The 54477-nt window shown below is 47.3% G+C and carries 54 protein-coding genes and 2 tRNA genes; 21 read left to right on the top strand and 35 right to left on the bottom strand.

The genetic code is table 11. The features are described from left to right. Nucleotides 1-232: 232 nt before the first annotated feature. The 8 genes from pgsA to AC4PME_RS14785 all read right to left on the bottom strand — a co-directional run bounded on the left by pgsA (nt 233) and on the right by AC4PME_RS14785 (nt 8164). Nucleotides 233-805, bottom strand: coding sequence for a CDP-diacylglycerol--glycerol-3-phosphate 3-phosphatidyltransferase (pgsA, locus tag AC4PME_RS14820; RefSeq protein WP_119501408.1), 573 nt, complete (start codon nt 803-805; stop codon nt 233-235). 74 nt (nt 806-879) lie between these two features. Continuing rightward, nucleotides 880-2697: an excinuclease ABC subunit UvrC gene (gene uvrC, locus AC4PME_RS14815; protein ID WP_490708859.1), complete on the bottom strand. Its 1818-nt coding sequence runs from the start codon at nt 2695-2697 to the stop codon at nt 880-882. A gap of 5 nt (nt 2698-2702) precedes the next feature. Next, nucleotides 2703-3347: a UvrY/SirA/GacA family response regulator transcription factor gene (gene uvrY / locus AC4PME_RS14810; protein ID WP_119501410.1), complete on the bottom strand. Its 645-nt coding sequence runs from the start codon at nt 3345-3347 to the stop codon at nt 2703-2705. A gap of 115 nt (nt 3348-3462) precedes the next feature. After that, the gene (locus AC4PME_RS14805) at nt 3463-4155 is read right to left on the bottom strand and encodes a pirin family protein (protein WP_490708858.1); all 693 of its coding nucleotides are present in this window, start codon (nt 4153-4155) and stop codon (nt 3463-3465) included. Between the two features lie 82 nt (nt 4156-4237). Continuing rightward, nucleotides 4238-5377 carry an aminotransferase class I/II-fold pyridoxal phosphate-dependent enzyme gene (locus AC4PME_RS14800; RefSeq protein ID WP_490708857.1) on the bottom strand — a complete coding sequence of 380 codons (1140 nt, stop codon included), beginning with the start codon at nt 5375-5377 and terminating at the stop codon, nt 4238-4240. Next, nucleotides 5377-7476 carry a 5-histidylcysteine sulfoxide synthase gene (ovoA, locus tag AC4PME_RS14795; protein WP_490708856.1) on the bottom strand — a complete coding sequence of 700 codons (2100 nt, stop codon included), beginning with the start codon at nt 7474-7476 and terminating at the stop codon, nt 5377-5379. Before ovoA ends, AC4PME_RS14800 begins: the two co-directional genes overlap by 1 nt. A 277-nt stretch (nt 7477-7753) precedes the next feature. Continuing rightward, nucleotides 7754-7845: transfer RNA gene (locus AC4PME_RS14790), tRNA-Ser, on the bottom strand. A gap of 227 nt (nt 7846-8072) precedes the next feature. Further along, nucleotides 8073-8164, bottom strand: a tRNA-Ser gene (locus AC4PME_RS14785). Between the two features lie 251 nt (nt 8165-8415). Between AC4PME_RS14785 and AC4PME_RS14780 the strand changes: the two genes are divergently transcribed. Genes AC4PME_RS14780 through AC4PME_RS14760 form a run of 5 tightly spaced genes read left to right on the top strand, consistent with a single transcriptional unit; the run spans nt 8416 to nt 10450 of the window. Further along, a complete protein-coding gene (locus AC4PME_RS14780; RefSeq protein WP_303574701.1) occupies nt 8416-9081 on the top strand; it encodes a Bax inhibitor-1/YccA family protein in 666 nt (221 codons plus the stop codon). Between the two features lie 55 nt (nt 9082-9136). Further along, nucleotides 9137-9493 carry a sulfurtransferase complex subunit TusD gene (tusD, locus tag AC4PME_RS14775; RefSeq protein ID WP_490708855.1) on the top strand — a complete coding sequence of 119 codons (357 nt, stop codon included), beginning with the start codon at nt 9137-9139 and terminating at the stop codon, nt 9491-9493. Continuing rightward, entirely contained in the window at nt 9493-9846 is a 354-nt protein-coding gene (locus AC4PME_RS14770; RefSeq protein ID WP_119501416.1) for a DsrE family protein, read from the top strand. Before tusD ends, AC4PME_RS14770 begins: the two co-directional genes overlap by 1 nt. Then, nucleotides 9846-10106, top strand: a complete 261-nt coding sequence (locus AC4PME_RS14765; RefSeq protein ID WP_491045454.1) for a hypothetical protein — start codon at nt 9846-9848, stop codon at nt 10104-10106. The genes AC4PME_RS14770 and AC4PME_RS14765 overlap by 1 nt, the downstream gene beginning before the upstream one ends. Then, a complete protein-coding gene (locus tag AC4PME_RS14760) occupies nt 10106-10450 on the top strand; it encodes a TusE/DsrC/DsvC family sulfur relay protein (RefSeq protein WP_490708942.1) in 345 nt (114 codons plus the stop codon). Before AC4PME_RS14765 ends, AC4PME_RS14760 begins: the two co-directional genes overlap by 1 nt. Before the next feature lie 50 nt (nt 10451-10500). Here AC4PME_RS14760 and serS read toward each other — a convergent pair whose 3' ends face one another. The 7 genes from serS to lrp all read right to left on the bottom strand — a co-directional run bounded on the left by serS (nt 10501) and on the right by lrp (nt 17499). Beyond that, entirely contained in the window at nt 10501-11796 is a 1296-nt protein-coding gene (gene serS / locus AC4PME_RS14755) for a serine--tRNA ligase (protein ID WP_474863785.1), read from the bottom strand. Between the two features lie 10 nt (nt 11797-11806). Further along, nucleotides 11807-12190, bottom strand: coding sequence for a fluoride efflux transporter CrcB (gene crcB, locus AC4PME_RS14750; RefSeq protein WP_119501420.1), 384 nt, complete (start codon nt 12188-12190; stop codon nt 11807-11809). 2 nt (nt 12191-12192) lie between these two features. Continuing rightward, the gene (locus AC4PME_RS14745) at nt 12193-13461 is read right to left on the bottom strand and encodes a replication-associated recombination protein A (RefSeq protein ID WP_490708941.1); all 1269 of its coding nucleotides are present in this window, start codon (nt 13459-13461) and stop codon (nt 12193-12195) included. Between the two features lie 41 nt (nt 13462-13502). Continuing rightward, entirely contained in the window at nt 13503-14123 is a 621-nt protein-coding gene (lolA, locus tag AC4PME_RS14740) for an outer membrane lipoprotein periplasmic chaperone LolA (RefSeq protein WP_490708853.1), read from the bottom strand. A gap of 4 nt (nt 14124-14127) precedes the next feature. After that, on the bottom strand, nt 14128-16749 hold the full coding sequence (locus AC4PME_RS14735; protein WP_491045453.1) for a DNA translocase FtsK: 2622 nt from the start codon (nt 16747-16749) through the stop codon (nt 14128-14130). A 91-nt stretch (nt 16750-16840) separates the two neighbouring features. Continuing rightward, a complete protein-coding gene (locus AC4PME_RS14730; RefSeq protein WP_490708851.1) occupies nt 16841-17017 on the bottom strand; it encodes a hypothetical protein in 177 nt (58 codons plus the stop codon). Next, the gene (gene lrp / locus AC4PME_RS14725) at nt 17014-17499 is read right to left on the bottom strand and encodes a leucine-responsive transcriptional regulator Lrp (protein ID WP_119501423.1); all 486 of its coding nucleotides are present in this window, start codon (nt 17497-17499) and stop codon (nt 17014-17016) included. Before lrp ends, AC4PME_RS14730 begins: the two co-directional genes overlap by 4 nt. A 135-nt stretch (nt 17500-17634) precedes the next feature. On the opposite strand from lrp, the gene ald reads away from it, so the two are divergent. Then, nucleotides 17635-18762 carry an alanine dehydrogenase gene (gene ald / locus AC4PME_RS14720; protein WP_119501424.1) on the top strand — a complete coding sequence of 376 codons (1128 nt, stop codon included), beginning with the start codon at nt 17635-17637 and terminating at the stop codon, nt 18760-18762. A 65-nt stretch (nt 18763-18827) separates the two neighbouring features. Here ald and pyrF read toward each other — a convergent pair whose 3' ends face one another. The 10 genes from pyrF to gyrA form a co-directional block, all read right to left on the bottom strand. Continuing rightward, nucleotides 18828-19520, bottom strand: a complete 693-nt coding sequence (gene pyrF, locus AC4PME_RS14715) for an orotidine-5'-phosphate decarboxylase (RefSeq protein ID WP_119501425.1) — start codon at nt 19518-19520, stop codon at nt 18828-18830. Between the two features lie 7 nt (nt 19521-19527). Continuing rightward, nucleotides 19528-20697 (bottom strand): lipopolysaccharide assembly protein LapB, encoded by a 1170-nt coding sequence (lapB, locus tag AC4PME_RS14710; RefSeq protein WP_119501426.1) that lies wholly within the window; start codon nt 20695-20697, stop codon nt 19528-19530. Nucleotides 20698-20700: 3 nt separating this feature from the next. Beyond that, nucleotides 20701-20958 (bottom strand): lipopolysaccharide assembly protein LapA domain-containing protein, encoded by a 258-nt coding sequence (locus AC4PME_RS14705; RefSeq protein WP_232373348.1) that lies wholly within the window; start codon nt 20956-20958, stop codon nt 20701-20703. 80 nt (nt 20959-21038) lie between these two features. Continuing rightward, complete coding sequence (locus tag AC4PME_RS14700) at nt 21039-23378, bottom strand: PilZ domain-containing protein (RefSeq protein WP_491045452.1); 2340 nt, start codon at nt 23376-23378, stop codon at nt 21039-21041. A 179-nt stretch (nt 23379-23557) separates the two neighbouring features. Next, the gene (ihfB, locus tag AC4PME_RS14695; protein WP_119501429.1) at nt 23558-23845 is read right to left on the bottom strand and encodes an integration host factor subunit beta; all 288 of its coding nucleotides are present in this window, start codon (nt 23843-23845) and stop codon (nt 23558-23560) included. A gap of 76 nt (nt 23846-23921) precedes the next feature. Further along, nucleotides 23922-25592 carry a 30S ribosomal protein S1 gene (rpsA, locus tag AC4PME_RS14690; RefSeq protein ID WP_119501430.1) on the bottom strand — a complete coding sequence of 557 codons (1671 nt, stop codon included), beginning with the start codon at nt 25590-25592 and terminating at the stop codon, nt 23922-23924. 129 nt (nt 25593-25721) lie between these two features. Further along, the gene (gene cmk, locus AC4PME_RS14685; RefSeq protein WP_119501431.1) at nt 25722-26396 is read right to left on the bottom strand and encodes a (d)CMP kinase; all 675 of its coding nucleotides are present in this window, start codon (nt 26394-26396) and stop codon (nt 25722-25724) included. 138 nt (nt 26397-26534) lie between these two features. Further along, nucleotides 26535-27815 carry a 3-phosphoshikimate 1-carboxyvinyltransferase gene (aroA, locus tag AC4PME_RS14680; RefSeq protein WP_491045458.1) on the bottom strand — a complete coding sequence of 427 codons (1281 nt, stop codon included), beginning with the start codon at nt 27813-27815 and terminating at the stop codon, nt 26535-26537. 4 nt (nt 27816-27819) lie between these two features. After that, nucleotides 27820-28905 carry a 3-phosphoserine/phosphohydroxythreonine transaminase gene (serC, locus tag AC4PME_RS14675; RefSeq protein ID WP_474844244.1) on the bottom strand — a complete coding sequence of 362 codons (1086 nt, stop codon included), beginning with the start codon at nt 28903-28905 and terminating at the stop codon, nt 27820-27822. Nucleotides 28906-28995: 90 nt separating this feature from the next. After that, on the bottom strand, nt 28996-31689 hold the full coding sequence (gene gyrA / locus AC4PME_RS14670) for a DNA topoisomerase (ATP-hydrolyzing) subunit A (RefSeq protein WP_491045451.1): 2694 nt from the start codon (nt 31687-31689) through the stop codon (nt 28996-28998). A gap of 290 nt (nt 31690-31979) precedes the next feature. Here gyrA and ubiG point away from each other — a divergent pair, with 290 nt between their 5' ends. The 4 genes from ubiG to yfaE all read left to right on the top strand — a co-directional run bounded on the left by ubiG (nt 31980) and on the right by yfaE (nt 36929). Continuing rightward, nucleotides 31980-32684 (top strand): bifunctional 2-polyprenyl-6-hydroxyphenol methylase/3-demethylubiquinol 3-O-methyltransferase UbiG, encoded by a 705-nt coding sequence (gene ubiG, locus AC4PME_RS14665; RefSeq protein ID WP_491045450.1) that lies wholly within the window; start codon nt 31980-31982, stop codon nt 32682-32684. A 424-nt stretch (nt 32685-33108) separates the two neighbouring features. Then, nucleotides 33109-35436 (top strand): class 1a ribonucleoside-diphosphate reductase subunit alpha, encoded by a 2328-nt coding sequence (gene nrdA / locus AC4PME_RS14660; protein WP_491045449.1) that lies wholly within the window; start codon nt 33109-33111, stop codon nt 35434-35436. Nucleotides 35437-35507: 71 nt separating this feature from the next. After that, entirely contained in the window at nt 35508-36638 is a 1131-nt protein-coding gene (nrdB, locus tag AC4PME_RS14655) for a class Ia ribonucleoside-diphosphate reductase subunit beta (protein ID WP_119503397.1), read from the top strand. A gap of 18 nt (nt 36639-36656) precedes the next feature. Then, nucleotides 36657-36929 carry a class I ribonucleotide reductase maintenance protein YfaE gene (gene yfaE / locus AC4PME_RS14650; protein WP_491045448.1) on the top strand — a complete coding sequence of 91 codons (273 nt, stop codon included), beginning with the start codon at nt 36657-36659 and terminating at the stop codon, nt 36927-36929. 35 nt (nt 36930-36964) lie between these two features. On the opposite strand, the gene AC4PME_RS14645 is transcribed toward yfaE, so the two are convergent. Then, on the bottom strand, nt 36965-37300 hold the full coding sequence (locus AC4PME_RS14645) for a YtxH domain-containing protein (protein ID WP_119501437.1): 336 nt from the start codon (nt 37298-37300) through the stop codon (nt 36965-36967). A 141-nt stretch (nt 37301-37441) separates the two neighbouring features. Further along, on the bottom strand, nt 37442-38017 hold the full coding sequence (efpL, locus tag AC4PME_RS14640; RefSeq protein WP_119501438.1) for an elongation factor P-like protein EfpL: 576 nt from the start codon (nt 38015-38017) through the stop codon (nt 37442-37444). Nucleotides 38018-38308: 291 nt separating this feature from the next. Here efpL and AC4PME_RS14635 point away from each other — a divergent pair, with 291 nt between their 5' ends. Then, entirely contained in the window at nt 38309-38860 is a 552-nt protein-coding gene (locus AC4PME_RS14635) for a type II secretion system protein (protein ID WP_491045447.1), read from the top strand. A gap of 10 nt (nt 38861-38870) precedes the next feature. On the opposite strand, the gene AC4PME_RS14630 is transcribed toward AC4PME_RS14635, so the two are convergent. The 4 genes from AC4PME_RS14630 to dapA all read right to left on the bottom strand — a co-directional run bounded on the left by AC4PME_RS14630 (nt 38871) and on the right by dapA (nt 42598). Beyond that, nucleotides 38871-39716 (bottom strand): DMT family transporter, encoded by an 846-nt coding sequence (locus AC4PME_RS14630; RefSeq protein ID WP_491045446.1) that lies wholly within the window; start codon nt 39714-39716, stop codon nt 38871-38873. Nucleotides 39717-39853: 137 nt separating this feature from the next. Beyond that, nucleotides 39854-40570 (bottom strand): phosphoribosylaminoimidazolesuccinocarboxamide synthase, encoded by a 717-nt coding sequence (gene purC, locus AC4PME_RS14625; RefSeq protein ID WP_303574812.1) that lies wholly within the window; start codon nt 40568-40570, stop codon nt 39854-39856. Nucleotides 40571-40585: 15 nt separating this feature from the next. Continuing rightward, nucleotides 40586-41701 carry an NlpB/DapX family lipoprotein gene (gene bamC / locus AC4PME_RS14620; RefSeq protein ID WP_491045445.1) on the bottom strand — a complete coding sequence of 372 codons (1116 nt, stop codon included), beginning with the start codon at nt 41699-41701 and terminating at the stop codon, nt 40586-40588. Between the two features lie 12 nt (nt 41702-41713). After that, on the bottom strand, nt 41714-42598 hold the full coding sequence (dapA, locus tag AC4PME_RS14615) for a 4-hydroxy-tetrahydrodipicolinate synthase (RefSeq protein ID WP_303574724.1): 885 nt from the start codon (nt 42596-42598) through the stop codon (nt 41714-41716). Between the two features lie 260 nt (nt 42599-42858). On the opposite strand from dapA, the gene AC4PME_RS14610 reads away from it, so the two are divergent. Then, complete coding sequence (locus tag AC4PME_RS14610; RefSeq protein ID WP_119501442.1) at nt 42859-43398, top strand: glycine cleavage system transcriptional repressor; 540 nt, start codon at nt 42859-42861, stop codon at nt 43396-43398. Beyond that, a complete protein-coding gene (bcp, locus tag AC4PME_RS14605) occupies nt 43395-43865 on the top strand; it encodes a thioredoxin-dependent thiol peroxidase (RefSeq protein WP_491045444.1) in 471 nt (156 codons plus the stop codon). The genes AC4PME_RS14610 and bcp overlap by 4 nt, the downstream gene beginning before the upstream one ends. 84 nt (nt 43866-43949) lie before the next feature. On the opposite strand, the gene AC4PME_RS14600 is transcribed toward bcp, so the two are convergent. Then, a complete protein-coding gene (locus AC4PME_RS14600; protein WP_119501444.1) occupies nt 43950-45029 on the bottom strand; it encodes an AI-2E family transporter in 1080 nt (359 codons plus the stop codon). Between the two features lie 247 nt (nt 45030-45276). On the opposite strand from AC4PME_RS14600, the gene bepA reads away from it, so the two are divergent. Next, entirely contained in the window at nt 45277-46740 is a 1464-nt protein-coding gene (bepA, locus tag AC4PME_RS14595) for a beta-barrel assembly-enhancing protease (RefSeq protein WP_491045443.1), read from the top strand. A gap of 14 nt (nt 46741-46754) precedes the next feature. On the opposite strand, the gene AC4PME_RS14590 is transcribed toward bepA, so the two are convergent. Beyond that, nucleotides 46755-47246, bottom strand: a complete 492-nt coding sequence (locus tag AC4PME_RS14590) for a TlpA family protein disulfide reductase (protein ID WP_491045442.1) — start codon at nt 47244-47246, stop codon at nt 46755-46757. An 89-nt stretch (nt 47247-47335) separates the two neighbouring features. On the opposite strand from AC4PME_RS14590, the gene arsC reads away from it, so the two are divergent. From arsC to AC4PME_RS14575, 3 genes are read left to right on the top strand one after another with little or no spacing between them, the layout of a single operon-like run. Next, the gene (arsC, locus tag AC4PME_RS14585) at nt 47336-47689 is read left to right on the top strand and encodes an arsenate reductase (glutaredoxin) (protein WP_491045441.1); all 354 of its coding nucleotides are present in this window, start codon (nt 47336-47338) and stop codon (nt 47687-47689) included. Next, nucleotides 47689-48282 carry an NAD(P)H:quinone oxidoreductase gene (wrbA, locus tag AC4PME_RS14580; protein WP_491045440.1) on the top strand — a complete coding sequence of 198 codons (594 nt, stop codon included), beginning with the start codon at nt 47689-47691 and terminating at the stop codon, nt 48280-48282. Before arsC ends, wrbA begins: the two co-directional genes overlap by 1 nt. Before the next feature lie 5 nt (nt 48283-48287). After that, the gene (locus AC4PME_RS14575; protein ID WP_491045457.1) at nt 48288-48707 is read left to right on the top strand and encodes a DUF2069 domain-containing protein; all 420 of its coding nucleotides are present in this window, start codon (nt 48288-48290) and stop codon (nt 48705-48707) included. Nucleotides 48708-48730: 23 nt separating this feature from the next. On the opposite strand, the gene hda is transcribed toward AC4PME_RS14575, so the two are convergent. Then, nucleotides 48731-49468, bottom strand: coding sequence for a DnaA regulatory inactivator Hda (hda, locus tag AC4PME_RS14570; RefSeq protein WP_119501449.1), 738 nt, complete (start codon nt 49466-49468; stop codon nt 48731-48733). A 10-nt stretch (nt 49469-49478) separates the two neighbouring features. Then, a complete protein-coding gene (locus AC4PME_RS14565) occupies nt 49479-50750 on the bottom strand; it encodes a DUF2066 domain-containing protein (protein ID WP_119501450.1) in 1272 nt (423 codons plus the stop codon). Nucleotides 50751-50957: 207 nt separating this feature from the next. Between AC4PME_RS14565 and purM the strand changes: the two genes are divergently transcribed. From purM to AC4PME_RS14545, 4 genes are all read left to right on the top strand, one after another. Beyond that, nucleotides 50958-51998, top strand: coding sequence for a phosphoribosylformylglycinamidine cyclo-ligase (gene purM, locus AC4PME_RS14560; RefSeq protein ID WP_119501451.1), 1041 nt, complete (start codon nt 50958-50960; stop codon nt 51996-51998). Beyond that, a complete protein-coding gene (purN, locus tag AC4PME_RS14555; RefSeq protein ID WP_491045439.1) occupies nt 51998-52648 on the top strand; it encodes a phosphoribosylglycinamide formyltransferase in 651 nt (216 codons plus the stop codon). The genes purM and purN overlap by 1 nt, the downstream gene beginning before the upstream one ends. After that, entirely contained in the window at nt 52608-53351 is a 744-nt protein-coding gene (locus tag AC4PME_RS14550) for a DUF3108 domain-containing protein (protein ID WP_491045438.1), read from the top strand. Before purN ends, AC4PME_RS14550 begins: the two co-directional genes overlap by 41 nt. A gap of 138 nt (nt 53352-53489) precedes the next feature. Continuing rightward, a partial coding sequence (locus tag AC4PME_RS14545) for an acyl-CoA dehydrogenase family protein (RefSeq protein WP_491529642.1) occupies nt 53490-54477 on the top strand: 988 nt, incomplete at its 3' end.

The following is a 54477-nucleotide window of genomic DNA, read 5'->3' as shown; positions in this document are numbered from 1 at the left end:
GCCAAGCTTGGCAATCACTTCGTGACGAGGTACATGCTCTACCAACTGAGCTATTACCGCATGAGCATTTCTGCTGCTGTTTCAGTTCGCTGCTGCTCTCTGAAACGTGGGGTGCATTCTACCTGCACGGACAAAACTGTCAACAGCAAAAACCATCAAAATACACCTAAATACTTAATTTGCTGTCTGTTTGCTTTTTTTTTATTCGTATTGCACAACAACCAGCCAACCCTTATGGCTTATGACGTCCGGAGAGATGCTTCCAGGCCGCGCCGGTGTACACAAGCATGGACCAGACAGACAAAACTGCCGCTATATAAAGCAAAATATGCCCCAGTGTTACCCAGTAAATGGGGAAGCCCATAAACGTTTCCAGGCCTGATAACAATCCGATTAATGCCAGCATCTGCGCCATGGTTTTCGCTTTACCGATAAAGCTGACTTTTACCGTATCGCTGTACCCCCGTTGGGCCATCCATTCACGTAATGCAGAAATATAAATTTCGCGCACCATCAAAGCGATAGCCGGCAGCGTGATCCACAATGAACCATAGGTATGGGTAATCATGATCAGTGCCGTTGCAACTATGAGCTTATCTGCCACAGGGTCAAGGAAAGCACCGAACGGTGTTGACTGTTTCAGCTTTCTTGCCAGATAACCGTCAAACCAGTCAGTTATGGCTGCGAGCCAGAATACAAATGCACCGGCTTCTTTTGCCCAGCGCCAGTCAAGAAAATACACCACCACGAATACAGGAATAAGCACAACACGAAAAAGCGTGATGATATTTGGTACCGTCCACATATTATTACTTCTCAATTTTCATCAATGACATCACACAGGTAAGCATGGTAACACGTCCCTGATTATTCACCTGCTTAAAGATGCAGATGATCGTAAATGGTTTCCGCCAGCTCAGCACTGATCCCGGGGACGTTTGCAATCTCGTCTTTGCTGGCTTTTTTCAAACCCTGCAAACCGCCCATGTATTTAAGCAGGCTTTGTCTGCGCCTCGCTCCGATACCGGGAATCGATTCAAGACTGGAGGTCGTTTTAACTTTTTGCCGGCGGTTTCTATGCCCGGTAATGGCAAACCGGTGAGACTCATCCCTGATATGCTGTATAAGATGCAGCGCAGGTGAGTGACTTTCCATAGGAATGGTTTCATGAGAACCGGCCAGGATAAGCGTCTCCAGTCCGGGTTTCCGGGTTGTGCCCTTCGCCACACCAATAAGCATGGGCTTTTTATCTTCCGGCCAGTCTTCAAAAAATGACTCAGCCTGTGCCAGTTGCCCTTTACCGCCATCAATAAAAAGGATGTCAGGAATTTTACTGACCTCTTTAACGTTCTTATAGCGGCGTCTGAGCGCCTGAGCCATCGCAGCGTAATCGTCACCCGGCGTTATACCTTCAATATTGTACCGGCGATAGTCGCTTTTATGGGGCCCTTCACGGTTAAACACCACACAGGACGCCACGGTTTGCTGACCGGATGTATGACTGATGTCGAAACACTCCATACGCTGTACCGGCGTATCAAGTTCAAGAATATCTTCCAGGTCCAGGTATCTGGCATGCACAGACTTCTGCTGACTGTACTGGGCATCCAGTGCGTTTTCTGCATTGGTTTGAGCCAGCTTCAGATACCGGCGCTTTTCTTCCCGTACACCTTTAAATATCTTAACTTTGCGTTTTGCTTCTTCGCATAACACATCAAGAATACTGTCTTCTTCGGTTAATGCGCGGGGCAACACAATTTGTTTCGGAATAATTTTATTACCTGAAAGATAAAACTGCAGAAAGAAGGACTCAAAGATTTCATCTTCACTGGCAGAGGCAGGCACTTTAGGGAAATAGGCTTTCGAGCCCAGCAACTGACTGTCGCGGATAAACATAACCTGAATGCACGCCATATTCCCCCGCACCGCGAAGCCGAAAACATCCATTTCATCCTGTGTACCGGACACCCATTGCTGTTCCTGCACTTTACGCAGTACATTTATCTGGTCACGGTAACGTGCAGCAGCTTCGAAATTCAGTTGCTCACTGGCCTTTTCCATTTTATCAACCAACGTACCGATGACCTGCTGGTTTTTCCCGTTCAGAAATAAGCGCGCAAGCTGGACCTGCTCCTGATATTCCTCATCACTGACATAGCCTTCCACACAAGGGGCGCTGCAACGCTGCATTTGATATTGCAGGCAGGGACGGCTGCGGGAACGGTAATAACTATCTTCGCACTGTCTTACCGGGAAAATCTTTTGCATGGTACGCAGGCTTTCGCGAACAGCCCATGCACTGGGATAAGGGCCGAAATATTCACCTTTCTTTTTTTGCGGGCCCCGGTGAAAAGACAACCTGGGATGCTCGTGGGCAGAGAGGAAAATAAACGGATAAGACTTATCATCCCGCATGACCACGTTATAGCGGGGTTTGTACTTCTTAATGAAGTTATTTTCCAAGAGAAACGCTTCGGTTTCACTGTTCACCACAGTGACGTCCATTGAGGCAATGTTTGCCACCAGAGAACGGGTTTTAGCGTTATCTACGTTTTTGCGGAAATAACTGGATACGCGGTTTTTAAGATTCTTTGCTTTACCGACATAAATCACATCGCCCTGCTCGTTGTACATCCGGTAGACACCGGGCTGACTGGTCAGGTTTTTAAGAAACGCGTTGTGATCAAATGCCGGCATTGAAGTTAAAGCAAATTAGAATCGATGAGTTTGTGTCGTAGCGCCAGGTGAGTCAGTTCCACATCAGTGGATACCCCCAGCTTTTCAAACATCCGGTAGCGGTAACTGTTAACAGTTTTCGGGTTAATACAAAGTTCGCTGGCGATTTCAGGTACCTTCTGACCTTTGGTCAGACGCATAGCAATATTCAGCTCACGGGTAGAAAGCGAATCGAAAGGATTGTCGCTTTCCGGAGTAATACGCCGCATAGCAATACTTTCAGCGATGTCCGCAGGCAGATACTTCTGACCGGAATGTACCTTGTAGATAGCCCGGATCATCTCTTCCGGATCAGCGTCTTTGGTTAAAAATCCGAATGCACCAAGTTGCATAACCTGCGTGGGAATGGGGTGTTCTGTATGCATAGACAAACAAATCACCCGCGTATTCTCAGACATTCGTACAATTTTTTTAGTGGCTTCCAGTCCGCCCATGCCGGGCATATTGACGTCCATCAGGACAATGTCGGGCGCATCAGTTCTGCAATGTTTAACAGCGTCTTCCCCGTTTTTCGACTCGGCTACGACTTTGAAGTCGGATACATCGTCCAGAATACGTCGAATCCCTGTTCTGACCAGTTCATGGTCATCTGCCAGGATAATCTTAATCACGTTTTTTTGCTCACTGAATCATCGTTATTATTGATTTGATTAGCGGTCTGTTTACCACCACGGGCATAATAACATGATATCTGCGGCTGTGAACATGCTGCCGTCAGAAAGGCGATCAAAGCTGTGGTAAATCAAACCACAATGCTTCTGTGTCAGTCCCGGCGGTAAGTTTAAGCGTGTCATCCTGATAGACGCCGATGCCGTCACCTGCTGAAAATTCATCACCTTCCAGTGTCAGGTCACCTTTAATCAGATGAAGATAGCCAAGCCGGCTGCCTGTAGACAATGTAATCCCCTCACCTTCTTTTAATATTAAGCGGTGTAACGACATATCCTGATGTACCTTTACTGTACCGTCAGCACCGTCCGGCGTCACCAGTGCTGTGAGCGCCCCTACCTGAGCAATAGTTTTCTGTTCATAACCCGGCGCGATACCTGTTTTTGCTGGCAGCACCCAAATTTGTAAAAAATGAACAGGGTCAGTTTGCGACGCATTGTATTCTGAATGCCGGATACCTGTGCCGGCAGACATGCGCTGAATGTCTCCGGCCGGTATCGTATCACTGTTCCCTGTACTGTCTTTATGCGCCAGCGCACCACGGGTTACATAAGAAATAATTTCCATATCGCGGTGACCATGTGTATCGAAACCGCGTCCCGGCGCAACGCTATCGTCATTAATGACTCTGAGTACCGAGATTCCCATGTGCTCAGCATCATAGTAGCGGCCAAAGGAAAAGGTATGTTTTGATTGCAGCCAGCCAAAATCAGCTTTGCCTCTGGCATCTGCTCTGCGAATGTAACGCATACTAATACTCCGGAAAAATTGGACAGGCCTAGTGTAGTCCTGTTAACCGGGATTAATACTCCATTATCTACAACGAAATGTTCTATTTATTAGAACTAATAGTGAGCAGCAATTCGCCAACATGCTTTATCACCTCGCTTGAGGTGGCAAAATTAAGCCGGACAAAACCGGGAGAACGAAAGTCGGCCCCGTCATTGGCAGCAATGCCGGTACATTTGAACAGGTAGTCAGCGGCAACGCCCGGAGCAACATGATTCAGATAATCGCGAAGATCCAGCCAAAGAAAAAAGGTCGACTGAGGTATGCAGGCGAGTAAAGATGAGTTGTGCAGTAGTCCGGTCAGAAGAGCGCGGTTTTTACTGATCTTTTCCCCCATAGTCTGCAGCCATAAATCGTTAAGCTCGTCGTATGCCAGAATTAATGCCTGTCTTGCCAGTGCGCCTGCAAACAAGTGGGAACGGGTGATCGCTGCGCGGACTGCATCCCGCCATTGCTGATTAACAATGATGGCGTAGGCTGCCGCCGGAACATGGGCGAGATTGTAGGATTTAGATGGCGATTGCAGCACAATGATATTGTTTTGATATGCTTCCCCGATACTGGCCAGAGAAACAAATTCGTTTCCTTCAGCAATAAAACCGCGGTGCACCTCGTCACAAATCAGCGGAATGTTTCTGTGAGTACACCACTCAGCCAGCGCCTCCAGTTCGTCCCGTTGCCAGAGCCGGCCGGTTGGATTATGGGGATTACAGAGCAATACAGCAGATAAGTCATCCGGTAGTGACGATAAATCCATGTGAACATTGCCATCGCTAATCTCCAGCGACAGCGGGCAAATTTTGCGTTGTGTTTTTTCTGTCACGGCGAAAAACGGCCCGTAAGAGGGTATGAATATACCTACCTTATCGCCGGGCCGCGTCAGAGATTCCAGTGCAATACCCATTGCAGCGATAATACTGCAGCAATCGACAATGGAAGATTCATCTATGTATTCCCCTCTCCGCCAGTGCCACTGACTGACAGCAGCAGTAACAGCAAGTTGCTGATAACCAAAATGTGACGACAGGAAGCGGGAAAGACCATGGTTGACCATCTCCGGTGGCGGAAAATCCGTATCCGCTACCCACATGGGAAATACCGGTCTATCAGATGCGCCATAACGGTTTGTCACATCATCAAATTTAAGCGAACCACTGTTAAACCGCTGCTGAAATTCCTGCACTATCTTATCCGTTCAAAGACATTAAATTCAGATAATGAATGCTGGTATTTTCTCTTCGTTTCTCTTATCACAAAGGGGATATCCTGCGGGGCAGCCACACGACGGAAATCATCACCTAAGGCTTGCTCCAGTGCCATCGTCGACGTGAGTGTTTCACCATTCGCGTCTTTATAGCCACCGAGCCAGTTTTCTCTTGCAGTGTATTCTTCTAACCAGGTAAACGGCGATGCAATGATCAGCAATCCTCCCGGGTTTAACCGTTCACGAATGCTTTCGAGTAACCGGGCCGGTTCGTAAACACGGTCAATAAGATTGCTCATAAGGATAAGATCATAACCGGTAAACTGAGGCTTCAGGTTACAGGCATCGCCCTGGGCAAAATGCACTCTGTCTTTATTTTCGGTGAGGCCCATGTCTGCCAGTTTTGCCACTTTAAATTCAGTCAACTCGCCTTCTTCAATCAGGTTGTAACAGATCTCACCGTTTTCCTGCATGGCAAAAGCGGTCTTAATAAAGCGTGCAGAAAAATCGATACCGTCAACGTGATCGAAGTACTTAGCCAGCTCAAATGAAGCGCGGCCTGTTGCACAGCCCAAATCTAACGCCCTGGCTTTGGGTTTTGCACCGGTAAACTGCATGCAAAAAGCTACAGATGCGGCACCAAAATTTGGCACACCGTAATACGTACTGCCATAGTGGAATTCACTGTACTGTGATACCTGCGTGTCACTCTCGTAATCGAGATCGTTCACTTTAATTACCTCGGTAGATTCAACATAACGGAAACCAGCGTGCTGGAAAAAATGGCGACGGAAGGCATAACGACTGTGTGCCATGGCTTCATTTCCCGTCGAAATCCATGAACCACCTTTAAATAAATTGTGCTTATTGTCAAAAGTCGGCGTTGTGAAATCATCATACAGAGGATGCACCTTGAAACCGTCGAAGGGATAGATGGGCGTTTCTGTCCACTGCCACACATTACCCGCCACATCGTAAAAGCCCCCCATTGAGAACAGGTTCACCGGTGCTGATGATGCACCATGATGCAGCCCTGTGTTCCACTCTTCGCGCCACAATGACTCTTTCAGCCCTGCGTGTTCACATAAACGCAACCACTCATCTTCTACCGGTAACTGAATATGCTTGCCTGTGCGCTTTGACAGCCAGTTACAAAAGGCCTTTGCTTCATGGTAATTGACGTCCACAGGCCAGTCTTCCGGCAACGGAATTTCTGTTGCCAGCGTGCGGTAAACATAGCTATTTCCCTGTTCCCGCCAGAATACAGGATGGCTGGCGCCGGTATAGGACAGCCATTGCCTGCCCTCCTCTTCCCACAATTGGGGTTGAGCGTAACCACCATCTTTCACAAACGCGAGAAATTCACCGTTGCTGACCAGATACTGTGACGCAGAAAAAGGTTTTACTTCTGCACTGTGCTCGCCGTATTCGTTGTCCCAGCCATAGTAGTCTGCGTTAAATGGTTTTCCTGCTGAGACTATTCCGCCGGGCACCGGAAGCAAAGTATTCTCAGGAGCTTTACCGGACTCCTGATACGGTGCCCATTCAGGTTGGGGTTGTACGAATCGCAGGGGTAACTGGCGGATGAGAACAGAAGACGTTTCAAGATGAATGCCTTCATGCTCAATGCCCATCAGTACAGGCCACATGGGGCTTTCCCAGTCTATGGGTAATGAAAAATCCATCGTCAGAATCAAGTCGCTGACCAGGCGTCTTACCTGAGCGCGGTAGGCAGTGACTTCTTCAACGGCAGGCCAGTCATAATGAGCGTCATTGAGGTCATCCCAACTCATCTCATCGACACCGATGGCGAACAAAGATTCAAAATCAGGATTTATACGATCATTAATAAGTTTCGCCTGTACAAGTTTATTAATGAAAAACGTGGCAGTATGACCGTAATAGAAAATAAGCGGGTGACGTAATTTTTCCGGCCGCTGATAGTAAGCGTCGTCTGATTTTAATAACGAGAAAAGACTTTCGTAACGGTCAAAAGACTGTTGAAAATAAGCCAAGATTTCTTTTCTTTTTTCTTCAACAGTTCCCTGTTTCAGATGTGGTGTATGAAGAGCGTTCATGAAAACCCCGGATGGTGAATTTTTATTAGGTATATCTCTGTTATGGTTTCTTTGTTTAGCATCGAGGCCGGTACCTGACAACACTGGCGGGAGCCATCTGATCTTTTGTACAGAAAACAGTAGCAGAATTCCAGACCTTACCGTGGGAATACGGAAAGAGCACCACTGAGATCAATGAATTAAATGTAATGGAATTGTGTGACCGGAAAGTTTCAACCGTTTACACGGTGCGAAAAGTAAAAAGGCCCGCTTAAAATAAGCGGGCCTTTTTGGAATGTGGCGGAGAGAGAGGGATTCGAACCCCCGGAAGGTTTGACCCTTCGCCTGATTTCAAGTCAGGTGCATTCAGCCGGACTCTGCCATCTCTCCGTTAAGTGGTGCGTATCATAATGATTTTATCGTGATTGAAAAGCACTATTTCAAATAAAATCAATCAAGTGCGCAATATGCAAACAATCTGCTCAGAATTTGACATCACTCTTGCTAAAGCGATTATTTCCTGAACAGGTTGATATCTTTATGCGATTGCACATGGAACAATGACCGCCATTTAAAAGCAAAAAAGCCCGCTTAGATAAGCGGGCTTTTTCTGAATGTGGCGGAGAGAGAGGGATTCGAACCCCCGGAAGGTTTGACCCTTCGCCTGATTTCAAGTCAGGTGCATTCAGCCGGACTCTGCCATCTCTCCGAGAAGTGATGCGTATCTTAATGATATTTTTTTGCCTGTAAAGCGTTAATTTTAAAAAAGCCTTTAACCGGTTAGCTTTTAATCAACGTATTTATAAATAACAGGCAGTTGATGATTAATGCAGCACAGTGACATGTCTGTTTACAGTTTGGGTTTGAAAGCACTTGAAAAATGGAACCAAAACCCATACAAATGACCTAAGATAATGTTACCAGGCTTTTCTGGTGTTTATAGTCCTATTGGAGGAAACAATGGATCAACGTTCGATGTATGCAGGTGCATCTCAACAGTCAGTACTGCAAACAAATAAGGTATTGCGCAATACTTATATGTTGCTGGCTATGACACTGGCATTTAGTGCAGTGTGTGCCGGTATCGCTATGGCGGTTGGCATCTCTCCTATGATGTCGTTAGTCATGACCATCGGTGCGTTTATTACCTTATTCGTGGTTCAGCGTAAGGCTGAATCTGCATCCGGTATCTACTGGGTGTTTGCTTTTACCGGTTTGATGGGTGCATCACTGGGTTATACCCTTAACTTTTATTTAGGTGTGGCAGGTCCCGGCCTTATTATGCAGGCATTAGGTGCAACAGCTCTGGTATTCTTTGCATTGTCAGGTTATGCGCTTACCACTAAGAAAGATTTCTCTTTCCTGGGCGGTTTCCTGCTGGTAGGCCTGGTGGTTGCAGTAGTAGCCGGTATTGCGAATATCTTCTTCATGGTACCTGCGGTATCACTGGCAATCAGTGCTGCTATCGTGTTCATCATGTCAGGTTTCATCCTGTTTGATACCAGCCGCATTGTTAACGGTGGTGAGACAAACTACATCCGTGCAACCGTTTCAATGTACCTGAACATCTATAACCTGTTCACTTCTATCCTGCACTTACTGGGTGCGTTTGGTGGTGATGATTAATTAAAAGGCTTACTGCCTGAGGAAAACACCCCGTAAGGGGTGTTTTTTTATTTCTATGTCCCGTTATTCTGTACTTGTCACATCATCACCCTACGACAACGACGGAGCCTCACGCGCTCTGGCCTTCTGCCATCAGTTACTTGCTGACGGTCAGGAAATTGAACAGATATTTTTCTATCAGGCCGGCATTTATAATGCGATACCGCAAATGAACCCGCCTAATGACGAAGTGAATGTCTATCAGGCATGGTGTGATTTGAAATTAAAAGCACAAACTTCACTACGGGTTTGCATGACCGCGGGAGACAAAAGGGGTGTAACCGGCACTGGCGAAGATAAGGCTTTCGAACATACCGGCCTCAGTGATTTTTTCACTTCACTTCATCAGTGTGAGCAACTGGTACAATTCTGATGGCACATTTACTTATTCGTTTTACAACCGCCCCCTACTCTGTCAGTCAGGCATCTGACGGGCTGGACTTTGCCATGGCAGCAACGAACTACGGCCACGAAGTATCAATTTTGTTTGAAGGTGACGGCATCTACCAGTTAACAGAACAGGCCCCGCAACAGCAAGGGGTGAAAAATCACTTTAAAAGGCTTAAAGCGCTGCCATTCTTTGACATTGAAGACTGTTACTACGTGCAGTCCGATTATGCTACCAGAAGAATTACCGGGCGGGATGTATTAAAAACTGTTAAGGCGTTAACTGATGATGAGGTGCCGGCGCTGATTGAACGGGTTGATCATGTGGTGACGTTCTGATGATACTATTTATTACGACCTCAAAAAGTAATGATGTGCAGCAGCGCTATCTCCGGAATGCTGATACGTTGAACATACCCGTTATTCTTCGGGGAAACGGCGTCTATCAATATAGTGAACTGCAGAGTGGTGACTCTCCGCTTTACGTACTCGCTGACGATGCTGAAAGCCGCGGAGTAAACTGTGACGAGAGTGACCTTATCTCACACAGCGACGTTATTCGTTTCACACAACAATATGGCAAGTGGATAGTACTATAATGGCCGGCAAAACCAGCTTTGAATGGCAAGGCAAAGAGATAGAAACTGATAAGAACGGTTACCTGCTGGATTACACGCAGTGGGACGAGAGCATGGTGCCTGTACTGGCGGAGCAGGAAAACATTTCGCTGACAGAAGAACATTGGGAAGTGGTTCGTTTTGTCAGGAATTTTTACCTTGAATATGAAACCAGTCCTGCGGTACGGGCACTGGTGAAAGCAATGGCGGCAGAATACGGTCCGGAAAAAGGCAACAGCCGTTATCTTCAGCGGTTATTTAAAAAAGGGCCGGCCAAACAGGCAACAAAACTGGCGGGCTTGCCAAAACCCGCTAAATGTCTGTAATACAAAAATGGCGTCTTATGAAGACGCCATTTTTGTGTTTACCGGTGTGATTAAGCTGGTTTAATTTCAGTCACACCGCCCATGTAACTTACCAGCGCTTCCGGCACTTTTACGCTGCCATCAGCTTGCTGATAGTTCTCAAGAATAGCCACTAATGTGCGGCCTACAGCCAGACCTGAGCCATTCAGCGTGTGTAATAATTCAGGTTTATTCGTTTCCGGGTTACGGTAACGGGCCTGCATCCGGCGCGCCTGGAAATCAAGCATGTTAGAACATGAAGAAATTTCCCGGTAAGTATTTTGCGCCGGTAACCAGACTTCCAAATCGTATGTTTTACAGGAACCAAAGCCCATATCACCGGTACACAGCAACATTTTGCGGTAAGGTAAGTTCAGCTTCTGTAAGATCACTTCCGCATGACCAGTCAGTGCTTCCAGCGCATCAAAGGAATCTTCAGGTTTAACCAGCTGAACCAGCTCAACTTTATCAAACTGATGCTGACGGATAAGGCCCCGGGTATCACGACCGTAAGAACCCGCTTCACTCCGGAAGCAAGGTGTATGGGCAGTCATTTTCACCGGCAGTGATTTGGCATCAAAAATCTCGTCACGTGCCAGGTTGGTCAGCGGAACTTCAGCAGTTGGGATCAGCGATAACCCCTGACCTTCTTCGGTGGCAGGCTGAGTATGGAACAGATCTTCACCAAACTTAGGCAACTGACCGGTACCATACAGGCTGTCATGATTGACCAGATAAGGTACGTACATTTCCTGGTAACCGTGTTCTGCAGTATGCACATCCAGCATGAACTGAGCGAGTGCACGGTGCATGCGGGCAATGTGGCCGCGCATTACAACGAAACGACTACCGGTTAACTTCGTCGCAGCAGCGAAATCCAGCCCTTTATCTAAAGCTTCAGCAACATCTACGTGATCTTTTACTTCGAAATCAAATTCAGCAGGTGTGCCCCACTTACTGATCTCCACATTCTGGTTTTCGTCTTCACCCACCGGCACAGATTCGTGGGGAAGATTCGGGATCCCCTGAGTCAGTGCAGTGATTTCAGCCAGCAATGCATCAAGTTCATTTTTTGCTGCATCAAGATCGTCACCGAGCTGGCCAACCTCGGCCAGTAATGGCGCAATGTCCTGGCCCTGCGCTTTTGCTTTACCAATGGACTTACTACGGACATTACGTTCATTCTGTAATTCCTGCGTTTTTGTCTGCAGGGATTTGCGCTTTTCTTCCAGCGCATTAAAAGCGTCTGCATCCAGTGTAAAGCCCCGGTCGGCAAGGCGTTTAGCAGTGTTCTCAATGTCTGCCCGAAGTAACTTTGGATCTAACATGTAATTCTTTTTATCCTTTCATCATTGCTATTGCTGCCCATCCTGCCAGCAGGCACAGGCACACATTTAATAACACATTGGCTATGGCTTTCATTATCAGGCCATTTTCCAGTAATGTCAGTGTTTCGATAGAGAACGTGGAAAAGGTGGTAAAAGCCCCTAAAAGGCCGACACCTATCAGAGCACGATAGGGAGAATCCATCAGTTCATGCCGCTCTATGAATCCGTATAACAGTGCAAGGCTGAACGAGCCTAATACGTTCACCGTCAGTGTACCAAAGGGCAGCGCTTTTCCAAACCAGGAATCGATATTAGATGTGACAAAAAAGCGCAGACACGCGCCTATTGCGCCGCCTGCTGCGATATAACAGTACAAGACAATTCCTGTTGGCATGACTATCCCTTTTTATCCATAGCCTGTTGATTCAGTGTGTCGAGAAAATCCCGTTTTGCTTTGAGTTTTTGTTCCAGTCCGCGTTCTGTGGGCTCATAAAAGCGGGTACCGGCAATCTCTGGCGGCAGATACACCTCGCCCGCTGCAAAAGCATGGGGCTCGTTATGAGCATAACGGTATTCATCGCCGTGCCCGAGCTCTTTAAGTAGCGCCGTCGGGGCGTTCCTCAAATGCACCGGAACGGGATAATCCGGCGCTTTAGCTGCCATCTGTTTTGCCTGACTGAAGGCCATATAAACGGCATTACTTTTTGGCGCAAGTGCACAATATACAGCCGCTTGCGCAATGGCCCTTTCCCCTTCTGCCGGTCCGACACGATGATAACAATCCCAGGCGTTCACACTCAGTTGCATGGCTCTGGGATCGGCATTGCCAATGTCTTCAGACGCGATGGCCAGCAGACGTCTGGCTACGTACAGCGCATCACCACCGCCGTTCAGTATTCTTGCATACCAATAAAGCGCCGCGTCAGGATCTGAACCACGCACTGACTTGTGAAAAGCGGAAATTAAATCGTAAAACGTATCGCCACGTTTGTCATAAGCAGCCACTTTTTCGCCGGTTGCCTGCTCAACATCGCTGAGTGTGATGACGTCGCTCTCAGCGAAATCCCCGGCCAGTTCGAGATAAGTCAATAACCTGCGGGCATCACCGGCACACAAGCCAAGAAGCGCCTTTCTGGCATCATCTTTCAGCTCAAAACCCCGTTTGCCAAGCCCTTTATCTTTATCTGATAACGCCCTGTTCAGCACTCCGTTAAGCGCATTGTCGTCCAGCGACTGCAACACATAAACCCTGACCCGTGACAGCAATGCGTTATTAAGCTCAAAAGAGGGGTTTTCTGTGGTGGCACCGATAAAGGTAACCGTACCGGATTCCACAAAGGGCAAAAATGCATCCTGCTGACTTTTATTAAACCGGTGAACCTCATCAACAAACAATAATGTACGCTGACCATGACGCTGATCTATTTCAGCCTGCTCCATCGCAGCCCGGACGTCTTTTACACCGGCGGTGACTGCAGACAGACGCACTACCTTTGCCTGCGTATACGCAGCAATCATTTCTGCCAGTGTGGTTTTGCCTGTACCGGGAGGTCCCCACAAAATCATTGAATGGCAATGACCGGCTTCCAGCATTTTTCTTAAGGGTTTCCCTTCGCCCAGTAAATGAGTCTGACCGGCATAATCATCGATGCCGGCCGGCCGCATACGGGCAGCCAGCGGGGCGTAGTCGTCCTGCGAAAACAAACTCACCGCTGATCGTCTACCATAAATTGACCAGAAATATCTGCCTGAAAAGTATCGGCAGCCATAGGAAAGCGGGTACTGCTTTGAGAGAACAGAATGGTACTGGTTTGTTCCTGTGCATCCAGTGTAGACAAACCTGTAAGGCTGTTGCCATCAAACAACAGGGTCAGTTCACGGATCTGACCTTCACCGTTTTTAGGGGTAACAATATATTCAGATGCATTGTCGTCAGCAGCACGGATAACGAATTTCGACCAGACAGAATCATCATCAGAGGTTAGTAACATGAACGGATTATCTTTTACCTGACCTTTCTGATCCATCACGGTAACCTGCATGGCAAAGGGGTCGATATTCCAGACCGTTTCGCCATCAGCAATAAGCACGTTGTCATCCGGTGCGTAAGTTTCCCAGCGCAGCTTGTCCGGACGGGCCAACACCACTTCGCCTTTGGTTTCGTGAACAATATTATTACCGCTATCAGTAATAACCTGCGCATACTGCGCTTTGAACTGATTAATACCGGACAACAAAGATTTTAACTTTGCACCGGCGGCGTCATCCGCCTGCGCGGAAAATGCGAAAATACCGGATAAAACGATGGCGTAAATAAAACGGTTCAATGTACTACTCCTTGGGTACAGGGGGCGCAAGCACTTCCCTGTTACCGTTATGACCTGGTGAAGATACGACACCGTTTGCTTCCATTTGTTCTACCAGTCTGGCCGCACGATTGTAACCAATTCTGAATTTACGCTGCACGGAAGATACACTGGCACGTCGCGTTTCAGTTACAAATGCCACGGCCTCATCGAAGAAGGCATCATATTCCTCGTCACCGTTTTCTGCTGCTTCTCCCGGCAGTAAGACTTCTGCAGTGGCTTCACCGTTAAGAATTTCATCAATGTAATCAGGCTTGCCCCGTTTCTGCCAGTCACTGACTACCGCATGCACTTCATGGTCATCCACAAAGGCACCGTGTACGCGCGTCGGTACCGGACTGCCGGGCGGCAAATACAGCATATCACCCATACCAAGCAGCGCTTCTGCGCCCTGTTGATCCAATATTGTTCTGGAATCGATTTTACTGGATACCTGGAAAGCGATACGGGTTGGTATGTTGGCTTTGATCAGACCGGTGATAACATCTACAGACGGGCGCTGCGTGGCCAGAATAAGATGGATACCGGCGGCACGGGCCTTTTGCGCAATCCGTGCTATCAATTCTTCTACTTTCTTACCCACAATCATCATCATGTCGGCAAATTCGTCAACAACGACAACGATGGCCGGTAATTTTTGTAAGTCCGGCGCTTCTTCTTCCATGCTGTCTTCAGTGCGCCACAACGGGTCTTTAATCGGCTCGCCGTCTTCGATGGCCTGTAACACCTTGGCATTATAGCCTTTCAGGTTTCTGACCCCGAGAGCAGACATTAATTTATAGCGGCGTTCCATTTCACCTACACACCAACGCAGCGCGTTAGCGGCTTCCTTCATATCGGTGACCACTTCCGCCAGCAAATGAGGGATCCCTTCATATACTGAAAGTTCAAGCATTTTCGGGTCGATCATGATCATGCGGACATCTTCCGGCTTGGACTTATAAAGCAAGCTCAAAATCATGACATTCACCCCGACAGATTTACCGGCACCGGTAGTACCCGCCACCAATAAGTGAGGCATTTTCGCAAGATCGACCACTACCGGTTTACCGCTGATATCCGCTCCTAACACCATGGTCAGAGCAGACTTATTGCTCTGGAAGGCGTCACAGGTGATCACTTCGCTCAGACGAACCATTTCACGTTTTTTGTTAGGCAGCTCAAGACCTATCACAGACTTGCCGGGAATAACTTCCACAACACGCACTGACATTGCAGACATAGCACGGGCTAAATCTTTTGAAAGACCGGTAATTTTGCTTACCTTCACACCCGGCGCCAGATCAAGCTCGAAGCGGGTGATAACAGGACCGGGATAGACGCCTACCACACTGGCTTCAATGTTAAAATCTGCCAGTTTGTCTTCCACCAGGCGGGACACCATATCCATCTCTTCCTGAGTGATAGGGTTTTCTTTACGGTCGGGTCGTTCCAGCAAGTCGAAGGACGGCATTGGGCCTAATGCTGCAATTTCGGCCTTCTCAGCCTCTTTTGCAGCCACCGCTTCAGCCAGAGATGTCGGCGCTTTTGGTTTTGCAGCGGGTTGTGACGGCGGCTTCGCAGCCACAGGCTGTTCTGTAACCGCTGAAGTTTCAATGCTTTGTGGTTCGTCATCCGGATCATCTGATGCATCATCCGTACTGAAAACCGGTTCAGATTTTTCAGCCGGTGCCGCATCTTTATCTTTAGACGGCATCACTTTTTCTTTAAAGCTACTGAAAGAGAACCCGGACTTCTTGTCCGCTTCAATGGTTACCGGTTCATCAACTTCAAAAGGTGGTTCATCATCGTCATTGGCGAATACTTCATCAGGAATACCAAATGAAGGCTCGTCCCGCTGACTCCCTGACCAGGGAGAAGACGTTGTTTTATTATTCTGGGGCGGTGCATCTTCAGGTGGTGGCGCAGCTCTCAGTGTCGTTACCTCTACGGTATCGCCACTCCCCTGCCCTGCAGATTTTTCTGAAGATAAAGCCAGCTTTGGCATATCAAGACCGATAAGCTGTTGCGGGACCGAAATGGTTTTTCGGCCGAACCAGATGGTTGCACTGCCCATACTGTCGATAATATCCAGCCAGCTGATACCGGTAAGTAATGTAAAACCGGTGCAGGAAAAACAGAGCAACAACAGAATTGTGCCGGCAGTATTAAAATAAGGAATGAGTGCAGAACTGATTACATCACCGACAAAACCGCCTGCGGAAAAATTATACAAATCGTTAAAATTGATACTTGCGATGCCGGTAACACCCAGCGCAATCAGTAATCCGCCGATGATTCTCAGGCCGATAGTCAGATAATCAAATTCATCGAGATCTTTGACGTGCTGAAATAAGAACCAGCCAATAAAGGCAAAGCAAAACGGTAAAAGATAGGCCAGCCAGCCAAAACTGAAAAGTAATAAGTCTGCGACCCAGGCGCCTGTTGCCCCCACCCAGTTATGCACATCAAGTTGCAAGCCTGCCTGACTCCACCCGGGATCGCCGGGATGAAAAGAAGCCAGTGCCAGTAAAATAAAGAATGCGAAAACACAGGCGACCATCATGCCTGCTTCAAGTAATCGCTGGATACCTGTTAAACGCGCCATAAACCCTTAATCATCTTTATCCGTCACCGTAAGTGCAGAAGCCTTTCCATGCACACAGAAAACAACGGTGACTTGTTTTAACACACTTTTATTATTTTAATATTTCTACAGCCGTGATGAATACTGGCTGAACAGCAACTGAAACTACAGAAACTGTAATATTAAAGACTACCACAAAGGGAAAACGGATACCTAGTTTAATATACAGTGGTTTTAACCGTTTCCACCCTTCTGCAGCACTGGCAACCACGCCAGTTTTAGCCGTCATTTCATATTGATGCGTACTGCCGTGGTACTTTTTACTTCTTCCATCACCACATAGGTTCTCGATTCACTCACACCGGGTAAACGGAGTAAGGTATCTCCCAGTAATTTCCGGTAGCTGGACATATCCGCCACTCTTGCCTTCAGCAGAAAATCGAAATCTCCGGACACGAGGTGACATTCCTGAATATCTTCCTGATCCTGCACTGCAGCAGAAAATTCTGCGAAGATATCCACCGATGTTTTCGTTAATGTAATTTCAACGAAAACCAGCATGGCAGCGCCCAGTTTCTCGGGATCAAGTGTAGCATGATATCCGGTAACATAACCCTGAGCCTCGAGGCGCTTGACTCTTTCAAGACAGGGACTGGGACTCAACCCCACTGCTTTAGCCAATTCAACATTCGATATCCGCCCGTCTTTTTGCAGTTGTGTGAGGATATTTCTGTCTATCCGGTCAAGGTGTTTTGGTGTTTTTACCAGCATATTAAATTCTGCACTTTCTTGGTTTTACAAAATATAGCACGGCATCCTGAAAATCTTCAGCACATACTTCGTTTTTTTCTCACGTATACTGCCGCCATCTGAAACAAACAAAAAACAACAATTATTGAGGGTTCTATGTTAGTTGGTGTACCAAAAGAGATTAAAAACCATGAATACCGCGTTGGTCTGACGCCTGCAGCAGTTAAAGAATTTGTTACCCATGGTCACGATGTGGTTGTGGAAACTCATGCAGGGACTGCCATTGGCTTCACTGATGACATGTATGTGTCTGCAGGTGCCCGCATCTCACAGACGGCTGAGCAGATTTTTGCTGAAGCGGACATGATTGTTAAAGTAAAAGAGCCTCAGCCCAATGAATGCAAAATGCTGAGAAAAGGTCAGACACTGTACACGTATCTGCACCTTGCTCCGGACCCTGTTCAGACTGAATTACTTATCGCATCAGGCGCCACTTGTATTGCTTATGAAACGGTAACAGACGACCGTGGTGGCTTACCTCTGCTGGCACCGATGAGCGAAGTTGCCGGACGCATGTCAGTTCAGGCCGGCGCACACTACCTTGAAAAAGCCCACGGCGGCAGCGGCACTCTGCTTGGTGGTGTACCGGGTGTGGCACCGGGTAAAGTACTGGTAATTGGTGGCGGTGTTGTAGGTATCAACGCGGCTAAAATGGCTGTTGGTATGGGTGCTGATGTAACCATTCTGGATCGCTCTCTGCCACGCCTCCGTCAGATTGATGATATCTTCAACGGTCAGGTTAAAACAGTATTCTCAACGGTAGATGCCATTGAACAATATTCATCAAAAGCCGATCTGGTTGTCGGTGCGGTCCTTATTCCCGGTGCGGCAGCGCCGAAATTGTTGAACGAAGACCATATTAAAGCGATGAAGCCGGGTTCAGTTGTGGTGGATGTGGCTATTGACCAGGGCGGTTGTTTTGCTACTTCAAAAGCGACAACACACCAGGATCCTGTTTATATTATTGATGACGTGGTTCACTACTGTGTTGCCAATATGCCGGGCGGTGTTGCACGCACCTCTACCATGGCACTGAACAATGCAACATTACCATTTGGTCTGGCGCTGGCTAATAAAGGCCCGAAACAGGCTATGCTTGATGACAAACACCTGCTGAACGGTCTTAACGTTCACGAAGGAAAAGTAACGTATAAAGCGGTAGTCGATGCACTTGGTGAAAAACTGGGTCTGACGTATACACCGGCTGAAGAAGCACTGAAGTAATCAGTAAAGATAATAAAAAGCCCCGTTCTGTTCATACAGTACGGGGCTTTTTTGTATAACTTACCTCACAGAGAGGCATTCACTTCTTTGAGGACGCTGAGCGGATCAGCAGCCTGCGTAATAGGGCGCCCCATTACCAGATAACTGACACCGGCGTTCATCGCATCAACCGGTGTCATCACACGCTTCTGATCTCCAACGTCACTGCCTGCCGGACGAATACCAGGCGTTACCAGCAAGAATGGCGCCTTCATAGTTTTACGAAGCAATACCGCTTCCTGCGCTGAACATACAACACCGTCCAGACCAGCTTCAAAAGTTAGTGCAGCCAGCTTCTCTACCTGTTGTGCCGGCGTCACACCGGGAACAACCCGTTGTAACTGAGCTTCGTCCATACTGGTCAGCACGGTGACGGCAATCAGCTTTGTTTCGGGATGTGAACTGGACTCAATAGCCAGTTTCGCTGCCTTCATCATTTCTGCGCCGCCGGAAGCATGAACGTTCACCATCCACACACCCAGCTCAGCAGCCGCTTTACAGGCTTTCGCTACGGTATTGGGTATATCGTGAAACTTGAGGTCGAGAAAAATATCAAACCCCATATTAACCAGTGTTTTAACAAACTCAGGCCCGAACAGGGTGAACATTTCTTTTCCGACTTTCAGGCGGCATATTGCAGGGTCTAACTGCGAAACAAACGCCAGAGCGGTGTCTTTGTTATCATAATCCAGGGCAACAATGACTTTAGGATCTTGCATGAGGAATTTATTCTCCGTCTAAGCCTTTAATGGGTTTAACAACATTCCATTTTTTACAGGATGGACATAGCCAGTACAGTTTTCTTCCGGAAAACCCGCAACTGGTACAACGGTATTTCGGACGCTGCTTCATTTGCTCTTCAACAAGTCCTTTCAGTAACCGCAGACTGTTTGCAGATGCTTCATCGTTAAGCTGGTCAATGTACAAGCCCATGAGCGTCTTAAAGCCTTTCATGGTCGGGCGTTTGCGCAACTGATCGAGCAGGTAATCGGCAGCTTCCGTAGTTTTTCCCTGATGAATTTTTATATCTACCATAGCGAGATACGATGTGGCGCACTCCTGCCAGTGAGAAGACAACGCTTCTTCAAAGCCGTCCCAGTCTCCGGTTTCCTGTGCAATTGCTTCAAGTGCGGGGACCGCTTCACTGAACCAGTTGAGGTCGTGCTCTGCCACCTGTACAAAATACGCTTTCGCATCACCGAATCGCTTCTGGTCAAAAGCAATATGGCCAAGCATTAACCACGGGCGGACAGCATGCTCATCGGCATTAACCGCTTTTTGCAACAGAATAAGTGCTTCACCCTGCTGTCCGTTATCCTGCTCCAGTTGGGCCTGTTCACAGTAAAAATGAGCCAGACGCTCGCTAACATCATCACTGTCACCATGACATTCAACCATCTTTTCAGCCAGTTCGATGGCCCGTTCCCACTCTTTCGTGGTTTGATAGATGCTGAACAACTGTTGCTGGGCAACGAGATAATGCCTGTCACTGTTCATCAATTGCAAATAGGCACCTTCAGCCCGCTCCAGAAACCCTGCCTGCATATAATCGCGCCCGAGTTCTTTTAAGGCGTTTTCCTGCTGGTTAGATTGAATTTCTTCTCTGGAAACCAGGTTCTGGTGGATCTTGATAGCGCGGTCAATTTCTCCCCGGTGGCGAAAGAAATTCCCCATGGCAATATGGGTTTCAACCGTATCACTGTTCAGATTAATCATCTTAATCAGTGTATCAACGGCTTTATCAGGTTGATCGCTTAACAGGAAGTTAAGGCCGCGGTAATAGTGCCTGGACAGAATACTCGATTGTTTCCGTTGTGCCTGACGCACACTGTTACGGCCCATTATCCAGCCGTACCCGGCTGCCACAGGCAAAAGTAGAAACAACAGTTCGAGCATAAATTATTCTTTGATGGCTTTGCGTAAACGACTGCGGGTTGCAACCAGCTGTACGCGCAGACTTAACCAGCTCAACAACATGATGAGCAATCCGATGATAATACCGATACAGAGCGTAACAGCAATCAACGTAGACATGCGTATTTCTGCCTGTGCAATCAGGTAATTTACTGTCACTGATGCATCATTCTGCGACCCGATAGCAAATGCCAGTACGAGGAGAAACACAATAACAAGTAAGGTAACTATTCCTTTCAACACAAAGACCTTTGTTCTTTAACTCTCTGAGAGGATAGCAAATTGTGCGAAAACATGACATCAGAATCAGCAAAAAAGCCTTATCAGGCTGATTCGGCCTGGCTGGCCTTTGCTGTTTGTGGTTTTACCGGCCTGAGCCGGGCTCTCAGCACCGCCTGTTGCAGGACAGACTCACTGGTGAGATATAACACATGAGAATACGAAGATTGCATGACATTAAAACGGTCATACATGGGTTTATCAATGCGCGATAGTTGTGCCAGACGCTTTTTCGTCATTGGTGATGACTCTGACTGACAACGGACAACATCAATTTTGGTTACGCATAACTCAACTTTATCTTCCTGAATATGGTTATGCACATGCTTACGCATTGTTCCGTATAAGAAATCCGTTTCCGGAAGGTAAACAAGTTTGTTGTCTGACTTACGTACACAATGGACAACCGATACACCGGTAACAGCACCATGAAACATATCAACCAGCAATTTCGACTTCGGTTTTTGCGCATCTTTGTCGGCAAAGAATCCATGCATCGGGACCACATTTTCAATGGATGAAAACGGGTAGAGATCATCGCTGGCCGGGGTCTGATAAACCGTCTTTAACCGGTTAAGTAAATAACGGTTAGTAATACACAAAATACTCGCTGAAGGATGATGCCGCACCGCCAGTTCCCACAAGAACCGGTGAGTATTACGGTGTAAAAGATTGGTGTCTTTGTTTTTGAACCAGGCATAATTTTTATGCACAAATTGCAAAATGCCCGCTGCAATCGCATCCCGTTTTGAAGGCAACCGCAGTCTTACCTCTCTGGTCGCAGCAGAATATCCCACAATGTCATATTTTTGATTTTTAATCTTCAGCTCGGGGACAGAAACTTTAATTTCTTTTTCCGGCTTACTGAAAGGCTCAGACAAAACTATACGCATCCCCCTGGAAGAAATATCTTTCACCAGCACGGGACTTGAACTCAGCAAGCCACTTTTTACCGCCCCTTCTTTGTCGATAATATACCGAGCTTCGCTTCTGCGGTTCATGTCTTCATCAAATACCAGACTGAAGGGGTATTGGGCAGTATCTTCAAGTAATTCTTCAGGAATCGCCGGCATCGGACGTCTTTCCGTTACGGCAAGACCATGCAGTGAGGCGGACACATTCTTGCAAAAAAGAATATGAGAGATGCCGTCGAGTTCTTCGTAATCAGTCTGGATGAGGTCGTGAATGGCATAAGCCTTTTGCCTGTCATCGCGGGCGACTTCTGACAAGCGGCATTGCAGACAACACAAACTTTCGTTTTTATTGAGCAAGTGAATGACCGGTGCCAGTAACCCGGCTGATTCAAGCTCTCTTAACGTGGCCAGAATTCTGAACTCGCCCTTTTTCGTTTCAATAACGCCTGAAACAACAAAGGTTTCTTTGTATTTAAACAATTCTTTTAATATACGCGGAAACAGCTTCATGCTGGTCAACTGACGGATATTGGCAATACCGCCTGAATTTGATTCATTCACAGCGGTAAACAAGGCTGACAGCGGCTTAACGCCGTTATCAACCTTTTGAATAAACAAAGGTACCCAGGGACTGTTGTCAAGAACCCTGTCCCGTTCAAGATCCTGCATGGCTCTTTCACTTTCCAGTTCCCGCTGTAAAGGCTGCTGGAAAGATGCCATATCGATGTATTTCTGCAGGATTTTCGCTAAACGGGGATCAGTAGAAGGATGGAGCCTGAATTGTGTTTCGTATTTTTCAGTTTGCTTATTAAATTTGATGCCGCTGACAACGTATTTGATTGCCATGCCTTTAGGCAGCCCGGGCACTTCCGGAAACTGAAAATTAAACACTTCTTTTGCTGAGACTTTTGGGGGCCGCTTACTTTCCAGCGACATTGACTTATAACCCAAAGAAGAAATAGTACAGGTTTTGCCCTTTTCGAACTCCAGAGACGATACAGGGAAATTGGGTGCGATAGCTAAATCATTACCAAAATGAATATCGTCAAGAGACTGGGTTTCTACCGTAAATGCATCAACAATCTTTTTATAGTTTTCTTTCTTTAAATGGGCCTGGTAGAAATCAGAATTCGTGATGGTTTCAAATACACCAACAGTATATCTGTCCTGATAAAGCTGGGATTCAGTTTGCAGAATCCGTGCGCCAACTTTATCCAGACGCATTTCAACACCGAAATGAGAAAATTTGAAAACAGGGAATTCTGCGAAGGCGGAGTTATCAGCGGGCGCATCAGTGATGCACGTAAGCCTCATGACTTCGTCCTTGATGATCTTCCTGACATTGCCGGGCACCCTGCCCGTGAACTTGTTTAACCCTTCAAGCAAGCGGTTATCCTGCTCGTAAGGGATCAAAGCCCGTATCAATGGTTGATATTGTTTTATTATTTGTTGTTCTGTCGAGGCTGACATGATCTCAGCACATAGTATTAGTTAGCGCTTCACTAATATATAGGATATGTAAAGATGGTCAAGAATTAATCTCAGTGATTAGACTTCTTAGAAATTATGGTCTACGGGGTATAAATTTGACGGTGAAAAAGCAGTAAATTCGGGCAGAAAAAAAGCCGCTGATGCGGCTTTTTTTAAAATTAGTTTACGGCGCTGTCTACCCTTTCCCGTAATTCTTTACCGGGCTTAAAGTGAGGGACGTATTTACCGTCCAGCTTCACAGTATCACCAGTCTTGGGATTACGCCCGACACGTGGTGCACGGTAGTGAAGAGAAAAGCTACCAAAGCCCCGGATTTCAATACGTTCACCCTTTTGAAGGGTTTGCGCCATCTGTTCCAGGATTTCTTTTATCGCCAGCTCAAGATCTTTTGCCGGGATATGCCGCGCCTGATCCGCGAGCCGTTCAATTAGTTCCGACTTGGTCATTTAAAACCTCTCTCGTAAAAACGTTATTTTACAGCTACTACGGAACGGGTGTGGGTTTAGCACACCCGTATTTGCATTATTCGCCTTTAGCAGCTTTAAATGCTTCTGCCATCGCGTTAGCGAAGCCAGCGTCTTCCTGCTGGTTAACTTTGTCGATAGCTTCTTTTTCGTCAGCCTGATCTTTCGCTTTAACAGACAGGTTAACAGTGCGATTCTTACGGTCTACGCCCATAAATTTCGCTTCGATGCTTTCGCCAACGTTAACAACTTCAGAAGCGTCTTCTACGCGGTCACGTGACAAGTCAGCAACGCGGATGTAGCCTTCAACTTCTTCAGCCAGGTTAACAGTAACGCCTTTTGCGTCAACAGCAGTAACTGTACCGTTAACGATAGCACCTTTCTTGTTATCTGTCAGATACTTGTTGAAAGGATCTTCTTCGATTTGCTTAACGCCAAGAGAGATACGCTCACGCTCCGGGTCGACTTGCAGAACAACGGCAGAGATTTCGTCACCTTTTTTGTAGTCACGAACTGCGTCTTCGCCAGTTTTGTTCCAGCTGATGTCAGACAGGTGAACCAGACCGTCGATGCCACCGTCAAGGCCGATGAAGATACCGAAGTCAGTGATTGACTTGATCTTACCGGATACTTTGTCGCCTTTTTCGTGTGACTTGGCGAACTCTTCCCAAGGATTAGCTATGCACTGCTTCAGACCCAGAGAAATACGACGACGTTCTTCGTCGATTTCCAGAACCATAACTTCAACAGTGTCACCTAAGCTAACAACTTTAGATGGGTGGATGTTCTTGTTAGTCCAGTCCATTTCAGAAACGTGTACCAGACCTTCAACGCCGTCTTCGATTTCAACGAAGCAACCGTAGTCTGTCAGGTTAGTTACCTGACCAGAGATCTTAGTACCTTCAGGGTAACGCTGGGAAATGTCATGCCATGGATCGTTGCCCATTTGCTTCATGCCCAGAGAAACACGCTGCTTGTCTTTGTCGAACTTCAGAACTTTAACGTTGATTTCGTCACCAACATTAACGATTTCGCTTGGGTGCTTAACGCGCTTCCAGGCCATATCAGTGATGTGCAGAAGACCGTCTACGCCACCCAGATCAACGAACGCACCGTAATCAGTCAGGTTCTTAACGATACCCTTGATTTCGTGACCTTCTTCCAGGTTAGCCAGCAGAGTTTCACGTTCTGCACTGCTTTCTGCTTCGATAACCGCACGACGTGAAACAACAACGTTGTTACGCTTAGCATCCAGCTTGATTACTTTAAACTCAAGCTCTTTGCCTTCCAGGTGAGTAGTGTCGCGTACTGGACGTACGTCAACCAGAGAACCTGGCAGGAACGCGCGTACACTGTTAACTTCAACAGTGAAACCGCCTTTAACTTTACCGTTGATAACGCCTTTGATAGTGACTTTATCTTCGTAAGCTTTTTCCAGCTCAACCCATGCTTCGTGGCGCTTAGCTTTTTCACGTGACAGGATAGTTTCACCGAAACCATCTTCAACAGCGTCAAGTGCTACGTCTACAGAGTCGCCAACAGCGATTTCTAATTCGCCTTCAGCATTTTTGAATTGATCAGCTGGGATAGCACTTTCTGATTTCAAGCCTGCATCAACAAGAACGATGTCTTTGTCGATAGAAACAACGGTACCTTTTACAATTGAACCAGGGCGTGTTTCCAGTTCTTGTAAGCTTTCTTCAAAAAGTTGTGCAAAATTTTCAGTCATAAGTTCAGTAAATTTTAAAAGTTGACATCCACATTACAGTCCGGCTAACGTGGGGTTGCTAACAAAAGTCGTCACGTCCTGTGTCGACATATCAAAATAATGGAACGAAAAAAAGAGGCTGCGCTTAAATCAGCGAACCTTCGATCTCACAACTTCCATCGCTTTTTCAAACACCTGCGTAATATCCAGGTGAGTAGAATCTATTACTACCGCATCTTCAGCCGGTACCAGAGGGGCAACTGCCCGCTGCGTATCACGTTCATCACGTGCTTTGATATCGGTTAAAAGGCGCGCAATATTAACATCCATGCCCTTCTCTTTCAACTGGGCATATCGCCGTTCAGCTCTGGCTTCAGCGCTGGCTGTTAAAAACAGTTTTACAACCGCATCAGGAAACACCACCGTGCCCATGTCGCGGCCGTCAGCAACCAGACCGGGCGCCTGCTGAAAGGCACGCTGGCGACGCAATAATGCTTCACGAACCCTGGGTAACGCGGCTACCTGTGATGCTACAGCGCCTACCTGTTCAGTGCGGATGTCATCAGTCACATCTTCGCCTTCCAGAATAATGCGGTTAGCTTCGCCGTTTGTTTCAAAGCTGACATCCAGACCGGTTGCCAGCGGCACAACAGAAGCTTCATCATCCACGGGTAAATCGTGGTGTAATGCTGCAACAGCCAGAACGCGGTATATTGCGCCACTATCCAGAAAATGCCATTGAAGTTCTTTTGCAAGTAAACTGCTCAGGGTTCCTTTACCAGCTCCACTTGGTCCGTCAACCGTGACGACGGGGATCAGTTGCATACCTGCTCCACTTGTTAAAAGGTTATTAAATCGCGCGCAATTATACGCACCTTGGCATGATAAGCAATGCTGCCTGTAAGAACAGGCAGCATTGTTTTAACTTAGAAAGCTGTCATTTTCCTGACAGTTAGCGACAAATTAGTGACAGATTGTCGCGAAACGGGTGAAGTAGTCCGGGAAGGTTTTGGCTGTACAGCGCGGATCGTTAATAGTGACCGGTGTATCGCTAAGTGCGACAAGGGAGAAGCACATTGCCACACGGTGATCATTATACGTATCGATTTCAGCATGCTTCAGTGATTTCAAAGGTTGCACGGTGATGTAATCGTGTCCTTCGTCCACTTCGGCGCCCAATTTGCGTAACTCGGTAGCCATTGCATGCAGGCGATCTGTTTCTTTAACCCGCCAGTTGTAGATATTCCGGATAGACGTCGGCCCTTCAGCAAACAGCGCTGTGGTAGCAATAGTCATGGCCGCATCAGGAATATGATTCATATCCATATCCACACCTTTTAACGGTGCACCGGTAACGGTCACTGACTCATCCGCCCATTCAACTTTCGCACCCATCGCTTCAAGTACATCAGCAAAACGTACGTCACCCTGAATACTTTTACTACCGATGCCGGTAACCTTCACCGTGCCGCCTTTAATTGCAGCAGCAGCCAGGAAGTAAGAGGCCGAAGACGCATCACCTTCAACCATGAAACGACCCGGAGAAGTGTAAGTTTGATTTCCCCTAACCTCGAAGCTGGCGTAATCATTGTTGGTGACGACAATACCGAATTTGGCCATGGTATCCAGCGTAATATCGATGTAGGGTTTAGAAACCAGCTCACCCTTAATTTTTATCAGCGTATCAGAAGCAAATAACGGTGCAGCCATTAAAATTGCGGTCAGGAACTGACTGGATACACTGCCATCCACGCTAACTTCTTTGGCCGACAAGGGTTTACCGGCAATTTTAAGCGGCGGATAACCGGCATTTTTAAGATATGTGACATCAGCACCGGCTTCCAGCAATGCATCAACCAGATCGCCGATTGGACGCTCTTCCATACGCGGTTCGCCGGTCAGTGTAATCAGCACATCACTGGCAGCAAGGACAGCACATAACGGGCGCATTGCAGTTCCTGCATTGCCAAGAAATAATTCGGTTTCACCGGCAACGTTGAATTTTCCGCCAATACCGGTAACCGTACATTCAGTTTTATCTTCACTCAATGTGTAGGTCACACCCAGCTTTTCCAAGGCTACCAGCATGTGGCGGATATCATCACTGTCCAGCAAATTGGTCAGTGTTGTCTCACCTTTTGCCAGCGCTGCAAGTAACAGAGCACGGTTAGATAAACTCTTAGATCCCGGTACGTTGACTTCTCCGTCTACACGGGAAATTGGTTGTAATGTTAACTGCTCCACTGACTCACCCGTTTTGCTTTTCAAATTGCTGCATAAATTCAACCAGTGCCACAACACCTTCAACCGGCATTGCGTTGTAGATACTGGCGCGCATTCCGCCCACAGAGCGGTGCCCTTTCAACGCTTTCAGTCCGGCAGCTTCAGCCTGTTCTAAAAATGCCTGATTCAACCCGTCATCTGCCAGATGGAAAGGCACATTCATTTTAGAACGGTTGTCAGGATGCACCGGGTTTGAGTAGAAATCACTGTTATCAATAGCACTGTAAAGTAACGCCGCTTTCTCATCGTTGCGTTTTTGCATGGCGCTCAGGCCACCATTGTTCTTAAGCCATTTGAACACGAGACCCGCCAGATACCATGAGAAAGTGGGCGGTGTGTTATACATTGAATCGTGATTAGCCATTAACTCAAAATCGAAAATGGAAGGGGTTTCTTTACGCGCTTTACCGATAAGGTCGTCACGAACAATTAATACCGATAAACCGGAAGGACCGATATTTTTTTGTGCGCCGGCATAAATAATACCGTGTGCAGCCACATCCAGTGGTTGCGACAAAATACAAGAAGACATATCAGATACCAGCGGTACCTTACCAGCCTCTGGTAACCAGTCAAAAGCAATACCATCAACGGTTTCATTAGGGCAAAAATGCAGGTAAGCCGCATTCTGGTCAACATCGCCGGCATTGACTCTTGCGACTGATTTCAGTCCGTCAATCTCGATGGTTTCACCAATCACTTTGGCATTATTGTATTTAGATGCCTCAGCAACGGCCCCTTTCGACCAGGAGCCGGTAACCATGTGCAAAGATGTGTCACCGGTTTGAGAGATGTTCAGCGGCACAGAGGCAAACTGTCCGCGGCCACCACCATGGGCAAAAAGCACTTTATAATTGTCCGGTACGGCCAGTAAGTCGCGCAGGTCCTGCTCTGCTGTAGCGGCAACTTCAATAAAATCTTTGCCACGATGGCTGACTTCCATGACAGAGCAGCCTGAATCACGCCAGTTCAGAAATTCCGCCTGTGCCTGCTGCATGACCTCTGCAGGTAACATTGCAGGTCCTGCACTGAAGTTAAATACATTACTCATAGATTATTTCAACACCTGTAAACACAACAAGCGGCAAAAGCCGCTTGTTGAATAAGAGTTAAAACGCGCTGCAGTTAACAGCGCGCCGGCTTATTCTTCTGTCGTTGGCTTATCGCTGTCTGAGACAGCGGCATCATTGTTAGCAGATGCTTCTTCAGCGGTGTTTTCCCCGCCTTCTTCCAGTTCAAGTTCTTCGTCGATCACTTCTTCGATACGTTGAAGACCTACTACTTTCTCATCATCAGCAGTTCTGATAAGACGTACACCCTGGGTGTTACGGCCAACCGTAGACACTTCACCGACACGGGTACGTACCAGTGTGCCCATGTTGCTGATAAGCATGATTTCGTCGGTTTCATCAACCTGTACAGCGCCGACAACTTTACCGTTACGTTCTGATACTTTGATAGACACCACGCCCTGAGTCGCACGACTCTTAGCCGGGTAATCTTCAAGCGGCGTACGTTTACCATAACCATTTTCAGTCGCAGTAAGGATGGCGCCGTCACCACGGGGAACAATCAGAGATACAACTCGCTGACCTTCCTGCAGTTTAATACCGCGAACACCCGTTGCTGTTCTGCCCATAGGACGCAGAGCCTGCAACTCTTCACCGGTTTCCGGATCACGTTTCACTTCACCTGTTTCTGAGTCGCGCAGTTTTTCGTTAAAACGAACCACTTTACCTTCGTCAGAGAACAGCATGATGTCGTCATCACCGTGGGTGATTGATACGCCAATCAGTTCATCGCCTTCATTAAGGTTGACGGCAATAATACCACTGGAGCGTGGTCTGGAGTACAGACTCAAATCAGTCTTTTTCACCGTACCGTTGGCTGTCGCCATGAGTACAAACTTGCCTTCTTCAAATTCTTTGATAGGCAGAATGGCAGTGATCCGCTCGTCATTTTCCAGCGGCAGAATATTCACAATCGGCTTACCACGGGCATTCCGGCTGGCAAATGGTAACTGATAAACCTTCAACCAGTACAGACGGCCACGGGTAGAGAAACACAGGATGTGGTCATGGGTATTCGCAACCAGCAGACGCTCAATGAAATCTTCATCTTTCATCTTCGTCGCTGACTTACCTTTACCACCACGGCGCTGTGCTTCATATTCAGTCAGTTTCTGATATTTCACATAGCCTTCGCGGGACAGCGTCACAACAACGTCTTCCTGCTCAATCAAATCTTCAATATCAATGTCATGACTTGCAGCCGTGATCTCTGTGCGACGTTCATCACCAAATTCATCACGAACTTTTTCGAGCTCTTCGCGAATCACTTCCATCAGACGCTCAGGGCTACGCAGAATGTGCAGCAACTCAGCGATGATGGCCAGTAGCTCTTTGTACTCATCAAGGATCTTTTCGTGCTCAAGACCTGTCAGTTTATGAAGACGCAGATCAAGGATGGCCTGTGCCTGTTGTTCTGTAAGGTAGTACTTGCCGTCACGGATACCAAATTCCGGCGTCAGCCAGTCCGGACGGGCAGCATCATCACCGGCACGCTCAAGCATGTCAGCAACATCACCCAGGTTCCAGCCCTGAGCAACCAAAGCCTTCTTAGCTTCAGAAGGACTCGGCGACGCTTTAATAAGCTCAATGATAGGATCGATGTTGGTCAGTGCAATGGCAAGACCTTCAAGGATATGGGCACGGTCCCGCGCTTTACGCAGTTCGTATACCGTACGGCGGGTAACCACTTCACGACGGTGAAGGATAAACGCCTCTAGCATTTCCTTGAGGTTAAATACTTTAGGCTGACCGTTATCCAGTGCCACCATATTAATACCGAATACTGTTTGTAGCTGGGTATTGGCATACAGGTGGTTAAGCAGTACTTCCGCCGACTCGTTGCGTTTTACTTCAACAACAATGCGCATACCGTCTTTGTCAGACTCATCACGCAGGGCAGAAATACCTTCGATACGTTTTTCTTTTACCAGTTCAGCGATCTTTTCAATCAGGCGGGCTTTGTTTACCTGATAAGGGATCTCGTTAACAATAATGGTTTCTTTACCATTACTGTCAGTTTCGATTTCCGCCTTGGCACGCAGATAGATTTTGCCACGACCGGTACGGTAAGCATCATCAATACCCTTACGTCCACTGATCATCGCCGCAGTAGGGAAATCCGGACCCGGAATATACTGCATCAGCTCTTCAATGGTAACGGCAGGATTCTCTATCATTGCGATACAGCCGTTAACCACTTCAGTGAGGTTGTGGGGCGGAATGTTTGTTGCCATACCAACGGCAATACCGGAAGAGCCGTTCACCAGCAGGTTCGGCACCTTGGTAGGTAAAACCTCAGGAATTTGCTCTGTACCGTCATAGTTAGGTACAAAATCCACGGTTTCTTTATCAAGATCCGCCAGTAACTCATGGGCAATTTTAGCCATACGTACTTCGGTATAACGCATGGCCGCGGCAGAGTCGCCGTCTACAGAACCGAAGTTACCCTGCCCGTCTACCAGCATGTAACGTAAAGAGAATGGCTGTGCCATACGTACGATGGTGTCGTATACCGCACTGTCACCATGAGGGTGATATTTACCGATAACATCACCCACCACACGGGCGGATTTCTTATACGGTTTATTGAAGTCGTTTTTGAGTTCGTTCATCGCGAAGAGTACGCGGCGGTGAACCGGCTTGAGGCCGTCCCTTACGTCAGGCAATGCGCGCCCGACAATAACGCTCATCGCATAATCAAGGTAGGAGTTTTTAAGCTCTTCCTCGATATTTATGGGGAGAATTTCTTTAGCGTTATCAGTCATAAACTGCTATGTCCCTTGATTCAAGTTCAAGCGTATCCAATGTCACGCACTTTTAAATGCAGCTAAGAACAGCGCTTTCTTATTATGGGTTTTACAAGTAATCATTGAGTGTATCACCGGATGACAGATTTATGTAGCGCTTAATACCCGCAAATGGGGCTGTTATTACCAACCGATTACTTTTCACGCAATTAATCCACTTTAATACACAAATCGTCCCTTTTACTGCTTTGATCATGTATCGTATTTATCAAAATCAATCTCCTCTATCTGATAATACGAGCACCAGTATGTCGAATGTCGATGAACAAGAAATTGCCAAATTCAGTGAACTGGCCTCCCGTTGGTGGGACACCGAAAGTGAATTCAAACCTCTGCATTTAATTAACCCGTTAAGGCTTGATTTTGTACAGCAGCACTGTGATGGTCTGTTTGAAAAGAAAGTGCTGGATATTGGTTGTGGCGGCGGCATTCTTGCAGAATCCATGGCTAAACTGGGTGCTGATGTTACCGGTATTGATTTGGCATCTGCTTCTTTAGAGGTTGCTAAACTTCATGGTCTCGAATCCGGTGTAAAAGTTGATTATCAGTGTGTTTCTGCAGAAGCCTTTGCAGAACAAAGACCCGGAGAGTTTGATGTGGTGACCTGTATGGAAATGCTCGAGCACGTTCCTGATCCAGCATCGATCATCGCTGCCTGCGCCAGGCTGGTTAAGCCCGGTGGCCATGTATTTCTGTCTACTTTAAACAGAAATGTGAAATCCTGGCTGATGGGCATCGTTGGTGCCGAATATATCCTCAAGCTGGTACCAAAAGGCACGCATCAGCATGCCCGTTTCATTAAGCCTTCAGAATTAATGGCAATGACCGATAAGGTTGATCTGTTTGCCAGAAACACCACAGGTCTGCATATGGATCCGCTAAGCCGCCAGTTCTACTTATCGGACAGAAACATCGATGTGAACTACATCGTCCATACGCAAAAAAGCCTGTAGCAAACACTATATATAGTATTTAAGAATAAATATTACGCTATATGTCGTATTTGTAACCAACCCGCTTTGAGCGATTAAAACTTTTTAACCGGCGATCAAAAAAAGTAAAAAATGGTTGCATCTGTCTGATTTGGCTTAGTCGTGCCGCTCATAGGTGAGTTACCACTAACCTTTTTCAGGGACCGTTTTGATCGCTGGATAAACCACCAGATATTGGGTTGCAAAACCACGCAAACCTCACTATCTTGTGTCTTGTCCGACGGGTGTTTTAGAACAATAAAGTAGTACAAAAACACGGGATCCCGCCAGGCAGTAAGGGATCTCTGCTGGATCAAGCTTTCAAGGCTTAGCAAATTCAATTTTATAAAGATGAAAAGGGTGCCAACTCTTGCTTCATGCGCTAACAAACTAACGGCCAGTACAAATGAACAACAACTTGTATGTCACTAAACGCAATGGCGAAAAAGAAGTCATTGAGTTAGATAAGATCCATAAAGTGATCACGTGGGCAGCAGAAGGGTTAAATAACGTTTCTGTTTCTCAGGTAGAAATCAAAGCTCAGATCCAATTTTACGATGGTATCAAGACCGGCGAAATCCACGAGACATTGATCAAGTCTGCAGCCGATCTTATTTCAACAGATGCGCCTGATTATCAGTATCTTGCAGCCCGTCTGGCTATCTTCCACCTGCGTAAAAAAGCATATGGTCAGTTTGAGCCGCCTAAATTGTTTGATCATGTTAAAAAGATGGTTGAACAGGGTAAGTATGACGAGCACCTGTTGTCTGACTACACGCAAGCTGAATTTGAGGCGATGGATGATTTCATCGATCACTGGCGTGATATGACCTTCAGTTATGCTGCTGTTAAGCAGCTTGAAGGTAAGTATCTGGTACAAAACCGTGTTACCGGCGACATCTATGAAAGTGCCCAGTTCCTGTATGTTCTGGTAGCAGCCTGCCTGTTTGCTGACTACCCGAAAGAAACCCGTCTTGACTATGTTCGTCGTTTTTACGATGCAACATCGACTTTCAAGATTTCTCTGCCTACACCGATTATGTCCGGTGTGCGTACCCCTACCCGTCAGTTCAGTTCATGCGTACTGATTGAAACCGGTGATAGTCTGGATTCTATCAACGCCACCGCCAGCGCCATCGTAAAATACGTGAGTCAGCGTGCCGGTATTGGTGTAAACGCTGGTCGCATTCGTGCACTGGGTAGTCCAATCCGTGGTGGTGAAGCTTTCCACACCGGTTGTATTCCTTTCTACAAGTACTTCCAGACTGCAGTAAAAAGCTGCTCTCAGGGCGGTGTTCGTGGTGGTGCAGCGACGTTGTTCTACCCGCTGTGGCACATGGAAGTTGAATCACTGCTGGTATTGAAAAATAACCGTGGTGTTGAAGAAAACCGCGTACGTCATCTCGACTACGGCGTGCAATTCAACAAGCTGATGTATCAGCGTATGATGAAAGACGGCTACATCACACTGTTCAGCCCGTCTGATGTACCCGGTCTGTACGATGCTTTCTTTGCTGATCAGAACAAGTTCGAAGAGCTGTATGTGAAATACGAACAGGATGACTCCATTCGTAAGAAGCAAATTAAAGCTATGGAACTGTTCAGTCTGTTTATGCAGGAACGTGCTTCAACCGGCCGCATCTACCTGCAAAACGTTGACCACTGTAATACTCACAGCCCGTTTGACCCGGCTGTCGCCCCTGTCCGTCAGAGCAACCTGTGTCTTGAAATCGCGCTGCCGACCAAGCCGCTGGAGCACGTAAACGACGAAAATGGCGAAATTGCACTGTGTACGCTGTCAGCGTTCAACTTAGGTGCGATCAAATCTCTGGATGAATTCGAAGAATTATCCGACCTTGCTGTGCGTGCACTGGACAGCCTGCTCGACTATCAGGATTACCCGGTTCCGGCGGCATACCATGCCACTATGAATCGTCGTACGCTGGGTATAGGTGTTATCAACTTCGCTTATTATCTTGCGAAGAACGGCGTGAAGTATTCTGACTTCAGCGCAAATCCGCTTATTCACCATACGTTTGAAGCGATGCAGTATCATTTATTGAAAGCATCTGTGAATCTGGCAAAAGAGAAAGGTGCGTGTCCTAAATTTAATGAGACCACCTACTCTAAAGGTATTCTGCCTATCGATACCTACAAAAAAGATTTGGACGCCATTTGTAACGAACCTTTACACATGGACTGGGAAGGCCTGCGCGCTGAAATGATGGAGCACGGGCTACGTAATTCTACGCTGTCTGCACTGATGCCGTCTGAAACGTCTTCGCAGATTTCCAATGCAACCAATGGTATCGAGCCGCCCCGTGGTCATATCAGCATTAAATCAAGTAAAGATGGTGTACTGAAGCAAGTTGTCCCTGAATATGAAAATCTGAAAGATGCCTATGAACTGCTGTGGGATATTCCGTCCAATGACGGTTACCTGCAACTGGTTGGCATTATGCAGAAATTCGTTGACCAGACTATTTCTGCTAACACCAGTTACGATCCGGGCAAATATGAAAGCGGTAAGGTACCGATGAAGTTGCTGCTCAAAGATCTGCTGACCTCATACAAGCTGGGTGTGAAGACACTGTATTATCATAACACCCGTGACGGTAACACCGACACCAGCTCTATGGAAGTCAAACAAGGCCAGGCGAAACCTCAACCACAAGCGCAAACCGCTGTGATTGAAGAAGACGACGACTGTGCCGGCGGTGCATGTAAAATTTAACGATAAACCAGGGCTTGCCCTGGTTTCTTCCGTTTTTAACTGATAAATCTGTTCTGAGTACTATCGTAGTTATGAAATACACAACGTTTAATCAACAAAGCGTCAATCCTCTCGTCGAGCCTATGTTTTTCGGTAATCCTGTTAACGTAGCCCGTTACGATCAGCAGAAGCACAGCATTTTCGAAAAACTCATTGAAAAACAAATCAGTTTCTTCTGGCGACCGGAAGAAGTTGACGTTACGCGTGACCGTGTAGACTTCCAGAAACTCACAGAGCCTGAGCAGCACATTTTTATTTCTAACCTGAAATATCAAACCTTGCTGGATTCCGTTCAGGGCCGCAGTCCGAATATTGCATTCCTGCCCATCGTGTCATTACCGGAACTGGAAACCTGGATTGAAACCTGGTCTTTCTTTGAGACGATTCACTCCCGTTCTTACACTCATATTCTTCGTAACCTGTTTTCCGATCCAAGTGCAATTTTTGAAGACATCGTGGTTAACGAGCAAATCAAGCGCCGTGCTGCTGATATTTCCAGATACTACGATGATCTGATTTTTCACACACAGTTGTGGCAGACACAAGGTGAAGGCGTTCATACCGTCGACGGCGAAGTATACGAAGTGAACATGCGTGTTCTGAAGAAGAAAATGTACTTGTGCATGAATTCAGTTAATGCCCTGGAAGCGGTGCGCTTCTATGTGTCCTTTGCCTGCACCTTCGCGTTTGCTGAGCGTGAGCTGATGGAAGGTAACGCAAAAATTATCCGTCTGATTGCCCGTGATGAAAACCTGCACCTGTCCTCTACTCAGCACGTGCTGAACCTGTGGGCCAGAGGCAAGGACGATCCTGAGATGGCAGAAATCGCCGCGGAGTGCCATGAAGAGGCACGCCAGATCTTCATCAGCGCTGTTGAACAGGAGAAGGAATGGGCTGATTACCTGTTCAAGAACGGCTCAATGATCGGTATGAATAAGGAAATTCTGTGTCAGTACGTGGAATACATCGCGAATCAGCGTATGACCGCTATTGGCTTTGACGCACCATACGAAGTGAAAAGTAATCCACTGCCGTGGATGAACAACTACCTGAACTCAGATAACGTACAGGTTGCGCCTCAGGAATCAGAGATCAGTTCCTATCTGGTAGGTCAGATTGACTCTTCAGTCAGCGAAGATGACTTCGCCGATTTTGAATTGTAATTCCTACCTTCCCCGTTAATGGGAAAACCTGAATCCACACTTCGTATCGATATTGTCGATGCGGAGTGTGTTGATGCCGTACCGGATAAAACACTGCTGGAATCTTTGGAATCCGCAGGTGTGGCTTGTCATTATCATTGCCGCGACGGTTTCTGCGGAGCCTGCCGGACTAAATTGATAGAAGGGTCGGTGGAATATACCACAGACCCCCTCGCCTTTATTGACGACGATGAAATACTGCCCTGTTGCTGTAAGCCGGCAACAAACATCAAAATAGATGTTCCGCTTTAACTTACCTGACTTTACGCATTATCAGGAATGAATCTTTAGCAATCCTTATCTTCCAGATCCATTTTATCTTTCATTTTTTCACAGCCGTCTTCAATAGCATTACCGGCATCGTCGGCCCACTCTTCTGCTTTATCTTTAGCATCGTCAGTCCAGTCTTCCGCCTTATCTGCTGCATCTTCAGCAAATTCCTCTGTCTTATCTGCCAGATCAGATGCTGCATTTTTTGCATCATCAAATGCACTGCTGGCGGCACTTTTGGCTTTAGTCATTGAGTCTTCAGCCTGTTCCTGTTTTTCTTCGCTACATGCGCCAAGCACGCAGGTAAACAGACCAATGCATAGTAATGATGAGAGTTGTTTTGTCATTTTCATATGTCTTTCCTTTTACGCAGTTGAGTGTGTACTGATGTTAATCCTGCGGGCAATCAACACCTGCAGGACTGGTTAAAAATAACACAATATTAAGAGGTGACAACAGCCACCTGAGTTTTATGGCTGCTGAAACGTATGCTGTCAGTGCTTATCGGCACGGCTCTGAAACTTACGTTCTTCCGTGTTGATTTTGATCCACTCGCCGGTACTGATGTACTCCGGCACCTGAACAACCAGACCGGTAGACAAAGTAGCGGGTTTGGTACGGGACGTCGCAGAGGCTCCCTTAATGGAAGGGTCAGTTTCTACCACTTCCAGTTCAACACTCATGGGTAAATCAAGAGCTACCGGCACTTCGCTCACTACCAGAACCTGAATACCGTCAGTTTCTTCGTTAATGAACAAAGCTTCATCAGCAATACTGTCTTTATTCAGATGGTAAGGCGTATAGTCTTCTTTATCCATGAATACATATTCATCGCCGTCGATGTAAGAGAACATAGCTGGACGGCGCACTAAATCGGCCATTTCCAGCATGTCAGAGTCCTTAAATGTTTCATCATATTTTGCACCGCTTACCACATCGTACATACGCATACGATAAATGCTGCCGCCTGCACGGCCCTGTGGTACAGAACGATCAATATCTCTGACAATACATGTCTTACCGTCAAAAATGATGGTGTTATTCTTTTTAATTTCACTTGCCTTAGGCATGGCGGTTCCCTGTATTAGTAAATCAGACCAGCGGGTCCGATCAGAAGTGGAAAGTCTCTATTTTCCGCGATTTTTCGTCGGTTAGAAAGCGTTTTGAATGCCTGTTTTTCCTAAACAAGCGGGATAAGAGAGCCCGGACACAGATTCCTGGTTGCAGTGTAAAAATCATTCTATGCTTATTCGATTAAATACCGGCATGCCTTACAGCATAACCGTGAATATAAGAAATTTATTGCCGGATAAAACTCTTTCATCCAGGATTACCCTGACAAAATAACCGTAGCAAAGAACATGTTGAAATCTAACCTGAATACAAAGGGATTTACCCTGATTGAGCTGGTCATCGTAATTGTGATCTTAGGTATACTTGCGGTCACTGCGGCCCCCCGCTTTATTGACTTTTCGGGTGATGCTGATGACGCTGTCACCCACTCCATGATGGGTGGTTTTAAATCAGGCCTGACACTGTTACATACCAAATATCAGATAAGACAAACATCCCCTATTTCCATAAACGGACAATCAGTCACATTTAATTCTGAGGGCTGGCCGACAGGTTCAACCAGCAACAGCGCGGGATGCGCCGAAGTGTGGAATCAGATTTTTTCTGACCCTCAGCCAGTCAATGTGATGAATGATTTCAACTCACCTCTCGCCAAAGGCTGGAACACGGTTTACTACGCTGACGCCAGTGCTGAAGTATGTGCGTATCTCAAAAGCAGTGCGTCAGGAAATCTGTCCGGATATACCGACCCCTACTTCGTTTATTTCATCGGCGATACAAATTATGCAACGTATGGCTACACCGGCTCACCGGGCGATGTGAAGATGTATAATTTATAAAACCTGCCGGTCAGCGCCATTTTCTTATTACCAGTACAATACCACCAATGATTGCAGCACTGGCAATAATGATTCTTGTGTTAAGGCTTTCAGATAAAAATACCCAGCCCATCAAGATGGCAATTACCGGTACACTGAGTTGTAAAGTGGCGGCATTAGTCGCCGCTATTTTAGGGAGTACAGCGTACCACAAAGCATAACCCAAACCCGATGCGATGGCACCGGACAATACGCCATAGATGATACCGTAGCGGATAGTTGTTTCTGAAAGTGAAAGTGGCTCATCAACAAAGATAAACAGCGCGACAATAAACGGCGTCGTACGGACAAAGTTGCCTGCTGTCATCAAAAGTGGCGATGCCACGCCTTTGCCTAACAGTGAATACACTCCCCAACTGATACCGGCAGTGATCATCAGCAATGCAGCGGGCAGCGGCGGGGCTGTGATGCCGGGCAGTACCAGATAAACTAAACCTGCAAAAGCTACTACAAAGCCGGCTGTCTGAATAAAACTGAACCGTTCCCCTCTGAAATAACCGATGCTGATCATTGAAATTTGTACAGCACCAAACAGCAACAGAGCGCCGGTGCCTGTAGTTACGCTTTGATAGGCAAAAGAGAAACCCGCTGCATAGCAGAATAGTGCGACAGATCCTGCCCAGCTTCCCTGTTTTGCAGGATGATGCCCTTTCATTTGGATAAGCAAACCCAGCACCACAGCACCGCTGAGTAACCTTACGAGTGTGAAAGAAGCCGGCCCGATATCAGTCTCTACCAGCGCCATCCGGCACAAAAGGGAATTAGCAGCAAAAGCCACCATGGCTAAGCAGGCGAACAACAACGTAGATACAGGCATGAATCGCTCCTTTTATTTTGTTCACCTTCCCACGACAAACGAGCAATTACAATGGTACTTGAGATCCGGTTACTCCGGTGCGGTAAACACCGGACACAAAAAAAGCACCCGCAGGTGCTTTCCAAAAAGAGATGACTTTAGAGCTTTAGGCCCAAACGGTCAGCTACTTCAATGTATGTTTCTACTACAGAACCTAAGCCCTGACGGAAACGGTCTTTATCCATTTTCTTACGGGTTTCTTTGTCCCACAGGCGGCAACCGTCAGGACTGAATTCATCACCCAGAATAATGTTGCCTTCACTGTCCAGACCAAATTCCAGTTTATAATCCACCAGAATCATACCGCCTTTATCGAACAGATCTTTGAGTACATCGTTAACGGCAAAAGTCAGACGTTTCATCTCTGCAATTTGCGCTTCAGTTGCCCAGCCAAATGCAGTGATGTGATAGTCATTAACCATAGGATCATGCAGCGCATCATTTTTGAGGAAGAATTCAAAAATGGGGGAATCGTTAAGCATCAAACCTTCTTCAACGCCCAGACGACGAACCAGTGAACCTGCAGCAACGTTACGAACGACGCATTCTACCGGGATCATATCCAACTTTTTCACCAGAGAGTCGGTGTCTGACAGCAACGCCTCAACTTGTGTGGCAATGCCGGCTTCTTCCAGCTTTGTCATAATGAAATGATTGAACTTGTTATTCACTTCACCTTTACGGTCAAGCTGTTCAATTTTTTCACCGTCAAATGCAGACGTATCATTTCTGAACTCAAGGATGAGTTTTTCGCTGTCATCAGTGAGGTATACAGTTTTGGCTTTACCGCGGTAAAGTTCTTCGCGCTTTTCCATCATCAGTCTCAAAAATTAGATATCCAGATTGTCCTGAGTCATGACACGGGCAAATTGCTCGTACATGTCGGCAACCTGATTAGGTTCAAACGGCTGACTCTCATTATCCATGAAGGTCACACTCGTTCTGTTTTCGCCGGCCGGCACCACTTTCAAACGATAATCACCTTTTTCAAGAAGGGATTCACCGTCAGAAAACAGGCTGCCCCACCAACCGTTATCCTCACCATTATAGGTGACAAATAACAGGCCTGTGGTTCTGTCTAAATCTTTTACGTCAAAACCAAGGTTGCGTAACACCAGCAGCATTCTAGGCCATACAATATCGTGTCTGGCATCAACCACGTAGGCTGCATCACCGTTAGCGTCGAAACCCATTTCCAGATTAAGACCGCTGCGGATTTCAGCAATACGTTTGCTCTCGTCGAGTCTGATTTGGTATTCGTAATGAGTCAGTACTTCGTTCAGGATGCCGATTTCTTCTCTGCGTTCTTTCATCGCATCAATGGAATCCATGGTGACGGTTTCACCATCTGCACCATTAAATTTGAAATCCTGCAATTTAGCGCTTAACGCTGCAGTCCGGCCGTGAGGCTTTAGTTCCATGGTGAAAACAAAGCGACGTGAAACCTCTGACGTTTCATCCTCAGTCCAGTCGTACCAGGCTGACTCTTCGGTCGTTTTTTCAACGGCCCAGTCAGTAACAAGTCGGCCATTTTCTTTATCGAAGCTGTCTACACCGATGTGATTTTGCTCAAGAAAGCTCAGCACCGTATCCCAGATAGCGGTATTCAGCGGCTTGCTGTCATCTACCTGATCGAACCAGACCGTTGCTTCCTGTTTGCCTTCTTCAACATGTGAACCCGCCACAAGGGGCAGGACAAGCGCCGGAGACTGAATCGTCAGTTTGCGGCCGGTAAGACGGGTGTCTGCATTCTGACTTAATTCCGGAAGATCATAATCAGATGTAAATTCAGGCGAATCTAAACCTTCAGGCACTTTCACAGAGGCCCGCTGGGAAACTTCAAGGTAGTCATAACTGCCCGATGCAGTTTCATAATCCTGTTGGCTTGAACAACCTGTCAGGGCTATTACAGATAAGCCACTGAGCAAAGCCAGAGTGTTTTTCATCGGTGTTCCTTATTAACCAGAAATCAAAGCGTGTTTTTGTAATAGTTCTTCGAGTGCTTTTTGGCTCGCAAGTTCCGGTAAAACCATCGGTAATCGTAATTCGGCACTGTTGATCAGCCCCATACGGTATAACGCCCACTTTGGCATTACCGGATTTGGCTCAATAAACATGCCGTTATGCAGGGTTTCAATAGTCGCATTAATACGACGACATTCCTCAGCGTTGCCGGCCAGGCCTGCTTCGCACATTTTAGAAATTGCGCCGGGAACCACGTTAGCCGTTACTGAAATAACGCCGTGTCCGCCCTGACATAAAAATTCTGCACTGGTACCGTCGTCACCGCTAAGCAACAGAAAATCTTCAGGCACCAGTTTCTGTGTGGCTTTGAGCCGTTCAATACTGCCGGTTGCATCTTTCAGACCGACAATGTTTTTGTGTGTGGCCAGTTCTGCCACTGTCTCAGGTAACATGTCCGCAACGGTTCTGCCGGGTACATTATAAAGCAGAACAGGTAAATCAGTCGCATCAGCGACAGCTTTAAAGTGTGCAACCATACCCCGTTGTTGCGGCTTGTTGTAATAAGGCACGACACTGAGAAAACCATCGATACCTAAACCCGCCATCTGTTCACTGAGGAAAATGGCTTCATCCGTTGCGTTTGCGCCGCTTCCGGCAATCACAGGAATACGCCCTGCTGTCATAGCAACGGTCTGTTTAACCACTTCAATATGTTCTTCAAAAGGCAATGTGGCGGATTCACCGGTTGTTCCTACAGAAACAATACCGTGTGTGCCCTGCTCTATGTGAAACTCAATAAGTTTCTCTAGTGCAGGGTAATCAATGTCACCCGCGTTGGTCATGGGTGTGACAAGTGCAACGTAACTGCCTTTAAACATATTATCTCCCGCGTTTTGTGAGCGCACATGGTAATGAGGTACAGCCTTAAAAACAAGTTATCGCAAGGGCTTTTTAGACGTTAATCGACAACCTTATTCTAAATAATCACTATTCCGTCAAAAATTGGGGATAAAACCCTTACATCAGACTGTTTTTCGAACTGGCACGGTGCTGAAGCTCACTTTATGTTGCCGGAACGTGGCATCAAAAAATCCTGATGTGTTAGTATAAATGTGGCTCCGGTTTTATAAGTAACGACATGAATCATCAGTTAATAGTCACGATTTTGGGTACCGACAAGAGCGGCATGCTGAGCGAAATTGCCGGCACCGTGTCGGAAGCGCAGTGCAATATTCTCGACAGCAGGCAGGCGATATACGGGAAAGAATTTTCCCTGACCATGATTATCGAAGGTTCCCATCAGGCTATCACACGGGCGGAGCTTGCTATTCCCCCCATGTGTCAGAAGTTCGGCCTGCTTTCTATGATGAAGCGAACCAGCCATCATGAGAAACAAAATTTAGATTATCTTTACGATGTGGAGTTCAGCGGCGAAGACAGTCATGGCCTGCTGAAGTCGGTAACCGGCTTTTTTGCGAAACGGCACGTCTCCATCAGTGCGTTTCGTCAGCGTACCTTTAAAGATAAAAAAACCGGTAAAGAAATGATGCGCTGCAAATTTGTTGTCAGTACGCCGGATTCCGTTGATATCACGCAGCTTCGTTCTGAGGCTGATGCCCTGTTCGGCTCCCTGAATCTGAGTGGCAAGATTATAGACAAAAATAAAGGAGAATTATGAACACCTTAAAAGCAGGTGATAAAGCACCGGCATTTACCCTGTCGGATCAAAATGGCGAAGCCGTTAATCTGGCAGATTTTGCCGGTAAGAAAGTACTGGTGTATTTTTACCCTAAAGCAATGACACCGGGCTGTACCGTGCAGGCACAGAACCTTCGCGACAGCAAAACATCACTGGATGAACTCAATGTTGTGGTACTGGGGATCAGTCCGGACGCAGTTAAACGCCTGCCAAAGTTCATTGAGAAAGAAAACCTGAACTTCACCCTGCTATCGGACGAAGACCACGCTGTGGCTGAAGCTTTTGGCGTCTGGGGTCCAAAAAAATTCATGGGCAAAGAATACGACGGCATTCATCGTATAAGCTTCCTTATCGATGAAAACGGAGCTGTTGAACACGTGTTTAATAAGTTTAAAACCAAAGACCATCATCAGGTTGTACTGGATTATCTGAATCAGGCTGGTTGATAACCCGGTTTACCCCGCCGTTCACAAAGCAAAAAGCCCTGTCATAACAGGGCTTTTTCGTACAGACGTACCGTAAATAACTGATTAAGTATTACAGGGCGGCGGTTCATCCGGTCCGCCGGACCATGCTGTTATCAGCGCTTTAACAAGTGTTGCCAGCGGGATGGCGAAAAACACTCCCCAGAACCCCCACAATCCGCCGAAGAACAGTACCGCCACGATAATATAAAGAGGATGTAAGCTCACCGCTTCGGAGAACAAAAGTGGTACCAGTAAGTTACCGTCCAGAGCCTGGATAATGCCGTAGGCAATCATCAGATACCAGAAGTCAGGGGTCAGACCCCACTGAAACAATGCCACAACAGCCACCGGTATGGTGACAACGGCTGCACCGATATAGGGGATAAGCACTGACAAGCCAACCAGTACCCCGAGCAGAATGGCATAGCGTAAGTCCATCAGGGCAAAGACAACGCAGGATACCGATCCCACAATCAGAATTTCGATAACTTTGCCGCGGATATAGTTTGCTATCTGGGTATTCATTTCATGCCCGACCTGCGTAATCAACCGGCGCTCTTTTGGTAACAATGACGAAATGCCATCAAGGAAAAACAATTTGTCTTTCAGCATGAAGAACACCATCAACGGCACCAGAATCATATATACCAGTAACGCTGCCACATTACCGATTGAACTGACAGACGCTGACAAAAGTTGCTGTCCCAAATCCACCAGATGATCATTGAGACTCTCCATCATTTGCTGAATTTGATAAACCTGTACATAGTCAGGATACTTATCCGGTAACCGCAGGATCCAGTCCTGTGCGTTTTGCCAGATTAACGGCGTCTCCTGAATCAGATTCACACTCTGACGGCTCACAGTAGGTAATAATCCGACAATCATCAGTATGGTGACAGCTACAAACGCCAGCATCACAACGCTGCAGGAAATGGTCCTGCTGACACCAATATTTACCAGCCGGTTCACCGGCCAGTCCAGCAGATAAGCAATCACCGCTGCCACCAGAACAGGCATGATAAGCCCACCCCAGAAGACGAACACAGTTGCCGTCAACAGGATTAAGATCAGCAACATGGCTGCATCGGGGTCAGAGAACTTCCGGCGGTACCAGCGGCCGAATACACTGATTAAACTCATAAATTCTGCTCAGTCGGAACGGAAAAAAATGCATCATAGGAGAATCACTGACTGCTCTGCAACCCGGATTCCGCGGTATTACAGGCTAAATGAAAACTTCCGGGCTACATTATGCATGAAGCGATATAGCAATCGCCTGTATTGTACGGCACAATGCTAAAATAATGCGATGGAAAAATGAAACTAATCATGGAGTTTGCCACTCTATCTGTAAACGCTTCAGTGGTACTCAACAGTAACAGGTTCAATGAGATATTTAGCGCGAAACGGAATTAAATTAGGCTTGTGTTTGCTGGCAATGAGTTTTTCTGCCATTGCGCAAACCAGTAAATACAGCGATCGTAATACGTTACCGGAAATAGGTGTGGTAGCGTCTGACGCCCTTTCCCTTGACAAAGAGATGCTGATTGGCGATGCCGTTATGCGGCAAATGCGCGGTGGGGCCCCGATTATCGGCGACCCTGTACTGGATGAGTATTTGCAGGATCTGGGCAACCGCCTTGTTGTTCATGCCGACAATACCAAGTTTCCTTTTGAATTCTTCTGGGTCAACAACGATGCCATCAACGCCTTTGCTTTCTTTGGCGGCCACATTGGTGTGCATACCGGCCTTATTCATAATGCGAAAAATGAGAGTGAGCTTGCGTCAGTACTGGCCCACGAAATTTCTCACGTAACCCAGCGTCACCTTGCCCGTCATATGCAGGCGCAACAGCGTGCTACACCACTGGCTATTGCCAGTATATTAGGCGGTGTTTTACTGGCGATGGCAGATCCTCAGGCCGGTATGGCAGCTATTTCCGCCGGTCAGGCCGCTTCAGCGCAAATGCAGATTGATTATACCCGTTCTAATGAGCAGGAAGCTGACCGGATCGGGATAGGCATGTTATACCGTGCCGGATTTGATCCTGACGCGGCAGCCAGCTTCTTCTCAACCTTGCTGGAACAATACCGCATGGTATCCCGTCCGCCTGCAAGATTGCTTTCTCACCCGTTAACAGAAACGCGTGTTGCAGATGCCCGCGCCAGAGCCGGCGATTTTCCGCCTGTACGGTTAAGAGAAAGTATTTCTTTTCATCTGGCAAAGGCCAGAGTGATGTCCAGGTACACGTTCAGTAAAAAATACAGCCTGGAATACTACCAGGATGCGGTGGACCGTAAGAATTATGTAGTCCGTGAAGCAGCAATGTATGGTCTTGCGCTGGCACTCATGCGCAATGAGAAGATTCCGGAAGCAGCGAAGGTGATTGATACATTACTCAATGAAGACCCGGATAATCTGTTTTACCTGGATGCAGCCACTGACCTCTCTCTGGCAATGGGTAAACCGCAGGAAGCAACAGCACGTCTGGCACCGCACCTACAGTTAACACCACGCAACCAGGTACTGGCATTGAATCAGGCCAATGCGCTTATTGCCGCCAATGAAAATGACAAAGCTGTTCAGCTACTGAAGGACTTGTTGCTGGTACATCCTGATTATGAAATCGCCTGGCAGTTACTCACAGAAGCATATAAAAACAACAAAGATTTTCAGGGCATGCATCAAAGTAAAGCAGAAGTGATGGCACTGAACGGTGCTTACCGCCGCGCTGTGGATGAATTACAGTTTGCTTATAACTTTACAGCCGACAAGCACCTTGATAAGCAGCGGATCCGCGCAAGGATCAAACAATTGCGGGACGAGGAAGAGCGGCTGAAACGGCTGTAAATAGCGCCCTTAATTCAGTGAGCGGAGGTACCCGCCTCCGCGTTTGTATACTGAATTAATCCGTCAAGGGAGTCATCGTCCTGCTCACCGTATAACGCCTTCACGACCTCCCCCTGCGGTGAAATCAGATACGTTGCCGGCAGATAGTCCGGATACGGCATGGGAAAAACGGTTTCTTTCGCGGTGTTTATCACAGCGAACTCAATATTTAGTTGTTGTGTTAAGGCACGCAGTTCCTGCTCATTTTTGTCATCAAAGCTGACACCGGTTATCTTCACATGGTCAGGCAGGCGATTATTCAGCCTGTTCAGGGCCGGGATCTCCCGTAAACAGGGAGAACACCAGGGGGCGAAAAAGTTGATGATATGCCATTCTCCGCCATTGTCTGCCCAGCGAACCGGCTGTCCCGATAGTGTAACGCCATCTGCGCGGGTATATTGCTGAAGTTGCCAGCCGGCAATCAGTGCAACCACAGCCGCACTGACAATCATTAATGATTTTTTCATGATTAATTGCGTCCGGTCATATTATTCTTACATTAATACTTGTTAGAATTCATCTCAGTGAAATTTATAACACATTGAATAAAAAGCCTATGTCTTCAGTACAAATACTTCATAACCCCCGTTGCTCCAAAAGTCGCCAGACCCTCACGTTATTACAGGAAAAAGGTATTGATGTTGAAGTCACCGAATACCTTAAACACCCGTTAACCCGGGAACAGCTTGAAGCCATTGCTGCAAAGCTTGGGGTTTCGTCCCCCCGTGACATGATGCGGACAAAAGAAGCTGAATATAAAGAGCTGGCATTAGGTGAGAGCTCTGTTACCGACGAACAATTATTCGATGCCATGGTTTCTGTTCCGAAGTTAATTGAGCGTCCGGTGGTCATTAAAGGTGATAAGGCCCGCATAGGTCGTCCACCTGAAAGTGTTCTGGACATACTCTGATGTCGCCGGTACTGGTGTTGTATTACTCAAGAAACGGGACAACCCGGCAACTGGCAACACATATCGCCAGAGGCATTGAAAGTACTGGAGCCGAAGCACGGGTGCGTACCGTGCCGGCTATTCCTGAATATATGACACCATGGCCGGATGTTCCCGAATCAGGTGCGCCCTTCGTTACCCGTTCTGATCTGACAGAATGTTCCGGTCTGGCACTGGGGAGTCCGGTCAGGTTCGGAAATATGGCCGCTCCGCTTAAACATTTCCTCGACAGTACTTCTCAGGAATGGCTGAAAGGCGTACTGATTGATAAACCTGCCTGTGTATTCACCTCCGGCGGAAGTATGCATGGCGGACAGGAGTCTACCCTGCTTACCATGATGCTGCCCCTGCTCCACCATGGCATGGTGCTGTGTGGTATTCCTTACACTGAATCACAATTACATGATACTGCTTCCGGTGGCTCGCCCTATGGCGCCGGACATGTGTCAGGCCACAGTGACGGTAAACTGACTGCTGATGAATCAGCGCTGGCTTTTGCTCAGGGAAAGCGTCTCGGGGAACTGGCACGGCAATTAGCGCGGAAGGCAACATGACAGAAATGGCACCGGCAACTAAAAAAGCGCGCTGGCTGGCGTTACTCAGTTATCTCGGATTACTCGCCTGGGTAACCTTATGGCAATTTGTATTGGTTGAAGAAAGGGTTTACGGCACGCTCTTTATCGCCATTGTTTATATTTTGCCTTTACTCCTGCCGCTTCGCGGCATCATTGCGGGCAAGCCCTATACCCACGCCTGGGCAAACTTTGTTGTTCTGTTTTATATGATCCACGGCATTACAGCCGGTTACGCGGCACCGCAGGAGCTGGGTTATGCTATTACAGAGCTGATACTTGCCACGGGCATGTTTGCCGGTTGCAGCCTGTTTGCCAGATTACGGGGTCGGGAATTAGGTCTCGGGCTTAAAAAACTGAAAGATGTCATGAAGGAAGAGAAGCAACGCTTCGAAGAAACGGAATAAAGACACCATGACACACAGAAAGGTTATTCTTTTTCCAGTTCCCGCTTAATCATAGCCACAGACAGTTTCTTCTGTTCCTGCAAAGAGCGGGTATCCAGCCGGTCGAGCATAGCGAGCAACGCCGGTAAATCACGGTCACAATGGGTGAGTAAAAACGCCAGAGCCTGTTCGGAAAAACGCATACCCCGTTGCGCCGCGCGCTTTTTCAGTACATTCAGACGTTCATTATCAGTCAGGCCGGCCAGTTGCCAGGTTATGCCCCAGCTCAGACGTGAACGTAAGTCAGGCAATTTGAAAGCGGGATGGTTCGGGCCGATGGAAGACGTCCAGATAAATATAGACGTATGATTGTCTACCACCCGGTTAATAAAATGAAAAAGCGCCTCTTCCCACTCATCAATGCCGGCAATGGCATCTATATTGTCCAGACATACATAAGGCAGACGCTCCAGGCCATCAAAGATCACCGGTGTCCAGTCTGCATATTCCCGTAAGTTCAGATAAATATGCCGGGTCTGGTGAAAGGCGAGTTGGTGGCATACGGCATAAAGTAAGTGACTCTTGCCCCGCCCCGCAGCGCCGGTAATTCCGACACCCGCCAGCGGACTGTTGTCCAGTGAACTGAATGCCGTGTTATCCCGCCAGCGGCTGCCACTCTGGCTCAGTGCAGAGAGAAAGTCTGCAAGGCCGCTGTTTTCACCTGCCTCAAAGCTTGCGAAGGTTTCATCATCAGGTAACGATACCGCCAGAGGTAACTGCATAGGCGCTGTGTTATTCGTTCCAGTAAAAGTTCAGTCCGTCAAGGGGGTTACCTGACACGTCAGACACCGGCTTGAGTTTTGAATCCAGGCTCACCAGTTTGAAAAAGTCACTGGTTTGCGACAACAGCGACAGCGAGAACGTCGCCACAGACCCTTTCTGACTCACCAGCGACACATGACTCACCATGCTCATCTGTTCCATGTATTCTCTGGCATGCACGTACTTTTCCAGCGAATCCACATTGGCAACTGAAATAAAAATATTATTCACTTCTGTTTGTTCATCACCGCTGCTGACTGAAAAATGCTGACCAAGATAATCGCTGTATTCTTCAAAAAACAGCGCGGTAAGGCTGTCTTCATTTTCTGCGTATAGGGTACCGAACTGAATGTCGTTATTTTTGATCACTACCCAGTCAAGGGCCCAGTCACCTTGCGTATGCTTTTGTGACATTGCTTCGAATTCACTGCGGGTGAACGCCGGAGAACGGGCTTCTTCCACAAGATCATCCACCAGGTAGGTATTCAAATCCTGTAAACCATTATTTGAAAACGCCGGCCGGTAGGTGTCATAGCGAAATGCTGATGCCTGCTCCCGGGTTTGCTGTTCCTCTTCAATGTCGGGCACAGCATTCATTTTTACTTTGTATAACCGCGCGCCGACAATGTAATCAGGCTGATATCTGACAGAAGCAGTCTGCAACGTTCTGGCAAACCGTCCCCAAACATCAAAAACGGAAATATTCACGCTGTCATCTAAATCCATCAGCGGAAACACTACGGGCACGCCTCTTTCAACAGCCAGTTCACGTAGACGGCTGCTTACAGGTCCTTTAGCACCGTCGTCGATGATCTGGCGGTTTCCATTTTCATCTTCGGTGGCAAGCCACAGTAAAGTATCCGGTCTGCGCTGCCCCCAGACTGGTAATCCGGCATCCCTGATCACCTTTATAACTGTTTGGGAATCAAACTCAGCGACATAAGACAACTGACCGTTAACCACATCAAAGCGGTACGCCCGCAAATACCGTTCAGGTTGAGACAACATGGCCCTTACTGCACTGTTTGAAGTAGCAGAACGCTGACCGGTAATTTTTATGACTACCTGTTCCAGTGCCTGACGGGCCGCTTTCTTCTGGGTCGATGATGACTGATCGGACACAGCCACACTGGCCTCGTTAACTGATACCACTGTACTGGCCTGAACAGATCCTGAGAAAGCTCCGGCAAACAGAGAAACTACAATGAACAATAAAGAAAAGGAAGATAATTGAAAAAGCATGAAGAATTAACGCCGCTCCGTGAAACCCGTACCTGGACTATGCGAAAACCTATTGTGTGTTATTTACCGGAATATTTCACCACTAAAATGTAAAAGATTAGCATCAGGACAGATCAGCAGCCGAATTCCCGCCTGCGCCCTGTTGGACTTACTGCAACTTACTGGTAGAATCCGCGTCTTTCCAATCACCGCACCAGGGCCATACTCGTGAGCGAAAACAAACAGTCACTAAGTTATAAAGATGCAGGCGTAGACATTGATGCCGGAAATCAGCTGGTTGAACGTATTAAATCTGTTACTAAAAAAACAACCCGTCCCGAAGTCCGTGGTGGCCTTGGTGGTTTCGGTGCGTTATGTGAACTGCCTGCGAAATATAAACGCCCGTTACTGGTTTCCGGTACCGACGGTGTAGGGACTAAACTCCGCGTAGCGATGGATGCCAACCGTCACGACAGCGTAGGCATCGACCTGGTTGCCATGTGCGTTAACGATCTGATTGTTCAGGGCGCTGAACCGTTATTCTTCCTTGACTATTACGCCACCGGTAAACTGGACGTAGATGTAGCTGCAGACGTAGTTACCGGTATCGGTGAAGGCTGCGAACAGGCTGGCTGTGCACTCATTGGCGGTGAAACAGCGGAAATGCCCGGTATGTACCACGACGGCGATTACGATATTGCCGGATTCTGCGTTGGTGTTGTAGAAGCTGACAAAGTGATTGACGGCAGCGGTGTAAAAGCCGGTCAGAAAATTATTGCTCTGGCTTCGTCCGGCCCCCATTCAAACGGTTACTCACTGGTCCGTAAAATCGTTGAAGTCAGCAAAGCAGACGTGAATGCAGACCTTGATGGTAAGCCGCTTATCGATCATCTTCTTGCGCCAACCCGCATTTATGTGAAGCCGGTACTGGCATTGCTGGAAAAAGTAAAGGTAGAGGCCATCTCTCACATCACCGGTGGCGGTTTCTGGGAAAATATTCCCCGTGTGCTGCCTGAAAACGCTAAAGTTGTAGTAGATGAGTCAAGCTGGCAATGGCCTGTCGTATTTAACTGGTTGCAGGAAAACGGTAACGTTACGCAACATGAAATGTACCGTACCTTCAACTGTGGCGTTGGTTTGATCCTCGTTGTTGATGAAAACGATGCAGATGAAGCCGTCCGTATTCTGAATGAAGGCGGAGAACAAGCCTGGTTACTGGGTCATATTGAAGATCGCAACGGCGATGAAGAACAGGTAGAAATTAAGTAATGACTACCGCTAAACCCCGCTTATGCGTATTGATTTCCGGTAACGGGTCTAATCTGCAGGCTATGATCGACAGTATCGAAGCCGGTCAGTTGCAAGCTGAAATTGTGGCGGTGATCTCAAACCGCCCGGGTGTATTCGGCCTTGAAAGAGCCGTAAAAGCCGGCATCCCTGCACATTGCCTGGATCATAAAGATTTTTCAGACCGCAATGAGTTTGACGCAAAACTGCAATCTTTGATTGATAGTTTTAGCCCGGACGGCGTAGTACTGGCCGGATTCATGCGTATTCTTACGCCTGAATTTGTTGAACATTTTTCCGGTAAATTATTGAACATCCACCCGTCTTTGTTGCCAAAGTACAAAGGGTTACATACCCATCAACGTGCGATTGATAACGGCGACAAAGAACACGGTGTCAGTGTGCATTTTGTGACTCCTGAACTGGACGGTGGTCCGGTAATCATCCAGAGTCGTGTACCGGTATTTGAAGATGATACCGCAGATGAACTGGCTGAACGGGTTCAGGAACAGGAACGCCGGATTTATCCGTTAGTGTTGAAGTGGTTTGTCGCCGGTCGTCTGACAATGAAAGATAATAAGGCTGTGCTTGATGATAAAATTCTTCCGCCGGAAGGTTACGCCAACGACTAAACCGGCAGGGTTTCTGCTGTCACTTTTGTTGATGCTGGTTTCTGTACCGGCATCAGCAGAAGACAAACCTGTTATTACTCCTTTTGAAGCGCAATATACCGCTTACAAATGGGGAGATGATGTGGGTGAAGCTAAAATCAAGCTTGAGTATCTGAGCGACGAACAATACTCCCTCACCTATTCTTCAGACGTTTCCAAATTCTTTTTATCTGACGAGCGTTTTGAACACTCCGTGTTTTTTGCCTCGGAAGATAGAATTCTGCCTTTCTCTTACTACTATAAGCGCACGGGTACCGGACCCGATAAACAGCTGTCGGTCAAATTTGCCAGTTTCCCTGACAAGCAGATAGAAATCGAAGGTGGTGAGACTCTGCCATGGCAGGGAGAAACCGATAATCAGCTCTACCGTATTGATCTCGCCAGACAACTGGCCGCAGGCAAAACGACCCTGTCTTATGATTTCATTAACTACCGTGGCGAACGGAAAAATTATGGGATTGAAGTCACCGGTGAAGAAAAACTGTCACTGCCTTACGGCGAACTTGACACTATTAAGGTGAAAATTCTTCGCGACAATAATAGCAGCCGGGAAACATTTGCCTGGTTTGCCCCCGCTTTGGATTATAACCTGGTCCGCCTGCAGCAATTTAAAGATGGTGATGAGCAGGGGGATATCAAGCTCAGTGCATACCGTCATCTTTAATCTACGTTAAGTTGTAAAATTTTTGTGTTCTCTTTCTTGACCTTTGATGTGACAGACATTAGTTTTAGCATCATACTCTGGTCTGACCTCAGTCCAACTTACTGATTCAGCTTATTTCATACTGTTAAGGAGCAATGTATGGGTGAACTCGCGTGGTTTATCATATTCATGGTGGCCGTTTGTGTAGCCGCGTATAAGCGTATGAGCTTAACATCTACCGTGTCTTTACTGGCGGGCATTATGGTGCTTGGCACAATCACCGGAAGCATCGGTTTCTTCAGCTGGCTACTCTTCCTCATCATTGCTGTTCCGCTGTCTATGCCGGATGTACGCAGAAAATTCATTTCATCACGCCTGCTCGCTTTTTACAAAAAAGTCAGTCCGGAAATGTCCGCAACTGAACAGGAAGCCATTGATGCCGGTACAGTCTGGTGGGACGGCGAGTTGTTCTCCGGCAAACCTGACTGGAACAAACTCCATGCAATTCCTAAAGGCCGTCTGACCGCGGAAGAAAAGGCATTTCTTGATGGTCCGGTAGACCGTGTATGCCATATGGTTGATGAGTGGCAAATTAATCATCAGAACGCTGATCTGCCGCCGGAAATCTGGGCCTATCTGAAAGAGCATAAATTCTTCGCCATGATCATTAAGAAAAAATATGGCGGTTTGCAATTTTCAGCCTACGCACAATCCAGAGTATTACAGAAACTGGCGGGTTGCTCTGCAGTGTTATCCAGTACGGTAGGCGTTCCGAATTCTCTTGGTCCCGGCGAATTGCTGCAACATTACGGCACTAAAGAACAGCAGGATTATTATCTGCCCCGGCTAGCTAACGGAGAAGAAATTCCCTGTTTTGCACTTACCGGCCCTGAAGCAGGTTCCGATGCCGGCGCCATTCCCGATACCGGTGTCGTTTGCCGTGGTGAATGGGAAGGAAAAGAAATTCTGGGCATGCGTCTTAATTTTAATAAGCGCTATATCACTCTCGCACCGGTGGCAACGGTTATCGGACTGGCATTTAAGCTGGAAGATCCTGAAGGGCTGTTAGAAGGTCAGACAACCGCAGGTATCACCTGTGCTCTGATCCCAAGAGACACGAAAGGACTGGAAATTGGCCGTCGTCATT

This window comes from Alteromonas sp., assembly GCF_984505615.1.
The sequence above is the reverse complement of the archived record's forward strand: the minus strand, read 5'-3'. Positions and strand labels throughout refer to the sequence as shown.

Bases quoted from the DNA above. Each gene is read 5' to 3' on its own strand.
- pgsA (WP_119501408.1), bottom strand. From the start codon at position 805: ATGTGGACGGTACCAAATATCATCACGCTTTTTCGTGTTGTGCTTATT.
- uvrC (WP_490708859.1), bottom strand. From the start codon at position 2,697: ATGCCGGCATTTGATCACAACGCGTTTCTTAAAAACCTGACCAGTCAG.
- AC4PME_RS14805 (WP_490708858.1), bottom strand. From the start codon at position 4,155: ATGCGTTACATTCGCAGAGCAGATGCCAGAGGCAAAGCTGATTTTGGC.
- ovoA (WP_490708856.1), bottom strand. From the start codon at position 7,476: ATGAACGCTCTTCATACACCACATCTGAAACAGGGAACTGTTGAAGAA.
- AC4PME_RS14780 (WP_303574701.1), top strand. From the start codon at position 8,416: ATGGATCAACGTTCGATGTATGCAGGTGCATCTCAACAGTCAGTACTG.
- tusD (WP_490708855.1), top strand. From the start codon at position 9,137: ATGTCCCGTTATTCTGTACTTGTCACATCATCACCCTACGACAACGAC.
- AC4PME_RS14770 (WP_119501416.1), top strand. From the start codon at position 9,493: ATGGCACATTTACTTATTCGTTTTACAACCGCCCCCTACTCTGTCAGT.
- AC4PME_RS14765 (WP_491045454.1), top strand. From the start codon at position 9,846: ATGATACTATTTATTACGACCTCAAAAAGTAATGATGTGCAGCAGCGC.
- AC4PME_RS14760 (WP_490708942.1), top strand. From the start codon at position 10,106: ATGGCCGGCAAAACCAGCTTTGAATGGCAAGGCAAAGAGATAGAAACT.
- serS (WP_474863785.1), bottom strand. From the start codon at position 11,796: ATGTTAGATCCAAAGTTACTTCGGGCAGACATTGAGAACACTGCTAAA.
- crcB (WP_119501420.1), bottom strand. From the start codon at position 12,190: ATGCCAACAGGAATTGTCTTGTACTGTTATATCGCAGCAGGCGGCGCA.
- AC4PME_RS14745 (WP_490708941.1), bottom strand. From the start codon at position 13,461: ATGCGGCCGGCCGGCATCGATGATTATGCCGGTCAGACTCATTTACTG.
- AC4PME_RS14735 (WP_491045453.1), bottom strand. From the start codon at position 16,749: ATGGCGCGTTTAACAGGTATCCAGCGATTACTTGAAGCAGGCATGATG.
- AC4PME_RS14730 (WP_490708851.1), bottom strand. From the start codon at position 17,017: ATGACGGCTAAAACTGGCGTGGTTGCCAGTGCTGCAGAAGGGTGGAAA.
- lrp (WP_119501423.1), bottom strand. From the start codon at position 17,499: ATGCTGGTAAAAACACCAAAACACCTTGACCGGATAGACAGAAATATC.
- ald (WP_119501424.1), top strand. From the start codon at position 17,635: ATGTTAGTTGGTGTACCAAAAGAGATTAAAAACCATGAATACCGCGTT.
- pyrF (WP_119501425.1), bottom strand. From the start codon at position 19,520: ATGCAAGATCCTAAAGTCATTGTTGCCCTGGATTATGATAACAAAGAC.
- lapB (WP_119501426.1), bottom strand. From the start codon at position 20,697: ATGCTCGAACTGTTGTTTCTACTTTTGCCTGTGGCAGCCGGGTACGGC.
- AC4PME_RS14700 (WP_491045452.1), bottom strand. From the start codon at position 23,378: ATGTCAGCCTCGACAGAACAACAAATAATAAAACAATATCAACCATTG.
- ihfB (WP_119501429.1), bottom strand. From the start codon at position 23,845: ATGACCAAGTCGGAACTAATTGAACGGCTCGCGGATCAGGCGCGGCAT.
- rpsA (WP_119501430.1), bottom strand. From the start codon at position 25,592: ATGACTGAAAATTTTGCACAACTTTTTGAAGAAAGCTTACAAGAACTG.
- cmk (WP_119501431.1), bottom strand. From the start codon at position 26,396: ATGCAACTGATCCCCGTCGTCACGGTTGACGGACCAAGTGGAGCTGGT.
- serC (WP_474844244.1), bottom strand. From the start codon at position 28,905: ATGAGTAATGTATTTAACTTCAGTGCAGGACCTGCAATGTTACCTGCA.
- gyrA (WP_491045451.1), bottom strand. From the start codon at position 31,689: ATGACTGATAACGCTAAAGAAATTCTCCCCATAAATATCGAGGAAGAG.
- ubiG (WP_491045450.1), top strand. From the start codon at position 31,980: ATGTCGAATGTCGATGAACAAGAAATTGCCAAATTCAGTGAACTGGCC.
- nrdA (WP_491045449.1), top strand. From the start codon at position 33,109: ATGAACAACAACTTGTATGTCACTAAACGCAATGGCGAAAAAGAAGTC.
- nrdB (WP_119503397.1), top strand. From the start codon at position 35,508: ATGAAATACACAACGTTTAATCAACAAAGCGTCAATCCTCTCGTCGAG.
- yfaE (WP_491045448.1), top strand. From the start codon at position 36,657: ATGGGAAAACCTGAATCCACACTTCGTATCGATATTGTCGATGCGGAG.
- AC4PME_RS14645 (WP_119501437.1), bottom strand. From the start codon at position 37,300: ATGAAAATGACAAAACAACTCTCATCATTACTATGCATTGGTCTGTTT.
- efpL (WP_119501438.1), bottom strand. From the start codon at position 38,017: ATGCCTAAGGCAAGTGAAATTAAAAAGAATAACACCATCATTTTTGAC.
- AC4PME_RS14635 (WP_491045447.1), top strand. From the start codon at position 38,309: ATGTTGAAATCTAACCTGAATACAAAGGGATTTACCCTGATTGAGCTG.
- AC4PME_RS14630 (WP_491045446.1), bottom strand. From the start codon at position 39,716: ATGCCTGTATCTACGTTGTTGTTCGCCTGCTTAGCCATGGTGGCTTTT.
- purC (WP_303574812.1), bottom strand. From the start codon at position 40,570: ATGGAAAAGCGCGAAGAACTTTACCGCGGTAAAGCCAAAACTGTATAC.
- bamC (WP_491045445.1), bottom strand. From the start codon at position 41,701: ATGAAAAACACTCTGGCTTTGCTCAGTGGCTTATCTGTAATAGCCCTG.
- dapA (WP_303574724.1), bottom strand. From the start codon at position 42,598: ATGTTTAAAGGCAGTTACGTTGCACTTGTCACACCCATGACCAACGCG.
- AC4PME_RS14610 (WP_119501442.1), top strand. From the start codon at position 42,859: ATGAATCATCAGTTAATAGTCACGATTTTGGGTACCGACAAGAGCGGC.
- bcp (WP_491045444.1), top strand. From the start codon at position 43,395: ATGAACACCTTAAAAGCAGGTGATAAAGCACCGGCATTTACCCTGTCG.
- AC4PME_RS14600 (WP_119501444.1), bottom strand. From the start codon at position 45,029: ATGAGTTTAATCAGTGTATTCGGCCGCTGGTACCGCCGGAAGTTCTCT.
- bepA (WP_491045443.1), top strand. From the start codon at position 45,277: ATGAGATATTTAGCGCGAAACGGAATTAAATTAGGCTTGTGTTTGCTG.
- AC4PME_RS14590 (WP_491045442.1), bottom strand. From the start codon at position 47,246: ATGAAAAAATCATTAATGATTGTCAGTGCGGCTGTGGTTGCACTGATT.
- arsC (WP_491045441.1), top strand. From the start codon at position 47,336: ATGTCTTCAGTACAAATACTTCATAACCCCCGTTGCTCCAAAAGTCGC.
- wrbA (WP_491045440.1), top strand. From the start codon at position 47,689: ATGTCGCCGGTACTGGTGTTGTATTACTCAAGAAACGGGACAACCCGG.
- AC4PME_RS14575 (WP_491045457.1), top strand. From the start codon at position 48,288: ATGGCACCGGCAACTAAAAAAGCGCGCTGGCTGGCGTTACTCAGTTAT.
- hda (WP_119501449.1), bottom strand. From the start codon at position 49,468: ATGCAGTTACCTCTGGCGGTATCGTTACCTGATGATGAAACCTTCGCA.
- AC4PME_RS14565 (WP_119501450.1), bottom strand. From the start codon at position 50,750: ATGCTTTTTCAATTATCTTCCTTTTCTTTATTGTTCATTGTAGTTTCT.
- purN (WP_491045439.1), top strand. From the start codon at position 51,998: ATGACTACCGCTAAACCCCGCTTATGCGTATTGATTTCCGGTAACGGG.
- AC4PME_RS14550 (WP_491045438.1), top strand. From the start codon at position 52,608: ATGATAAAATTCTTCCGCCGGAAGGTTACGCCAACGACTAAACCGGCA.